Annotated in this window: 55 protein-coding genes (2 of these 55 cut by a window edge); 36 read left to right on the forward strand and 19 right to left on the reverse strand. The window is 70.9% G+C overall.

Features of this window, described 5'->3' with window-relative positions; genetic code table 11:
- From lspA to AC0L6F_RS00585, 7 genes are all read left to right on the forward strand, one after another.
- Positions 1-59, forward strand: the 3' portion of a protein-coding gene (lspA, locus tag AC0L6F_RS00555; protein WP_473538812.1) for a signal peptidase II. 511 nt of this gene lie to the left of the window's left edge; 59 of the gene's 570 nt are visible here — the last part of the coding sequence; its start codon lies off the left edge, out of view; its stop codon occupies positions 57-59.
- A 1-nt stretch (position 60) separates the two neighbouring features.
- Complete coding sequence (locus AC0L6F_RS00560) at positions 61-981, forward strand: RluA family pseudouridine synthase (protein WP_259611764.1); 921 nt, start codon at positions 61-63, stop codon at positions 979-981.
- 75 nt (positions 982-1,056) lie between these two features.
- The gene (dnaE, locus tag AC0L6F_RS00565; protein ID WP_274635784.1) at positions 1,057-4,575 is read left to right on the forward strand and encodes a DNA polymerase III subunit alpha; all 3,519 of its coding nucleotides are present in this window, start codon (positions 1,057-1,059) and stop codon (positions 4,573-4,575) included.
- 54 nt (positions 4,576-4,629) lie between these two features.
- On the forward strand, positions 4,630-5,721 hold the full coding sequence (locus AC0L6F_RS00570) for a hypothetical protein (RefSeq protein WP_473538813.1): 1,092 nt from the start codon (positions 4,630-4,632) through the stop codon (positions 5,719-5,721).
- A gap of 58 nt (positions 5,722-5,779) precedes the next feature.
- Complete coding sequence (hisD, locus tag AC0L6F_RS00575; RefSeq protein WP_473538814.1) at positions 5,780-7,081, forward strand: histidinol dehydrogenase; 1,302 nt, start codon at positions 5,780-5,782, stop codon at positions 7,079-7,081.
- An 11-nt stretch (positions 7,082-7,092) separates the two neighbouring features.
- Positions 7,093-7,548 carry a transcriptional regulator NrdR gene (gene nrdR, locus AC0L6F_RS00580; protein WP_259611766.1) on the forward strand — a complete coding sequence of 152 codons (456 nt, stop codon included), beginning with the start codon at positions 7,093-7,095 and terminating at the stop codon, positions 7,546-7,548.
- A 17-nt stretch (positions 7,549-7,565) separates the two neighbouring features.
- Entirely contained in the window at positions 7,566-8,612 is a 1,047-nt protein-coding gene (locus tag AC0L6F_RS00585) for a quinone-dependent dihydroorotate dehydrogenase (protein ID WP_473538815.1), read from the forward strand.
- On the opposite strand, the gene AC0L6F_RS00590 is transcribed toward AC0L6F_RS00585, so the two are convergent.
- The gene (locus tag AC0L6F_RS00590) at positions 8,587-9,156 is read right to left on the reverse strand and encodes a DUF3043 domain-containing protein (protein ID WP_274635780.1); all 570 of its coding nucleotides are present in this window, start codon (positions 9,154-9,156) and stop codon (positions 8,587-8,589) included. The genes AC0L6F_RS00585 and AC0L6F_RS00590 overlap by 26 nt on opposite strands.
- 45 nt (positions 9,157-9,201) lie before the next feature.
- On the opposite strand from AC0L6F_RS00590, the gene AC0L6F_RS00595 reads away from it, so the two are divergent.
- From AC0L6F_RS00595 to AC0L6F_RS00620, 6 genes are all read left to right on the forward strand, one after another.
- Complete coding sequence (locus AC0L6F_RS00595; protein WP_473538816.1) at positions 9,202-10,599, forward strand: M20/M25/M40 family metallo-hydrolase; 1,398 nt, start codon at positions 9,202-9,204, stop codon at positions 10,597-10,599.
- A 95-nt stretch (positions 10,600-10,694) separates the two neighbouring features.
- Positions 10,695-11,060, forward strand: a complete 366-nt coding sequence (gene erpA, locus AC0L6F_RS00600) for an iron-sulfur cluster insertion protein ErpA (protein WP_259611768.1) — start codon at positions 10,695-10,697, stop codon at positions 11,058-11,060.
- Between the two features lie 167 nt (positions 11,061-11,227).
- Positions 11,228-12,124 carry an aa3-type cytochrome oxidase subunit II gene (gene ctaC, locus AC0L6F_RS00605; protein WP_473538818.1) on the forward strand — a complete coding sequence of 299 codons (897 nt, stop codon included), beginning with the start codon at positions 11,228-11,230 and terminating at the stop codon, positions 12,122-12,124.
- Position 12,125: 1 nt separating this feature from the next.
- On the forward strand, positions 12,126-13,856 hold the full coding sequence (ctaD, locus tag AC0L6F_RS00610; protein ID WP_473538819.1) for an aa3-type cytochrome oxidase subunit I: 1,731 nt from the start codon (positions 12,126-12,128) through the stop codon (positions 13,854-13,856).
- Positions 13,857-14,291 carry an aa3-type cytochrome oxidase subunit IV gene (gene ctaF / locus AC0L6F_RS00615; RefSeq protein WP_473538820.1) on the forward strand — a complete coding sequence of 145 codons (435 nt, stop codon included), beginning with the start codon at positions 13,857-13,859 and terminating at the stop codon, positions 14,289-14,291.
- Positions 14,292-14,397: 106 nt separating this feature from the next.
- Positions 14,398-14,877 (forward strand): GNAT family N-acetyltransferase, encoded by a 480-nt coding sequence (locus AC0L6F_RS00620; protein ID WP_473538821.1) that lies wholly within the window; start codon positions 14,398-14,400, stop codon positions 14,875-14,877.
- Positions 14,878-15,065: 188 nt separating this feature from the next.
- Here the strand turns inward: AC0L6F_RS00620 and qcrB are convergent, their stop codons facing one another.
- Genes qcrB through ctaE form a run of 4 tightly spaced genes read right to left on the reverse strand, consistent with a single transcriptional unit; the run spans position 15,066 to position 19,489 of the window.
- On the reverse strand, positions 15,066-16,889 hold the full coding sequence (gene qcrB / locus AC0L6F_RS00625) for a cytochrome bc1 complex cytochrome b subunit (protein ID WP_473538822.1): 1,824 nt from the start codon (positions 16,887-16,889) through the stop codon (positions 15,066-15,068).
- Positions 16,886-17,965, reverse strand: a complete 1,080-nt coding sequence (gene qcrA / locus AC0L6F_RS00630; RefSeq protein WP_473538823.1) for a cytochrome bc1 complex Rieske iron-sulfur subunit — start codon at positions 17,963-17,965, stop codon at positions 16,886-16,888. The genes qcrB and qcrA overlap by 4 nt, the downstream gene beginning before the upstream one ends.
- A 32-nt stretch (positions 17,966-17,997) precedes the next feature.
- A complete protein-coding gene (gene qcrC, locus AC0L6F_RS00635; RefSeq protein WP_259611771.1) occupies positions 17,998-18,801 on the reverse strand; it encodes a cytochrome bc1 complex diheme cytochrome c subunit in 804 nt (267 codons plus the stop codon).
- Between the two features lie 19 nt (positions 18,802-18,820).
- Positions 18,821-19,489 (reverse strand): aa3-type cytochrome oxidase subunit III, encoded by a 669-nt coding sequence (gene ctaE / locus AC0L6F_RS00640; RefSeq protein ID WP_274638448.1) that lies wholly within the window; start codon positions 19,487-19,489, stop codon positions 18,821-18,823.
- A gap of 148 nt (positions 19,490-19,637) precedes the next feature.
- Here ctaE and trpD point away from each other — a divergent pair, with 148 nt between their 5' ends.
- Positions 19,638-20,699, forward strand: coding sequence for an anthranilate phosphoribosyltransferase (gene trpD / locus AC0L6F_RS00645; protein ID WP_259611772.1), 1,062 nt, complete (start codon positions 19,638-19,640; stop codon positions 20,697-20,699).
- 7 nt (positions 20,700-20,706) lie between these two features.
- Positions 20,707-21,708 carry a PHP domain-containing protein gene (locus tag AC0L6F_RS00650; RefSeq protein ID WP_473538824.1) on the forward strand — a complete coding sequence of 334 codons (1,002 nt, stop codon included), beginning with the start codon at positions 20,707-20,709 and terminating at the stop codon, positions 21,706-21,708.
- A gap of 76 nt (positions 21,709-21,784) precedes the next feature.
- On the opposite strand, the gene AC0L6F_RS00655 is transcribed toward AC0L6F_RS00650, so the two are convergent.
- The 5 genes from AC0L6F_RS00655 to AC0L6F_RS00675 all read right to left on the reverse strand — a co-directional run bounded on the left by AC0L6F_RS00655 (position 21,785) and on the right by AC0L6F_RS00675 (position 26,313).
- Positions 21,785-22,102 carry an SHOCT domain-containing protein gene (locus AC0L6F_RS00655; RefSeq protein ID WP_259611773.1) on the reverse strand — a complete coding sequence of 106 codons (318 nt, stop codon included), beginning with the start codon at positions 22,100-22,102 and terminating at the stop codon, positions 21,785-21,787.
- Between the two features lie 122 nt (positions 22,103-22,224).
- Positions 22,225-22,887, reverse strand: a complete 663-nt coding sequence (locus AC0L6F_RS00660; protein WP_473538825.1) for a response regulator — start codon at positions 22,885-22,887, stop codon at positions 22,225-22,227.
- Positions 22,884-24,056: a sensor histidine kinase gene (locus AC0L6F_RS00665; protein ID WP_473538826.1), complete on the reverse strand. Its 1,173-nt coding sequence runs from the start codon at positions 24,054-24,056 to the stop codon at positions 22,884-22,886. Before AC0L6F_RS00665 ends, AC0L6F_RS00660 begins: the two co-directional genes overlap by 4 nt.
- Before the next feature lie 236 nt (positions 24,057-24,292).
- A complete protein-coding gene (locus AC0L6F_RS00670) occupies positions 24,293-25,240 on the reverse strand; it encodes a 5'-3' exonuclease (protein WP_473538827.1) in 948 nt (315 codons plus the stop codon).
- 32 nt (positions 25,241-25,272) lie between these two features.
- On the reverse strand, positions 25,273-26,313 hold the full coding sequence (locus tag AC0L6F_RS00675; protein ID WP_473538828.1) for an FUSC family protein: 1,041 nt from the start codon (positions 26,311-26,313) through the stop codon (positions 25,273-25,275).
- 51 nt (positions 26,314-26,364) lie between these two features.
- Between AC0L6F_RS00675 and AC0L6F_RS00680 the strand changes: the two genes are divergently transcribed.
- On the forward strand, positions 26,365-26,727 hold the full coding sequence (locus AC0L6F_RS00680; protein WP_259611778.1) for a TraR/DksA family transcriptional regulator: 363 nt from the start codon (positions 26,365-26,367) through the stop codon (positions 26,725-26,727).
- Between the two features lie 24 nt (positions 26,728-26,751).
- On the opposite strand, the gene AC0L6F_RS00685 is transcribed toward AC0L6F_RS00680, so the two are convergent.
- A complete protein-coding gene (locus tag AC0L6F_RS00685) occupies positions 26,752-27,249 on the reverse strand; it encodes a hypothetical protein (RefSeq protein WP_274635765.1) in 498 nt (165 codons plus the stop codon).
- A gap of 243 nt (positions 27,250-27,492) precedes the next feature.
- Here AC0L6F_RS00685 and rpsA point away from each other — a divergent pair, with 243 nt between their 5' ends.
- The 3 genes from rpsA to AC0L6F_RS00700 all read left to right on the forward strand — a co-directional run bounded on the left by rpsA (position 27,493) and on the right by AC0L6F_RS00700 (position 31,930).
- Positions 27,493-28,950, forward strand: coding sequence for a 30S ribosomal protein S1 (gene rpsA / locus AC0L6F_RS00690; RefSeq protein WP_274635764.1), 1,458 nt, complete (start codon positions 27,493-27,495; stop codon positions 28,948-28,950).
- 83 nt (positions 28,951-29,033) lie between these two features.
- Positions 29,034-30,746 carry a sensor histidine kinase gene (locus AC0L6F_RS00695; protein ID WP_473538829.1) on the forward strand — a complete coding sequence of 571 codons (1,713 nt, stop codon included), beginning with the start codon at positions 29,034-29,036 and terminating at the stop codon, positions 30,744-30,746.
- The gene (locus AC0L6F_RS00700) at positions 30,743-31,930 is read left to right on the forward strand and encodes a hypothetical protein (protein WP_473538830.1); all 1,188 of its coding nucleotides are present in this window, start codon (positions 30,743-30,745) and stop codon (positions 31,928-31,930) included. Before AC0L6F_RS00695 ends, AC0L6F_RS00700 begins: the two co-directional genes overlap by 4 nt.
- On the opposite strand, the gene AC0L6F_RS00705 is transcribed toward AC0L6F_RS00700, so the two are convergent.
- From AC0L6F_RS00705 to AC0L6F_RS00720, 4 genes are all read right to left on the reverse strand, one after another.
- Positions 31,917-32,699, reverse strand: coding sequence for a response regulator transcription factor (locus AC0L6F_RS00705; protein WP_473538831.1), 783 nt, complete (start codon positions 32,697-32,699; stop codon positions 31,917-31,919). The genes AC0L6F_RS00700 and AC0L6F_RS00705 overlap by 14 nt on opposite strands.
- Before the next feature lie 110 nt (positions 32,700-32,809).
- The gene (locus AC0L6F_RS00710) at positions 32,810-33,388 is read right to left on the reverse strand and encodes a hypothetical protein (protein WP_274635760.1); all 579 of its coding nucleotides are present in this window, start codon (positions 33,386-33,388) and stop codon (positions 32,810-32,812) included.
- Positions 33,385-33,954, reverse strand: coding sequence for a signal peptidase I (locus AC0L6F_RS00715; RefSeq protein WP_473538832.1), 570 nt, complete (start codon positions 33,952-33,954; stop codon positions 33,385-33,387). The genes AC0L6F_RS00710 and AC0L6F_RS00715 overlap by 4 nt, the downstream gene beginning before the upstream one ends.
- A gap of 32 nt (positions 33,955-33,986) precedes the next feature.
- Positions 33,987-34,538, reverse strand: coding sequence for a hypothetical protein (locus AC0L6F_RS00720; RefSeq protein WP_473538834.1), 552 nt, complete (start codon positions 34,536-34,538; stop codon positions 33,987-33,989).
- A 168-nt stretch (positions 34,539-34,706) separates the two neighbouring features.
- Here AC0L6F_RS00720 and coaE point away from each other — a divergent pair, with 168 nt between their 5' ends.
- The 17 genes from coaE (at position 34,707) to AC0L6F_RS00805 (ending at position 53,008) form a co-directional block, all read left to right on the forward strand.
- On the forward strand, positions 34,707-35,339 hold the full coding sequence (gene coaE / locus AC0L6F_RS00725; RefSeq protein ID WP_473538835.1) for a dephospho-CoA kinase: 633 nt from the start codon (positions 34,707-34,709) through the stop codon (positions 35,337-35,339).
- 9 nt (positions 35,340-35,348) lie between these two features.
- Positions 35,349-37,430, forward strand: coding sequence for an excinuclease ABC subunit UvrB (gene uvrB, locus AC0L6F_RS00730; protein WP_274635756.1), 2,082 nt, complete (start codon positions 35,349-35,351; stop codon positions 37,428-37,430).
- Between the two features lie 26 nt (positions 37,431-37,456).
- Positions 37,457-38,206, forward strand: a complete 750-nt coding sequence (locus AC0L6F_RS00735; RefSeq protein ID WP_473538836.1) for a DUF4129 domain-containing protein — start codon at positions 37,457-37,459, stop codon at positions 38,204-38,206.
- Positions 38,203-38,712, forward strand: coding sequence for a hypothetical protein (locus AC0L6F_RS00740; protein ID WP_274635754.1), 510 nt, complete (start codon positions 38,203-38,205; stop codon positions 38,710-38,712). Before AC0L6F_RS00735 ends, AC0L6F_RS00740 begins: the two co-directional genes overlap by 4 nt.
- A gap of 18 nt (positions 38,713-38,730) precedes the next feature.
- Positions 38,731-39,720 carry an AAA family ATPase gene (locus AC0L6F_RS00745; RefSeq protein ID WP_473539919.1) on the forward strand — a complete coding sequence of 330 codons (990 nt, stop codon included), beginning with the start codon at positions 38,731-38,733 and terminating at the stop codon, positions 39,718-39,720.
- A complete protein-coding gene (locus tag AC0L6F_RS00750) occupies positions 39,720-40,994 on the forward strand; it encodes a DUF58 domain-containing protein (protein WP_473538837.1) in 1,275 nt (424 codons plus the stop codon). Before AC0L6F_RS00745 ends, AC0L6F_RS00750 begins: the two co-directional genes overlap by 1 nt.
- Positions 40,991-41,593, forward strand: a complete 603-nt coding sequence (locus tag AC0L6F_RS00755) for a hypothetical protein (RefSeq protein WP_473538839.1) — start codon at positions 40,991-40,993, stop codon at positions 41,591-41,593. The genes AC0L6F_RS00750 and AC0L6F_RS00755 overlap by 4 nt, the downstream gene beginning before the upstream one ends.
- 84 nt (positions 41,594-41,677) lie before the next feature.
- Entirely contained in the window at positions 41,678-44,578 is a 2,901-nt protein-coding gene (uvrA, locus tag AC0L6F_RS00760; protein ID WP_473538840.1) for an excinuclease ABC subunit UvrA, read from the forward strand.
- A 6-nt stretch (positions 44,579-44,584) separates the two neighbouring features.
- Positions 44,585-46,495, forward strand: coding sequence for an excinuclease ABC subunit UvrC (gene uvrC / locus AC0L6F_RS00765; RefSeq protein ID WP_473538841.1), 1,911 nt, complete (start codon positions 44,585-44,587; stop codon positions 46,493-46,495).
- Positions 46,495-47,379, forward strand: coding sequence for an RNase adapter RapZ (rapZ, locus tag AC0L6F_RS00770; RefSeq protein WP_473539920.1), 885 nt, complete (start codon positions 46,495-46,497; stop codon positions 47,377-47,379). The genes uvrC and rapZ overlap by 1 nt, the downstream gene beginning before the upstream one ends.
- A 54-nt stretch (positions 47,380-47,433) precedes the next feature.
- Entirely contained in the window at positions 47,434-48,411 is a 978-nt protein-coding gene (gene whiA, locus AC0L6F_RS00775) for a DNA-binding protein WhiA (protein ID WP_473538842.1), read from the forward strand.
- Between the two features lie 142 nt (positions 48,412-48,553).
- Positions 48,554-49,180: a superoxide dismutase gene (locus tag AC0L6F_RS00780; protein WP_259611788.1), complete on the forward strand. Its 627-nt coding sequence runs from the start codon at positions 48,554-48,556 to the stop codon at positions 49,178-49,180.
- Between the two features lie 96 nt (positions 49,181-49,276).
- Complete coding sequence (gap, locus tag AC0L6F_RS00785) at positions 49,277-50,287, forward strand: type I glyceraldehyde-3-phosphate dehydrogenase (RefSeq protein ID WP_473538843.1); 1,011 nt, start codon at positions 49,277-49,279, stop codon at positions 50,285-50,287.
- A 6-nt stretch (positions 50,288-50,293) separates the two neighbouring features.
- A complete protein-coding gene (locus AC0L6F_RS00790) occupies positions 50,294-51,526 on the forward strand; it encodes a phosphoglycerate kinase (RefSeq protein WP_473538844.1) in 1,233 nt (410 codons plus the stop codon).
- A complete protein-coding gene (gene tpiA, locus AC0L6F_RS00795; protein ID WP_473538845.1) occupies positions 51,514-52,317 on the forward strand; it encodes a triose-phosphate isomerase in 804 nt (267 codons plus the stop codon). The genes AC0L6F_RS00790 and tpiA overlap by 13 nt, the downstream gene beginning before the upstream one ends.
- Positions 52,318-52,404: 87 nt before the next feature.
- On the forward strand, positions 52,405-52,653 hold the full coding sequence (gene secG / locus AC0L6F_RS00800; RefSeq protein WP_259611791.1) for a preprotein translocase subunit SecG: 249 nt from the start codon (positions 52,405-52,407) through the stop codon (positions 52,651-52,653).
- Between the two features lies 1 nt (position 52,654).
- A complete protein-coding gene (locus tag AC0L6F_RS00805; protein ID WP_274635746.1) occupies positions 52,655-53,008 on the forward strand; it encodes an RNA polymerase-binding protein RbpA in 354 nt (117 codons plus the stop codon).
- Between the two features lie 36 nt (positions 53,009-53,044).
- Here AC0L6F_RS00805 and pgl read toward each other — a convergent pair whose 3' ends face one another.
- The 4 genes in view from pgl to AC0L6F_RS00825 are tightly spaced (at most 14 nt apart) and all read right to left on the reverse strand, a layout consistent with a single transcriptional unit that may run on beyond the window.
- Positions 53,045-53,848: a 6-phosphogluconolactonase gene (gene pgl, locus AC0L6F_RS00810; RefSeq protein ID WP_473538846.1), complete on the reverse strand. Its 804-nt coding sequence runs from the start codon at positions 53,846-53,848 to the stop codon at positions 53,045-53,047.
- On the reverse strand, positions 53,841-54,803 hold the full coding sequence (locus tag AC0L6F_RS00815; RefSeq protein ID WP_274635744.1) for a glucose-6-phosphate dehydrogenase assembly protein OpcA: 963 nt from the start codon (positions 54,801-54,803) through the stop codon (positions 53,841-53,843). The genes pgl and AC0L6F_RS00815 overlap by 8 nt, the downstream gene beginning before the upstream one ends.
- A complete protein-coding gene (gene zwf, locus AC0L6F_RS00820; protein ID WP_274635743.1) occupies positions 54,800-56,350 on the reverse strand; it encodes a glucose-6-phosphate dehydrogenase in 1,551 nt (516 codons plus the stop codon). The genes AC0L6F_RS00815 and zwf overlap by 4 nt, the downstream gene beginning before the upstream one ends.
- Before the next feature lie 14 nt (positions 56,351-56,364).
- Positions 56,365-56,497, reverse strand: the 3' portion of a protein-coding gene (locus AC0L6F_RS00825; protein WP_473538847.1) for a glucose-6-phosphate isomerase. 1,484 nt of this gene lie beyond the right edge of the window; 133 of the gene's 1,617 nt are visible here — the last part of the coding sequence; its start codon lies off the right edge, out of view; the stop codon is at positions 56,365-56,367.

The following is a 56,497-nucleotide window of genomic DNA, read 5'->3' on the forward strand; positions in this document are numbered from 1 at the left end:
GGGGCAAGGACGCGAACAGCGGCAAGGACGCGAAGTCCGCGGCCTCCACCGAGGACTGAGGTGGAGTCCCGCACGCTTCCGGTGCCGGACGGTCTGGACGGCGTCCGGGTGGATGCCGCCCTGGCCAAGATGCTCGGCTTCTCGCGCACGTTCGCGGCGGAGATCGCCGACGGTGGCGGCGTCGCGCTGGACGGCCGTGAGGTCGGCAAGTCCGACCGGCTGCACGCCGGCTCCTGGCTCGAGGTGACGTGGACGCCCAAGTCGGCCCCGACCGTCGAGGCGATCGCGGTGCCCGACCTGCGCATCGTGCACCAGGACGACGACATCATCGTGGTCGACAAGCCCGCGGGCGTCGCCGCGCACCCCTCGCTCGGCTGGGAGGGCCCGACGGTGCTCGGCGCGCTGGCCGCCGCCGGGCTGCGGGTCGCGACATCGGGTCCGCCCGAGAGGCAGGGGATCGTGCATCGGCTGGATGCCGGCACCAGCGGCCTGATGGTGGTGGCCTCCAGCGAACGGGCGTTCATCCTCCTCAAGCGCGCGTTCAAGGAGCGCACGGTCGAGAAGGTGTATCACGCCGTGGTGCAGGGACACCCGGACCCGCTGGCCGGCACCATCGACGCGCCGATCGGCCGGCACCGCACGCATCCGTGGAAGTTCGCGGTGACCCCCGACGGCAAGGACTCGGTCACGCATTACGAGACGATCGAGGCCTTCCGCGGGGCATCCCTGCTCGAGATCCACCTCGAGACCGGGCGCACCCACCAGATCCGCGTGCACATGGCCGCGCACCGGCACCCCTGCGTCGGCGATCCGCTGTACGGCGCCGACCCGACGCTGTCGGCCCGGCTCGGCCTGCAGCGGCAGTGGCTGCACGCGCACCGGCTCGCGTTCGTCCATCCCGGCACCGGCGACCCGGTGACGTTCACCTCGCCCTACCCGGCCGATCTGCAGCACGCGCTGGACATCCTGGGCGACCAGTAGCGCACACGGCCGGTCCGGGCACGGACGGGCATCGGCGGGCCGCGGACGTCGGCGCCGATCCGTAGACTCGAAGACGTGGCATCCGACTCCTTCGCTCACCTGCACGTCCACAGCGAGTACTCGATGCTGGACGGCGCCGCCCGCATCGGCTCGATGGTGGAAGAGGCGGCCCGGCTGCAGATGCCGGCGATCGCCGTCACCGACCACGGGAACACGTTCGCCGCGTTCGAGTTCTACAAGGCGGCCAAGGATGCCGGGGTCAAGCCGATCATCGGCGTCGAGGCCTATGTGACCCCGGGCACCCACCGCTCCGACCGGGCGCGCGTGCGCTGGGGCGGCCCCGACCAGAGCGACGACGACGTGTCCGGCTCCGGCGCGTACACGCACATGACGCTGCTCAGCGAGACGACCGAGGGGATGCACAATCTCTTCCGCCTGTCGTCGAAGGCGAGTCTGGAGGGCTACTACTTCAAGCCCCGGATGGACCGCGAACTGCTGCAGAGCTACAGCAAGGGGCTGATCGCCACCACCGGATGCCCGTCCGGCGAGATCCAGACCCGGCTGCGGCTGGGGCAGTACGACGCGGCCCGGGCCGCCGCCGCCGAGTTCCAGGACATCTTCGGCCGCGACAACTACTTCGCCGAGATGATGGACCACGGCCTGTCGATCGAGCGCCGCGTGATCGACGACCTGCTGAAGATCGCCAAGGACCTGAACATCCCGCGGCTGGCCACGAACGACTCGCACTACACGCACCGCGACGACGCCACCAGCCACGCCGCGCTGCTGTGCGTCCAGTCCGGTTCGACCCTGGACGACCCCAAGCGGTTCCAGTTCAACGGCGACGGCTACTACATCAAGTCGCCGGCCGAGATGCGCCAGCTCTTCCGCGACCACCCGGACGCGTGCGACAACACGCTGCTGATCGCCGAGCGCTGCAATGTCGAGTTCAACACCGGCGCGAACTACATGCCGCGCTACCCGGTCCCCGAGGGCGAGACCGAGGAGAGCTGGTTCATCAAGGAGGTCGAGAACGGGCTGCACTTCCGCTACCCCGACGGCATCCCCGACGCGGTCCGCACGCAGGCCGACTACGAGTGCGGCGTCATCGTGCAGATGGGCTTCCCGGGGTACTTCCTGGTGGTGGCCGACTTCATCAACTGGGCCAAGGACCACGGCATCCGCGTCGGACCGGGCCGCGGCTCCGGCGCCGGCTCGATGGCCGCGTACGCGATGCGGATCACCGACCTCGACCCGCTGGACCACGGCCTCATCTTCGAGCGGTTCCTCAACCCCGACCGCGTATCGATGCCCGACTTCGACGTCGACTTCGACGACCGCCGCCGCGGCGAGGTGATCCAGTACGTCACCGAGAAGTACGGCGACGACCGGGTCGCCCAGATCGTGACGTACGGGACGATCAAGGCGAAGCAGGCGCTGAAGGACGCCGGGCGGGTCCTCGGCTTCCCGTTCAGCATGGGCGAGAAGCTCACCAAGGCGATGCCGCCCGCCGTGATGGGCAAGGACATGCCGCTGGGCGGCATGTTCGACCCGCAGCATCCGCGCTACAAGGAGGCCTCCGAGTTCCGCACGGTCATCGAGACCGATCCCGAGGCCAAGACCGTCTTCGACACCGCCGTCGGGCTGGAGAACCTGAAGCGCCAGTGGGGCGTGCATGCGGCCGGCGTCATCATGTCCAGCCATCCGCTGATCGACATCATCCCGATCATGAAGCGCGAGCAGGACGGGCAGATCGTCACGCAGTTCGACTACCCGACCTGCGAGTCGCTCGGCCTGATCAAGATGGACTTCCTGGGGCTGCGCAACCTCACGATCATCAACGACGCGCTGGACAACATCGAGGCCAACCGCGGCCACCCCCTCGTCCTGGAGGAGCTGCCGCTGGACGACCGGGAGTCGTACGACCTGCTCGCCCGCGGCGACACGCTGGGCGTGTTCCAGCTCGACGGCGGCCCGATGCGGTCGCTGCTGCGGCTGATGAAGCCCGACAACTTCGAGGACATCTCCGCCGTCATCGCGCTGTATCGGCCCGGCCCGATGGGGGCCAACTCGCACATCAACTACGCGCTGCGCAAGAACGGGCAGCAGGAGATCTCCCCGATCCACCCGCAGCTCGCCGAGCCGCTGGAGGAGATCCTCTCCACCAGCTACGGGCTGATCATCTACCAGGAGCAGGTGATGGCGATCGCGCAGCGGGTCGCCGGCTTCTCGCTCGGCCAGGCCGACATCCTGCGTCGGGCGATGGGCAAGAAGAAGAAGTCCGAGCTGGACAAGCAGTACGAGGGCTTCCACCAGGGCATGATCGATCGCGGCTTCGGCGAGCCGGCGATCAAGGCCCTGTGGGACATCCTCCTGCCGTTCTCGGACTACGCGTTCAACAAGGCGCACTCGGCGGCGTACGGACTCGTGTCGTACTGGACCGCGTATCTGAAGGCGCACTATCCGGCCGAGTACATGGCCGCGCTGCTGACCAGCGTCGGCGACTCGAAGGACAAGCTCGCGCTGTACCTGAACGAGTGCCGCCGCATGGGCATCCAGGTGCTCCCGCCGGACGTGTCCGAGTCGATCAAGTACTTCGCGGCCGTCGGCGAGGATATCCGCTTCGGCCTGGGCGCCGTGCGCAACGTCGGTTCGAACGTGGTCGACGGGATCGTGAAGGCGCGCGCCGACGGTCCGTACACCTCGTTCCACGACTTCCTGCGCCGGGTGCCCGTGCACGTCGCGAACAAGCGCACGGTGGAGTCGCTGATCAAGGCCGGGGCGTTCGACTCGTTCGCGGTGACGCGCCGTGCGCTGGTGGAGATCCACGAGGACGCGACCGAGGCCGCGGTGCTGGACAAGCGGCGCGAGGCCAACGGCGAGGTGGGGTTCGACTTCGACTCGCTGTGGGGTGAGGACGAGCCGCAGAACGACGCCAAGGTCCCGGACCGACCGGAGTGGACCAAGAAGGACAAGCTCGCGTTCGAGCGCGAGATGCTCGGGCTCTACGTGTCCGACCACCCGCTGGCCGGGCTCGAGATCCCGCTCGCCAAGCACGCCTCGATGAACATCCACGACCTCCTCTCGAACGAGGACATCCGCGACGGCGAGCAGGTGACGGTCGCCGGCCTGGTCACCAGCGTCCAGCATCGCGTGGCCAAGTCCAGCGGCAACCCGTACGGCATGATCACCGTCGAGGACTTCGACGGCGAGGTCACCGTCATGTTCATGGGCAAGACGTACACCGAGTTCCAACTCATGCTGCAGGCCGACTCGATCCTCGTCGTGCGCGGCCGGGTGTCGCGGCGCGACGACGGGCTGAACCTGCACGCCCAGTCGGCGTTCGCCCCGGACCTCGGGGTGGTGGATGCCTCGGGTCCGCTCGCCGTCACGATCCCCGAGTCGCGCGCCACCCAGCGGGTGATCACAGAGCTGGCCGAGATGCTGCAGCGGCACCGTGGCGACACCGAAGTCTCGCTCCGGCTGCACCGCAGCGGGGTGGCGAAGGTCTTCGACGTGCCCATGCCTGTGCGGGTCACCGCCGATCTGTACGGCGAGCTGAAGGGGCTGCTCGGCCCGAACTGCCTGACATGACGCTCGGGTAGGATCTGACGACGCGCGCAGGCGCGATGAACGGAAGGAACGCACGTGACGGACGAAAACCCCACCGACCCGAACGAACTGTCCGAGTCCGAGAACGCCGCGACCGCCCCCGGTGACGCCGCCCTGGACGACACGCACGATGCGAGCGCGCTCCTCGGGGCTGGCGCGGATGCGTTCGGTGCGGCCGACGAGACCGCCGATTCCGACACGGCCGGTGGCACCGGCGCCGCGGGCGCTGTGCCCGTCCAGTACGGCGTGGGCCCGTTCTCGCTGCGCGAGGTGATCCTGGCCGGCGTGTGGCTCGTCGCCTTCGTGATCTCGTTCTTCTCCACTCGGGAGTTCGTGTTCAGCTCGGTCTGGACCAGCGGGATCGACTGGATCCTCACCATCGGCGTGCCCACGGTGGCCGTCTTCCTGCTCGTGCTGCGGCGGCTGTCCCCGACCGGGATCCGCCGGGTCGGATCCCTCGGCATCGACCAGTTCGCCTCGGTGGCGTTCTCGGTCTCGGCCGTCATCTGGCTCGGCCGGCTGTGGTCGCAGGTCGCCGTCGCGATCGCCGGCGGCCCCTGGGTGCTGACCTGGGTGTCGTGGGTCGAATTCATCCTCATGCTCGCCGGCGTCGTCCTCACCGTGGGCGCCGTGCTCATCCCCGGCCTGGCCGAGGACTTCCAGCACCGGGCCGAGACGGTCTCGCACCGTGCCGCGCGCACCGTGCGTCCGATCACCGCACGCCCGCACCCGGTCGGCGGTGCGGCATCCTCGGCCGGCGCATCGGCCGCATCGGGGCCGGCGCTGGACGGCGGCACGGCCGCGTACGATGCCGGGGCCGCCGACACGGGCTCGTACGACACCGCACCCGACGGCGGCGCCGAGCAGTCCGGCTTCTCCGTCGACTCGTTCGCCCCCGCGACCGACACGGGCGCACAGCCGGTGGCGCAGGCTCCGGCGCAGCAGGCGTTCTGGGCGCTCGTCCCCCAGGAGCGGGACGTGGTCGATGAGAACGGCACGCCGCTGTTCCGCATCGGCCCGACCGCGTGGGCGCTGGTCATCGAGGATCGCGGATCGTCGTACGTCATCCGGCACGAGGACGGCCGCGTGGGACAGCTGCACGACATCTCGGGCGTCACGCGGGGCTGAACCCGGCTCCCCGGAGCATCGCGTCGGGGCGCGGCATCCCACCCGATAACCTGGAGGGATGCTGCGCACCATCGATCTCCGAGGCCGTTCGCACAGCCCCGCCGAGCTGCTGGCCGCCGTGCCGCGGGCGCGCGCGGCGCGCGCCGACGCGCTGACCGCCGCCGCGGAGCTCGTCCACGACGTCGCCGCACGAGGCGAGGCCGCCCTGCGCGAGCAGGCCGAGCGCTTCGACCATGTCACCGGCCACGCCCTCCGGGTGCCGGCGGCACACTTGACCGAGGCCGCGGACCGACTCGACCCCGCCGTGCGCGCCGCGCTGGAGGAGTCCATCCGGCGGGTGCGCGCGGCGTCCGCCGCCCAGGTGCCCGCGGGCACCGTCACCGTTCTGGCCGACGGGGGAGAGGTGCAGCAGCGCTGGCAGCCGGTCGGGCGTGCCGGCGTGTACGTCCCCGGCGGCAAGGCCGTCTATCCGTCCAGCGTCGTGATGAACGTCGTGCCCGCTCAGGTGGCCGGCGTTCACAGCGTGGCGCTGGCCTCGCCCGCGCAGGCCGAGTTCGACGGCCGCGTGCACCCCGACATCCTCGCGGCCGCGCACCTGCTCGGCATCGACGAGGTCTACGCCATGGGCGGAGCCGGCGCGATCGGGGCATTCGCCCACGGCGTCGCATCGATCGGCCTCGACCCGGTCGACGTCGTCAGCGGGCCTGGCAACAACTTCGTCGCGGCGGCCAAGCGCGCCGTGGCGGGGATCGTCGGCGTGGATGCCGAGGCCGGCGCGACCGAGATCCTCGTGGTCGCCGACGCGGCGGCCGACCCGGCCTGGGTCGCCGTCGACCTCATCAGCCAGGCCGAGCACGACGAGCAGGCGGCGGCCGTGCTGGTCACCGACAGCCCGGACCTGGCCGAGCGGGTGCGTGCCGAGGTCGCCCGGCGGGTGGATGCCACCCGCAACGGCGTCCGTGCGCGGCAGGCGCTCGAGGGCGTGCAGTCGGCGATCGTGCTCGTGGACGACCTGGCCGCGGCGACGTCCTTCAGCAACGCGTACGCGCCCGAGCACCTCGAGCTGCACCTGGCCGAGCCGCACCCGGAGCGCTTCACCGGAGCCGGTGCGGTCTTCGTCGGCCCGTACTCGCCCGTCAGCCTCGGGGACTACCTCGCCGGCAGCAACCACGTGCTGCCCACCGGAGGGCAGGCGCGCTACGCGCCGGGACTCTCGGCGGCGACCTTCCTGCGGCCGCAGCAGGTGATCACCTACAGCCGCGAGGCGCTGGCCGAGGTCGCCGATCACATCGTGACGCTCGCCGACGCCGAGGCGCTGCCCGCGCACGGCGAGGCCGTGCAGGCCAGGTTCGCGGGGTAGTCTGTCGGCTGATGCACTGCCCGTTCTGCCGCCACCCCGATTCTCGCGTCATCGACTCGCGCACCAGCGAGGATGGCCTGAGCATCCGCCGTCGTCGCCAATGCCCCGAGTGCGGCGGCCGGTTCTCGACCGTGGAGACCGCCAGCCTGAGCGTGCTCAAGCGGTCGGGCGTGGCCGAGCCGTTCAGCCGGGAGAAGGTCGCCGCCGGCGTGCGCAAGGCGTGCCAGGGACGTCCGGTGACCGAGGACGATCTGGCACTGCTGGCACAGAAGGTGGAGGAGTCCGTCCGCGGCACGGGGGCGTCCCAGATCGAGACCGGCGACATCGGCCTGGCGATCCTGGGACCGCTGCGCGACCTGGACGAGGTCGCCTACCTGCGGTTCGCGAGCGTCTACCAGGGCTTCGACTCGCTGGAGGACTTCGAGGAGTCCATCGCGCAGCTGCGCGCCGATCACGGCACCGCCTGACCGTTACGCTGGAGCGGATGTATCCCTTCTTCTTCCGCACTGTCCTGTCGCGCCTGGACGCCGAGTTCGCCCACCATTGCGGGATGCTCGTCGTCCGCCTGGTCGGCATCCGTCCGTTCGCCTGGATCGCCCGTCCGCTGACCCGGCCGGCGAACCGGCTGCAGACCCGCGCGCTGGGCATGGTCTTCGACTCGCCGTTCGGGGTGGCCGCCGGCTTCGACAAGAACGTCGTCGGCGTGCCGGGACTGACCGCCCTCGGATTCGGGCACGTCGAAGTGGGGACCGTGACGGCCGTCCCGCAGGAGGGCAACCCGAAGCCGCGCCTGTTCCGGCTGATCCCGGACCGTGCCTTGGTGAACCGGATGGGGTTCAACAACCGCGGGGCCGCGGCCGCCGCGGCGCGCTTGGAACGGATGCGCCGGCGTCGTCGGCACCGCGCGCTGATCGGGGTGAACATCGGCAAGAGCCGCGTGGTCGACGTCGCCGATGCGACCGCCGACTACGTCCGCAGCGCGACGCTCCTGGCGCCGCTGGCCGACTACCTCGCCGTGAATGTGTCCTCGCCGAACACGCCCGGCCTGCGCGGGCTGCAGGCGGTCCAGACGCTGCGCCCGCTGCTGCAGGCGGTGCAGGACGCCGCGGGCCGGACCCCGCTGCTGGTGAAGATCGCGCCGGATCTGCCCGATGACGAGATCGCCGCGATCGCGCAGATGGCGGTCGAGACCGGGCTTTCCGGCATCATCGTCACGAACACGACGATCTCGCGCGACGGCCTGATCACCGATCCCACGGTGGTGGCAGCCGCGGGGGAGGGCGGGCTGTCGGGAGCGCCGTTGAAGGCCCGGGCGCTCGAGGTCCTGCGGCTGGTGCGCGCCACCGTCCCGGCCGCGTTCACCGTGATCGCCGTCGGCGGCGTCGAGACCGCGCACGACGTGCGGGAGCGGCTGGATGCCGGTGCCGACCTCGTGCAGGGCTACACGGCGTTCCTGTATCGCGGCCCGTTCTGGGCGCGTCAGATCAACCGCGGGCTGCTGACACTCACCGCGGGTGCTGCCCGCGCCTGACCTGTGCCTTGGGCAGACGCATCCAGCGCATCTGGATCGTGCGCATCGCGCCGTACCAGCCCAGACCCTTCTCGCGACGGTCGCCGAACTTGCGCAAGGCGGCGCGCTTGATCCGGAACGACGTGATCACCATGTCGAGGATCACCAGCAGCACGAACACCCAGAGGATGATGAATGCGTACATCTGCAGCCAGGGCATCGACTGCAGGAACGTGACGAGGATGACCACGATCATCAGCGGCATGATCAGTTCGCCCAGGTGCCATCCGGCGTCGACGAAATCGCGGACGAACCGGCGCTGCGGCCCCTTGTCACGGACCGGCAGGTACTTGTCGTCCCCGTTGGCCATGCCGATGCGGGCCTTCTCCCGCTGCGAGGCGGCATCGGCCTTCTGCCGCTGGCGGGCCTCCTTCGTGTCCGGCACGAGGGGGCGCTTGCGCGCCGCCTCCTGCTCGGCGCGCGACGGCGTCGGCCGGCCTTTGCCGGTCGCGGTCTCTTCGCCGTCGGCGACTTCCTCGGCGGGGGCGGAGGTCTTCTTGGACACGGATATCCTCGGTTCGATCAGAGCGGTCCCTTTAAGATTACCCGCATGACCTCTGAACCGTCCCGTCCCGCCTCTGTCCGCGACGCCGCGACCGGCGGCATCCCCGCGGCGCTGGCAGACCTGGGTGCGCTGGTGCGGATCCCGTCGGTTGCGTTCCCCGGCTTCGACCGGGCCGAGGTGCAGCGCAGCGCCGAGGCGGTCAAGGCCCTCGCCGAGGGCACCGGCCTCTTCGAATCCGTGCAGATCCGGGATGCCGCGATCCCCGGGACCGAGGAGCGCGGCATGCCCGCCGTCCTGGCCACGCGGGCCGCGCGCAACGGCCGGCCGACCATCCTGCTGTACGCGCACCACGACGTCCAGCCGGTCGGAGACGAGGCCCTGTGGGACTCGCCGCCGTTCGAGCCCACCGTGCGCGACGGGCGGCTGTACGGCCGGGGCGCGGCCGACGACAAGGCCGGGGTGATGGTGCACATCGGCGCGCTGCGCGCGCTGCGCGAAGCGCTCGGCGACGACCTGGACCTGGGCGTCGCGCTGTTCATCGAGGGCGAGGAGGAGGCCGGATCGCGGTCCTTCGCCTCGTTCCTCGCCGATAACGCCGATGCGCTGCGCGCCGACGTGATCGTGGTGGCGGACTCGGGCAACTGGGATGCTGTCACTCCGGCGCTGACCGTGTCGCTGCGCGGCAACGCGCGCTTCACGATGACCGTGCGCACGCTCGAGCACGCCTCGCACTCCGGCATGTTCGGCGGAGCGGTGCCGGACGCCATGATGGCGACCGTCCGGCTGCTGTCCACCCTGTGGGACGAGGACGGCGCGGTGGCCGTCGAGGGGCTCACGGTTCGGGATGCCGCGACCCCGACGACGTACACCGAGCAGACCCTGCGCCACGAGGCCGGGCTGCCGGAAGGGGTCCAGCCGGTGGGTCGGGACAGCATCCTCAGCCGGATCTGGAACAAGCCGTCGATCACCGTCACCGGGATCGACGCGCCGAGCGTGCGCAACGCGTCCAACACGCTCAGCCCCGAGATCAGCGTCGTGATCAGCGCACGGGTGGCGCCCGGCCAGGCGGCCGGCGACGCCTATCAGGCCATCGCCGCCCATCTGCGCGCGCACGCGCCCTTCGGCGCGCAGCTGGAATTCGGCGACGTCGACCTCGGCGACGGGTTCCTGGTCGACACCAGCGGCTGGGCGGTGGCCGACGCCCGCGACTCGTTCCGGGACGGCTACGGCGTCGAGCCGGTGGACCTGGGCGTCGGCGGATCGATCCCGTTCATCGCCGATCTGGTCCGCACCTTCCCCGAGGCGCAGATCCTGGTCACCGGGGTGGAGGACCCGCACGCCCGCGCGCACAGCCCGAACGAGTCGCTGCACCTGGACACGTTCCGGCACGCGCTGCTGGCCGAGGCGCTGCTGCTGGAGCGGCTGGACGCGCGCACGCTCTGACACCGGAGACACGCGGCGACCCGGGCCCGATCGTGCGGTCCGGGCGTAGACTCGAGAAGTCCGCTCCAGGCGAAGTCCCACACCGGAGGAATCACATGACCGACACCGCAATGACCGTTGACACGTCCGTCCACGCGCACGGAGTGCTGCTGACCGACGCGGCCGCCGACAAGGTGAAGACCCTGCTCGAGCAGGAAGGCCGCGACGATCTGCGTCTGCGCGTCGCTGTCCAGCCGGGCGGATGCTCGGGCCTGATCTACCAGCTCTACTTCGACGAGCGCTCCCTCGACGGTGACCACGTCGTCGACTTCGGCGGGGTCGAGGTGATCGTGGACGACATGAGCACCCCGTACCTGGACGGTGCGACGATCGACTTCAAGGACACCATCTCGGAGCAGGGGTTCACGATCGACAACCCCAACGCCGCCGGCAGCTGCGCCTGCGGCGACAGCTTCCACTGAGCATTCCCCGACTGCGCAGGCGACCGGCCCAGGCCGGTGTTCGACGTGGGCGCGACACGCCCCTCGAACCGTGCTCCGCGGTCGCCCGCCTGGGTGAATGGCCAGAATCCGGTGGGAGGTTGCTCTAGACTGGCCACTGTCAGATCGTTGATCCGGAAAGGTGCACTGTGCCGTCGAAACGTCGCCTCCGTTGGGTCGCCCTGCCGCTGGGGACGGCCGCAGCCGTCCTCCTCGCCGGGTGCACCCCCACGCAGCTGCACGGGTTCCTGCCCGGCTTCGAGGACCCCAGCGCCGCACCGGCCACCAACCGCACCGAGATGGTGTCGGGCCTGTGGGTCAACTCCTGGATCGTTCTCCTGGTCGTCGGCCTGATCACCTGGGGCCTCATGCTCTGGGCGATGATCGCCTACCGGCGCCGCAAGGGGCAGACCGGGCTGCCGGTCCAGCTCCGCTACAACATGCCGATCGAGATCTTCTACACGATCATCCCGGTGATCCTCGTGGCCGGCATGTTCGCCTTCACCGCTCGGGACCAGACGATCCTCGAGACCCAGGACCAGAATCCGGATGTCTCGGTCGTCGCCATCGGCAAGCAGTGGTCGTGGGACTTCCAGTACAACGGCCAGGCCGCCGACGACTCGGACGCCGTGTGGACCATGGGCACTCAGGCCGAGCCGGACAAGAACGGCAACGTCGATCAGGACGCGCTGCCGACGCTCTACCTGCCGGTGGACAAGTCCGTGCGGATCGACCTCGAGTCGCGCGACGTGGCGCACTCGTTCTGGATCATCGACTTCCTGTACAAGAAGGACCTCTACATCGGCCGGGACAACTCCTGGTCGTTCACCCCGACGCGCGAGGGCACCTATCAGGGCAAGTGCGCGGAGCTCTGCGGCGAATACCACTCCGCGATGCTGTTCCGCGTGAAGGTGGTCAGCGAAGCCGACTACCAGCAGCACCTGCAGGAGCTGCGCGACGCAGGCAACACCGGTGACATCACGGACCGGTACGACAGACTCTCGAACGAGCCGGGTACCGGCGCGTCGAGCGAGGGAAAGAACTGAGATGGCGACCACGCTCCCCCTCCAGGACCCCACCAAGGACCGATCCGGCACACTCCCGCCTCGGCAGGCGGCGCTGATGAGCGCCTCCCGTGTCGAGCAGAAGGGCAACATCGTCGTCCGGTGGATCACCTCCACCGACCACAAGACGATCGGGTACATGTACCTCATCGCCTCCGTCATGTTCTTCATGCTCGGCGGCGTGATGGCCCTGATCATCCGGGCAGAGCTGTTCGAGCCGGGGATGCAGATCATCCCGACGAAGGATCAGTTCAACCAGCTGTTCACGATGCACGGCACGATCATGCTGCTGATGTTCGCGACGCCGCTGTTCGCCGGGTTCGCCAACGCGATCCTGCCGCTGCAGCTGGGCGCGCCCGATGTCGCGTTCCCCCGGCTGAACGCGTTCGCGTTCTGGCTGTTCCTGTTCGGGTCGATCATCGCGGTGGCCGGGTTCCTGACCCCGCAGGGGGCGGCGGCGTTCGGCTGGTTCGCCTACCAGCCGTTGGCCAATGCGACGTTCTCGCCGGGCGCCGGCGGCAACCTCTGGTTCATGGGCCTGGGGATCAGCGGGTTCGGGACGATCCTGGGCTCGGTGAACTTCATCACCACGGTGATCACGATGCGCGCTCCCGGTATGACGATGTGGCGCATGCCGATCTTCTCCTGGAACACGCTGATCACCAGCATCCTGGTCATCATGGTGTTCCCGGTCCTGGCCGCCGCCGTCTTCGCGGGCGCGGCCGACCGCATCCTGGGGGCGCACCTGTATGACGCCGCGAACGGCGGTGTGCTGCTCTGGCAACATCTGTTCTGGTTCTTCGGCCATCCGGAGGTCTACATCATCGCGCTGCCGTTCTTCGGCATCGTCTCCGAGGTCTTCCCGGTCTTCAGCCGCAAGCCGATCTTCGGGTACAAGACGCTGGTGTATGCGACGATCTCCATCGCGGCGCTGTCGGTGTCGGTGTGGGCGCACCACATGTACGTCACCGGGGCGGTGCTGCTGCCGTTCTTCTCGCTGATGACGATGCTGATCGCGGTGCCCACCGGGGTGAAGATCTTCAACTGGATCGGCACCATGTGGCGCGGATCGGTGACGTTCGAGACGCCGATGGTCTTCGCGATCGGCTTCCTGGCCTCGTTCGTGTTCGGCGGTCTGACCGGCGTCATCCTCGCCTCCCCGCCGCTGGACTTCTTCCTGTCCGACTCGTACTTCGTGGTCGCGCACTTCCACTACGTCGTGTTCGGCACGGTGGTGTTCGCGATGTTCTCCGGGTTCTACTTCTGGTGGCCGAAGTGGACCGGCAAGATGCTGAACGAGCGCCTCGGGATGGTGCATTTCTGGATGCTGTTCATCGGCTTCCATATGACGTTCCTGGTCCAGCACTGGGCAGGCGTCGACGGCATGCCGCGCCGGTACGCGGACTACGCGCCGTCCGACGGCTGGACGTGGATGAACCAGGTGTCGACCATCGGCGCGATGCTGCTCGGGTCGTCGATGATCCCGTTCCTGCTGAACGTGTGGATCACCGCGCGGAAGGCGCCCAAGGTGACGGTGAACGACCCGTGGGGCTATGGCGCGTCGCTGGAGTGGGCGACCAGCTGCCCGCCGCCGCGGCACAACTTCACGTCGATCCCGCGGATCCGCAGCGAGCGGCCCGCATTCGACCTGAACCACCCCGAGGCGGCACCCGACGGCGTCCATCTCGTCGGGGCGACCGGAGAGGCGAAGTAGATGCGTACCAATGCGGGCCTCTGGTGGGTGATCTGCGGCTTCTTCCTGGTGGTCTGCGGCGTCTATACGACCTGGTCGGTGCTTCCGCACCCCGATCTGCCCTGGAACCACGGCGTGGAATGGGTGGGCACCGTCGGCCTGCTGTTCGTGGCGCTGATGGCGGCGCTCATCGCGTTCTACATCGGTCGCGTCCACCGCGCCCAGGGCGGCGAGCTGCCCGAAGACGTGCTCACCGCTGACATCGACGACGGCGACCCGGAAGTGGGCGAGTTCGCCCCGTGGTCGTGGTGGCCGCTCGTGCTGGCGCTGGCGGCCGCGTTCGCCGCCATCGGCTTCGCCGTGGGCACCTGGCTGCTCCCGATCGGAGTGGGCATCTTCGCCGTCGCGATCGTCGGCTGGGTGTACGAGTACTACCGCGGATACTTCGCCCGCTGACACCCGCGTTCTGACGGCCCCGGCCCGGTTGTTTCCGGACCGGGGCCGTCTTCGCACCTCTGAGGGCGGCGTGGCCTGTCGTCGGACGGCCGGTAGGCTGGCTCGCGTGTCTCTCGCCGTCCGCACCGCGCAGCCATCCGACGTCGACGCGATCCTGGAGGTGCAGACCGCCGCCGGCAGATCGACATCCGATCGCTTCCGGAACTGGGCGAGTCGCGCTGTGGACGGGGACGATGAGCACCTCTGCGTGGCGCTCGAGCAGGGGGCGGTCCTCGGGTGGGCCGCCACACGTCTCTTCCGAGACCGTCAGGACGACGCTCCTTCAGGCCACTACCTGATGGGGATCACCGTGGCTCCCGCCCACCGTCGCCGGGGCGTGGCCGCGGTGCTGGTGGCTGCCCGTCTCGAGCTGCTCCGCCGCGATGGGGCAGAGCACGCCTACTACTTCACGAATGCCCGGAACGAGGCATCCATCGCCGCACACCGCCGGTGGAGGTTCCGTGAGCTGGCGCGCGGTGCCCAATTCCGCGGCGTGCCGTTCGACGGGGGAGAAGGCGTCCTCTTCGGCGCCGCGTTGGCCACCTGAACCGAAGACAACCTCGGCGCACGGAGGACAACCTCGGCGCACGGAGGACAACCTCGGCGCACGGAAGACAACCTCGGCGCACGGGGGACAACCTCGGCGGGGCGGGGCGGGGTGGGGTGAGGCGGTGGGGGACGACGCGGGCCCCGGCGCACGGAGTGCGACGGGGCCCGGGAGAGGGACGGGAAGGCCTACTGGCCGGGGTCCTTCTCGTGGTGGTGCTTGGTCTCGTCGTCGTCGGCCAGGATCGAGGTCGGACGCACCGGGATCTCGCCGGTCTTCTCCTCGAGCTCTGCCGGGCGCAGCGGGGCATCCGGGTGTCCGGCGCGCTCGTGGGCGCCCTGGATCTCGGCGTCCGCGGTCTCGGACATCTCGTGCAGCGCGTGGTGCTGGTGCGCCACGGCGGCCTCGATCTCGGACTGCGAGACCGGCGTGAGGCGATCCTCGAAGAACCACCGCGACAGGCTGGCGCGCGCGTTCTGCCAGAACCCGATCCGGCCCTTCGCGTTGGGACGCACGATCAACGGCTCGTAGGTCTCGTAGTCCACGAGCTTGAACCGGTCGAAGTGCTCGATCGGCCGGTGGACCTCGATGAACTCGCCGCCGGGCAGGCGGACGATGCGCCCGGACTCGTAGCCGTGCAGGACGATCTCACGGTCCTTCTTCTGCAGCGCGATGCAGATCCGCTTCGTGACGAAGTAGCCGATGATCGGGCCGAGGATCAGCATGCCCTGTAGCGTGTGGATCACGCCCTCCATGGTCAGCTGGAAGTGCGTCGCAATGAGGTCGGAGGATGCCGCCGCCCACAGGACCGCGTAGAAGATGACGCCGGCCACGCCGATGGCGGTGCGCGTGGCGGCGTTGCGCGGACGCTGCGCGATGTGGTGCTCGCGCTTGTCGCCGGTGACCCAGGCCTCGATGAACGGGTAGATCAGCACCAGGATGATGAACACGCCGAGGACCAGCAGCGGCAGGATGATGTTGAACGACCAGGTGTGGTCCAGCCACACGAACTCGAGGTGCGGCGGCACCAGGCGCAGCGCGCCGTCGGCGAAGCCGATGTACCAGTCGGGCTGGGTGCCCGCCGAGACCGGGGACGGGTCGTACGGCCCGTAGTTCCAGATCGGGTTGATCGTGAACAGCGAGGCGATCAGCACGATCAGCCCGAACACGATGAAGAAGAAGCCGCCCATCTTGGACATGTACACCGGCATCATCGGGTAGCCGACGACGTTGTTGTTCTTGCGGGCCGGCCCGGCGAACTGGGTGTGCTTGTTGATCACCATCAGCATCAGGTGCACCACGAGCAGTCCGACCAGGATCGCCGGCAGCAGCAGGATGTGCAGGGTGTACAGGCGTCCGACGATCTGGTCGCCGGGGAACTCCCCGCCGAACAGCAGGAACGAGGTCCAGGTGCCGATCACCGGGATGCCCTTGACCATTCCGTCGATGATGCGCAGGCCGTTGCCCGACAGCAGGTCGTCGGGCAGGGAGTAGCCGGTGAAGCCCTCGGCCATCGCCAGGATGAACAGGATGAAGCCGATCACCCAGTTCAGCTCGCGCGGCTTGCGGAATGCACCGGTGAAGAAGATGCGCAGCATGTGCACGCCGATGCCGGCCACGAAAACCAGTGCGGCCCAGTGGTGGATCTGGCGCACCAGCAGTCCGCCGCGGATGTCGAAGGACAGCCGCAGCGTCGAGTCCAGGGCCGCAGACATCTCCACGCCGCGCATCGGGACGAACGCCCCGGCGTAGTGCGTGGGGACCATGGAGGCCTGGAAGAAGAACGTCAGGAACGTGCCGGACAGCAGGATCACCACGAAGCTCCACAGCGCGATCTCGCCGAGCATGAACGACCAGTGGTCCGGGAAGATCTTGCGTCCGAGCTCCTTGACGAAGCCGGACAGGCTCGTGCGCTCATCGATGTAGTTCGACGCCCAGCCCACGAAGCGGCCGCCCAGGGGCTTCTCCTTCGTCTCCTCCTCGAACCGGGAGGGGGTGGTTGCGGTACTCAATGGCGCTCCCAGAAGCTCGGGCCGACAGGTTCGTGGAAGTCGCTCTTGGCGACGATGTAGCCCTCGTCATCGACTTCGATCGGCAGCTGCGGCAGCGCACGCGCCGCCGGGCCGAAGATGACGCGGGCGCCGTGCGACACGTCGAACTGCGACTGGTGGCACGGGCACAGCAGGTGGTGCGTCTGCTGCTCGTACAGGGCGACGGGGCACCCGACGTGGGTGCAGACCTTCGAGTAGGCGACGATCCCGTCGAATCCCCAGTCCTCGTGGCCCGGCGCGGGGTGCAGCGCGTCGACGGGAAGCCGCATCAGCAGCACGATGGCCTTGGCCTTCTGATCGAGGTAGCCCTGGCTGTGGTCGAGCTTGGCGAGGTCTTCGGGGATGACGTGGAACGCCGATCCCAGGGTGACGTCCGAGGCCTTGATCGGGATGCCGCTCGGGTCGTGCGCGAGCTTCATGCCCTTCTTCCACATCGTGTGGCTGAGCAGGTAGACCGGGTCGCCGCCGCGGGGGTTGGCCGGGGTGTCCTGCGGCGCGAGACCGCGGAAAAGCGTGATGCCGGGGATGATCGAGGCCACGAGGGCGGCGAACAGCGAGTTGCGGATCATCGCGCGCCGGCCGAAGCCGGACTCCTCGTTGGCCGAGGCGAACGCCGCGACCGTGGCCTCACGGGTGGAGTCCCGGCCGCGGGTGGCGTGCCGCGGCTCGACGAACTCCTTGTCCGACATGATCGCCTTGGACCAGTGGATGGCGCCGATGCCCAGTGCCAGCAGCGCCAGGGCGATCCCCAGACCGATGAACAGGTTGTTGTGGCGGATGCTGGTGACCCGGCCGTCTTCGATCGGGAAGATCATGTACGCGGCGACGGCCCAGATGCTGAACGCGGCCGACAGGTAGAACAGCGTGTACACCGTGCGGACCGCGCGCTTCATGGCGGCCGGATCGGTGTCCGTGACGCGCTCGCGATGCGCGGGCAGGACGTCGTTCTGCACCGGATCGGGGACCGCGACGGCGAGCCCGGGGGAGGGCTTCCACGAAGCCCTCTCGTGCTCGAGCGGGTCTTCCTCGTGTGCCATGGTGCTCCTCGTGCGTGGAATTCAGTGATCGATCAGTTGGACTTCGCGGTGATCCACACCGTCACCCCGATGAGGGTGCCGATGCCGAAGATCCAGATGAACAGGCCTTCGGAGACGGGCCCGAGATCACCGAGTCCGAATCCGCCGGCGGACTCGTGATTCTGGAGGTACAGCAGGTACGAGATGACGTCCCGCTTCTCCTCCAGGTTCAGGTTCAGGTTGCTGAACACGGGCATGTTCTGCGGGCCGGTCACCATCGCGGCGTACATATGCAGGGCGCTCGTGCCACCCAGCGCCGGAGCGTACTTGCCCTCGGTCAGCGCGCCGCCGGCGCCGGCCACGTTGTGGCACATGGCGCAGTTGGTGCGGAAGATGTCGCCGCCGTTGGCGACGTCGCCCTTGCCGTCCAGGGTCTCTTCGGACGGGTAGGTCGGACCGGGTGCGATGGACTGCACGAAGGCGGCCATGGCCTTGATCTGGTCCTCGGTGAACTGGGCCGGCTTCTGCGGAGCCTGCGGGCCCTGCATGGCCAGCGGCATCCGCCCGGTGGAGACCTGGAACTCGACCGCCAGCTCGCCGACGCCGTACAGCGACGGACCGCTCTCGGTGCCCTGCAGGTCCATGCCGTGGCAGGTGGCGCAGTTCGCCTGGAACAGCTTCTTGCCGTCGTCCACGGTCAGCGCGGTGGCGCTGGTCGGGCTGTCGGTGGTGGCGGCCATGGCGGCCGACGCGCCGGCGTAGACGCCGCCGGTGATCAGCAGTCCGGCGCCGATCAGGACGACGGCTGCCAGCGGGCTGCGGCGCCCAGAGGCGCGACGCTTCTTCTCACGTGCCATTTCGGATGCAGCCTTCTTCTTATTTCAGGAAGTAGATGACGAGGAACAGCGCGATCCAGACGACATCGACGAAGTGCCAGTAGTACGACACCACGATCGAGGTCGTCACCTCCTTGCGCCCGAAGTTCTTCACGGCGTAAGCGCGGCCGATCACGAGGAGGAAGGCGATGAGGCCGCCGGTCACGTGCAGCGCGTGGAAGCCGGTGGTCAGGTAGAACGCCGAGGCGTACGCGTTGGCGTAGATCGGCATCCCCTCCATCGTCAGCTGCGCGTACTCCCAGACCTGGCCGGAGACGAAGACCGCACCCATCGCGAAGGTGAGGAAGAACCACTCGACCATGCCCCAGCCGAGCGGTCCGCGCTTCTTCGTCGAGTACGGCTGGAAGCGCTCCGCCGCGAACACGCCCATCTGACACGTCACCGACGAGAGCACGAGGATGATCGTGTTCACGGCGGCATACGGCACGTTCAGGTGCTGTGTCATCTCCGCCCACAGATCGGGCGAGGTGCTGCGCAGGGTGAAGTAGATCGCGAACAGTCCCGCGAAGAACATCACCTCACTGCCGAGCCAGACGATGGTGCCCACGGCGACCGGGTCTGGTCGCTTCACTGTGCGCAGAGCCTGATTGAAAGTCGCTGGGGTCGTCACGCTCCCATTATGGCCGATTCTGAGGCGGGATATTCGCATCGACGTGCCCGGTTGGACGCTGTCGCGCACTTAGGGGAGCCTAAGAGGATGCCGCACATCGGTCGGGTATCGACCCTTGGTGCGCTGGGAACGCGCTGGGAATCCCCGGTGAACGGCGGCGCACCCGGCCTCGCTAGGATCTTCAGTCATGGCAGATCTCACGTCGTGGCCCGAACTCCTGACCACCCTCCTGAAGGGCAGCGACCTGAGTGTCGCCGAGGCGACCTGGGCGATGCGCCAGGTCATGTCGGGCAGCGCGACGCCGTCCCAGCTGGCCGGGTTCCTGGTGGCCCTGCGCGCCAAGGGCGAGACGGTGGACGAGATCGTCGGCTTCCGCGACGCGATCCTGGAGGCCGCCGTTCCGCTGCCGGTGGACGCGGATGTGCTGGACATCGTCGGCACCGGCGGCGACCGGGTGGGCACGGTCAACATCTCCACCATGGCGGCGGTCGTGGCCGCGGCATCCGGTGTGCCGGTCGTCAAGCACGGGAACAAGGCGGCCAGCTCGTCGTCCGGGTCATCGGACGTGCTCGCCGCGCTCGGACTGGACCTGACGCTCGAGCCCGACCGAGTGGCCGAGACCCTGCGCCGGACGGGGATCACCTTCGCGTTCGCGTCGGCGTTCCACCCCGGCTTCCGCCACGCCGGCGTCACCCGTGCCGAGCTCGGAGTGCCGACCGTCTTCAACTTCCTCGGGCCGCTGTGCAACCCCGCCCGCGCCGAGGCCAACGCCGTGGGCGTCGCGCAACTGGACCGGGTGCCGCTGATCACCGGCGTGTTCCAGACCCGCGGCGCGACCGCCCTGGTGTTCCGCGGCGACGACGGGCTGGACGAGATGAGCACCACCGGGCACAGCCGGGTGTGGGAGGTGAGTCTGGGCGACGTGCATGAGCACGACATCTACCCGCCGGACCTGGACCTTCCGCTGGCGCGGCTGGACGATCTGCTCGGCGGCGACCCGCAGCACAACGCCGAGGTCGTGCGGCAGACCCTGCGCGGAGGCACCGGGCCGATCCGCGACATCGTGCTGCTGAACGCGGCCGCCGGCCTGGTCGCCTACCGGCTGTTCCGCGACCCGACCGAGGTGCAGCGTCCGATCCTGGACCGGCTCGCCGAGGGCGTGCGCACCGCGGAGGAGACGATCGACAGCGGTGCGGCGGCCGCCAAGCTGGACGAATGGGTCTCGGCGACCCACGCGCACGTGGACTGAGCAGGCGATGCACCCGCGCGCGGCCCTGGAGGAGATCGCCTCGCTGCTGGAGCGGGAGCGCGCCTCACGGTACCGGTCGAAGGCGTTCCGCACCGCCGCGACGGCGATCGAGGGGCTGTCCGAGGACGAGCTGCGCGACCCGGCGCTGCGCCGACGCAAGGGGATCGGGGACTCCACGTTCGCCGTGATCCGGCAGGCGCTGGCCGGCACTGTGCCGGACTATCTGGCCGAACTGCGCGCACAGACCGGGACGGTGCTCGCCTCGACGCTGCGGCCGCAGCTGCGCGGTGATCTGCACGCGCACAGCGACTGGTCGGACGGGCTCACGCCGATCCCGCCGATGGTGGAGGCGGCACGGGCCCTCGGACACGAGTACCTGGCGCTGACCGACCACTCGCCGCGTCTGCGGGTCGCGAACGGACTGTCGCCGCAGCGGCTGCGCGAGCAGCTGGCCGTGGTCGCCCAGACGAACGCGGAGGGCGAAGGGGGCTTCACGCTGCTTGCAGGCATCGAGGTGGACATCCTCGAGACCGGGATGCTGGATCAGGAGACCGAGCTGCTGGAAGCGCTCGACGTGGTCGTGGCGTCCGCGCATTCGAAGCTGCGGATGGAGCGGGCGCCGATGACGGCGCGGCTGGTGGCCGCGGCATCCCACCCCCAGGTGGACGTGCTCGGCCACGTGACCGGACGGCTGGTGGAGGGAGCCCGGGGCACGCGCCCGCCGTCGGATTTCGACGCCCGCGCGGTGTTCGAGGCGTGCGCGGCGCACGGTGTGGCGGTGGAGATCAATTCGCGCCCGGAGCGGCAGGATCCGCCGGATGACCTGCTCGCCCTGGCCCTCGACCTGGGCTGCTTGTTCTCGATCGACTCCGACGCACACGCGCCGGGGCAGCTGTCGCTGATCGACCATGGCGCGGCGCGTGCCGAGCAGGCGGGCGTGCCGGCCGAGCGGATCGTGACCACGTGGCCGCTCGCACGGCTGCGGGAATGGACGGGGCGGGCCCGCTGACGCGCAGCGCCGCCCGGCCGATCCAGGTCGGCCGGGCGGCGGGATCAGGGTGTGTGCCCGGTCTCTGTGCCCGGTCTCAGTGCCCGGGCGGCACCGGCGCGTTCGCCCGCAGCACCTCGAGGCGCTTGCGGTACTCGACCTCGTCGATGTCGCCCTGCGCGTATCGCTCGGCGAGCGTCGTCTCGGCCTGTCGGCTCGGGTTCATCCGGCCGTACGGGCCGTAGCCGCCCTCCATCGCGCGGCGCCGCCACCGCCGTCCGAAGACGGCGAACAGCACGACGAACACGAGGATCCAGAACAGCGGGATGAGCAGGAACCACGGACCGAAGAACGGGCCGCCCCAGTGGGCGGCGTGAACGGCCGGAGCGGCCGCTGTGGCGAGTGCGGTGATCATGATGACCCTCTCGTGATTCGAAAGCCGCGACGATCGCAGCTCATGGAATCCAGTGAACGCGGGTCGCGGCATCCGCGAATCCGCCGAGGGGAGTGTTGTGCGCTGCTCCGCGGGGAGTACTGCTACTGCCAGCCGGGGGTGATCATCCCGGATTCGTAGCCGATCACGACCAGCTGCGCGCGATCGCGCGCATGCAGCTTCTGCATGATCCGCGAGACGTGCGTCTTCGCGGTGAGCGGCGACAGGAACAGGCGGGCGGCGATCTCGTCGTTGGTCAGGCCCTGCGCCACCAGACGCAGCACCTCGGCCTCGCGCTCGGTCAGCTCCGCGAGGATGCGCCGGTCCGGGGCATCCCGCAGCCCGCCCGCCGCCCGCTCGAGCAGGCGGCGGGTCACGCCGGGCGACAGCAGCGCGTCGCCGGCGGCGACCACCCGCACCGCGCGGATGAGGTCGACCGGCTCGGTGTCCTTGACCAGGAACCCGCTCGCGCCGGCACGGATGGCGCGGGCCACGTACTCGTCCAGCTCGAACGTGGTCACGATCACCACCCGCAGCTCGGCCAGCGCCGGATCGGCGGCGATCTGCTCGGTCGTCCACAGGCCGTCCCCGTCGGGCATCCGGATGTCCAGCAGCGCGACATCCACCGGAGTCTCGCGCACCCGCCGCAGCAGCTCCTCGCCGCCGGACGCCTCCACCCGCACCTCGATGTCGGGCTCGGAGTCGAGCAGGGCGCGGAACCCGGCGCGGACGAGCTGGTGGTCGTCGGCGATGGCGACGCGGATCATGCGGATCCCTCCCAGGGCAGGTCGGCACGGACGCGGGTGCCGCCGTCCGGCCCCGGCTGGACCTCGACGGTGCCGCCGAGCAGACCGGCGCGCTCGCGCATCCCACGCATGCCGCCGCCCTCCGCACCGGCGCCGGCGCCGGTGCCGGTGCCGTCGTCGTCGACGACGACCACGAGCCGGTCGCCGTCGCGGTGCAGCCGCACGACCGCGTGCGCGGCCTCGGAGTGGCGCACGACGTTGGTCAGCGCCTCCTGGACGATGCGATACGCGGTCGTCTGGACGCTGCTGCGCGGCAGGTGCCCGTCGAGCCGGTCCTCGAGGGTCACCTCGAGCCCGTGACCGGTGCGCTCGGCCACGAGGGGCGCGAGCTGGGCCAGCTGCGGCTGCGGGGTGAGCGGGGCGGCCCCGGATGCGTCGGCGCCGTCGCCGCGCAGAATCGCGAGCACGCTGCGGACCTCGTCCAGTCCGGTGGCCGCCAGCCCGCGGATGTTGGCCAGCGCCTCGCGGGCGCGCTCGGGCTCGCGATCGAACAGATGCAGTCCCGCGCCGGACTGCACGGCGATCTGGCTCAGCGAATGCGCCAGCACGTCGTGCAGCTCGCGGGCGATGCGGGTGCGCTCCTCCTGCTCGCTCGCGCGCCGCCGCTCGACGATCTGGGCGCGGCGGCGCGCCGCGCGATCCAGGCGGGTGCGCAGCCCGACGCCGATCGCGAAGCACAGGCCGATCAGCAGCGTCGTCAGGGCGATCCGGAACGGATGCCACAGGTGCCCGCTCATGCCGCTGGCCACCACGGCGACGAGCCAGGCCGAGCCGACCGCGCCCAGCGCCCAGCCGAGCGCGCCGCGCACGACGGCGCCGACGATGGCGAACGCCAGGGCGATGAACGGCGGACCCGCATCGGGCGGAACGAACAGATCGGCCACGGTGAATGCGGCCACCGCCGCCACCGTCGGCCCCGGCAGGGCGCGGGCGGCCAGCAGCGCCAGGGCGGAGGCCGCCGCCAGCACCGTGCCCAGCAGCACCCAGCGCGGCGCGACGTGCATCCACAGCGAGACCGCGACGGTCGCCGGCACCTGCACGAGGAACGCCACCACGACCGGGACGTACAGCGTCACCCCGGGCGGCGGGCCGAACCGGCGCGCGGTGTCGTCCTGGCGCTGCTCCGGCATGCGGCCAGGCTACTCGTGCGGGCCGGTGGCGCTCATCGGCCCGGCGGAGTGGCCGCGCGTACTCCCGGGGGAGTACGCGTCAGCCGGCGGGCCGGTGTTCGGCGTCGAGGACGCGCGGGCGACCGTGCCGTGCGCGAGCGTGCAGAACTCCGGAGAACCCGGGCGCGTCGCCGAGTCTCCGCGGTGGATCCGGCGGGTCGGACCGGAAACTCCGGAGTTCTGCACGGGTCCCGCGGTCAGGCGGCCGTCGCCGCGGCCAGTGCGTCCACGAGACGGGTCATCGAGGTGCCCAGGCCGAGCCGCTCGGCGATCTCGGCCGCGCGCGCACGGGTCGCGGCATCCATCACCGGAAGGCGGGTGGATGCCACGGCCACCGGCGCGCTGTCGGCGACGCGCACCACCGCGGGGGCCGCCTGGAGGTAGTCGTGCGCCGCGCCGATCTTGGCGCGGATGCGCGGCGTGATCCCCGGGTCGTCCTGCGCGGCGGCGGCGATGATCGCGGCCAGCGAGCCATAGGCGTTCAGCAGCGTCGCGGCGGATTTCTCGCCGATTCCGGAGACGCCCGGCAGGCCGTCGGAGGGATCGCCGCGCAGCGTGGCGAAGTCGGCGTACTGTGCGGCGCCGATGCCGTACCGATCGCGGATCGCCGTGTCCGTGAGCACATCGAGATTGCTCATCCCGCGGGCGGTGTACACGACCCGCACAGCGCGGTCGTCGTCGACGAGCTGGAACAGGTCGCGGTCGCCGGTGATCACGTCCACCGGCATGTCGGCGCGGGCGGCGAACGTGCCGATGACGTCGTCCGCCTCGAATCCGGGGGCGCCGACGATCGGCAGGCCGAGCGCTTCCAGGGTCTCGCGGATGAGCGGGACCTGCGTGGTCAGCGCCTCGGGCACCTCTTCGATGTCGGAGCCGCCCTCCACGATCCGGGCGACGCGATGCGCCTTGTACGTCGGGATCAGGTCGACCCGCCACTGCGGGCGCCAGTCGTCGTCCCAGCAGGCGATCAGGTCGGTGGGGGCGTAGGCCGCCACGAGCTTCGCGATGATGTCCAGGAACCCGCGCACGGCGTTGATCGGCGTGCCGTCGGGTGCCTTCACCGAGTCGGGGACCCCGTAGAACGCCCGGAAGTACAGGGACGCGGAATCGAGCAGAAGCAGCTTCTCGGAGCGTGGCGCGGGCATGCGGCAAGCATGCCACGGCACGGGGACGGCCCTCAGTCCGCGTCCTCGGCGAGGGTGTCGTGGATGCGGTGCAGGTCGACCAGCAGCGACCCCACGAGCACCCAGTGCCCCGACCTCGGCGCCGAGACGGTCAACGGCCGGGTCAGGGCGGGCTCCTCCTCGTCCACCGGGGCCGGCTCGCTCTCGTCCTCGAGTCGGTGCACGAGCAGCCGCACATCGTGCGCCGCCCGGCGCAGCTGCTCGGCGATCGCCGCCGCCGTCGGCTCGCCGTGCAGGCTGTCGTCGTACCGGTCGTAGACCGTGCGCGTCATCCCGATCGTCTGGATCACCACGGTGGAGAAGCGGTCCAGCAGCCGCTCCAGCTCGGTCAGCTCGGCCCGATGGCGTCCGGCGCGCGGGTTCAGGGTGAGCGATTCGACCGCGTCCTGGATGGCCACCTCCGCGGCATCCCGCATCGGCCGCAGGAGGCGGGCGGTGACGATGAGCTCGGTGAGGTCGGCGGGGGACTGCGGCCGGACCAGCGCCCAGGCCAGGCGGTCCAGCGTGGCGGCCAGCTCGGCGCCCAGGCGATCCACGGCGCGGTGGGCGGGCACGACGGCCACCGGCGGCACCAGGGCGATGTTCACGACGAAGCCGATGACCGCGCCGAGCATGGTCTCGATGATCCGATCCACGGCGTACCCCTGCGTGCCCGTGCCCAGCGCCAGCACCAGCATCGCGCTGATCGCGACCTGGTTCGCCGTGCCCGCGGTCATCCGCAGCGACCAGGCGAGCACCAGCGCGATGAGGATCGCCAGCAGGATGATCCACGTCCCGTTGCCCAGCAGCAGCCCCAGGACGCTGGCCACCGCGACGCCCACGATCACCCCGACCGTGCGCTCGATCGCCTTGGAGAACGACTGGTTCAGGCTCGGCTGCACCACCAGCAGCGCGGCGATCGCGGCGAACACCGGCAGCGGTCCGGGCAGGAGCCAGCCCGCGAGCAGCCACGCCGCCACCGTGGCCACCGCCGACTTCAGCACCTGCAGCAGCGGGGAGCGACGGCTGGCCCGGAAGGTCGCGGTCATGCGCATGGGTCCACGGTATTGCGCCGGCCGTCGCCGCGCGTCCTATAGTCATCGACTATGGACGACGCACACCGGGCCGAGTTCGGCGCACTGCTGCGCGAACGGCGCGCATCGGTCGATGAGACCCTCGCCGCGCTGGCCGCCGATCTGGCGGCGCTGGCCTCGGCGCGCACCGACACGACCGCCGACGACGAGCACGATCCGGAGGGCGTCACGCTCTCCGGGGAGTGGTCGCGGCTGGAGGGCCTGCGCGTGGCGCAGGAGCGCGACCGCGATGCGCTGGACGCCGCGCTCGCGCGGTGGGATGCCGGGGACTACGGCATCTGCCAGGGGTGCGGGCGTCCCATCCCGGTCGGGCGGCTGCGGGTGCGGCCGATGGCGACGCTGTGCGTCACGTGTGCGGAGCGCGCCGGCGGCTGATCGGCTCGCCCGGCGTGCGCACTCTCACGACGCCGGGCGGCGCCGCTGCAGGTCGCGGGCGGCCTCGCCCGGAGGTCGATCCAGCAGCCGGTTCGCCCAGGTGAGGTCCCAGCCGGCGTTCTGCGCCCGCGAGGCGCGCAGGCTCTCGGTGGTGTGCTCGGTGGCGCGCGGGAGGCTGGCCAGGAACGTGTCGTAGCGGCGCAGCCGCACCCCCAGCATCGTCGAGGTGGAGCCGATCCGGTCCACGTCCGCCCACGGAATGCGCCCGCCGGCGCCCAGTCGCAGCCCGTCGTCGTCCGCGACGATCGCCACGCTGCGCCGCCACTGCTGCGCGAACGCGATCCCGCCGCCCACGCCGAAGAATCCGATCGCGCCGACGCCGACGATGAGGTTCAGCGTCTTGGTCGGCGCGAGGGCGAGGACGACCACGCCCATCGCGGCGAACAGCACGCACACCACGAGCATGATGATGAGGGTGCGGCGGGACGAGACGATCTTCAGCGGTTCGGTGGACGCGGTCACCCCTCCAGGCTACGGGGAGCGAGGCCGCGTCCGCGCCGGATCACGGCGCCCGGGAACATCGCGGATGCCCGGGGCGTTCTGATACTGTAGATCGTCACTCGTGTGGCTCGTTTCGCACGCGCTCGTGGCATCCGCAACACAATCCGCTTCGCTCCGGCACGTTCCGCTCGCCCGTTCGCACTGTGAATGGGAGAGGTCGGCGTCCGGGGCCCGACATCCAACCCAACAAGGACAACCCACTACATGACTACCGCAACGACCGCCCCGGCCGCCAAGCAGGTCGCGATCAACGACATCGGATCTGCCGAGGACTTCCTGGCCGCGGTCGAGAAGACGCTGAAGTTCTTCAACGACGGCGACCTCATCGAAGGAACCGTCGTCAAGATCGACCGCGACGAGGTCCTCCTCGACGTCGGCTACAAGACCGAGGGTGTGATCCCCTCCCGCGAGCTTTCCATCAAGCACGACGTCGACCCCAACGAGGTCGTGAACGTCGGCGACCTGGTCGAGGCCCTGGTCCTCCAGAAGGAGGACAAGGAAGGCCGCCTCATCCTGTCCAAGAAGCGCGCCCAGTACGAGCGCGCCTGGGGCGACGTCGAGAAGATCAAGGAAGAGGACGGCGTGGTGACCGGTCAGGTCATCGAGGTCGTCAAGGGCGGTCTGATCGTCGACATCGGCCTGCGCGGCTTCCTGCCCGCCTCGCTGATCGAGCTGCGCCGCGTCCGCGACCTGACCCCGTACCTGGGCCAGGAGCTGGAGGCGAAGATCCTCGAGCTGGACAAGAACCGCAACAACGTGGTGCTGTCGCGCCGCGCGCTGCTGGAGCAGACCCAGTCCGAGTCGCGCACCAACTTCCTGAACAACCTGCACAAGGGCCAGGTCCGCAAGGGCACGGTGTCCTCGATCGTCAACTTCGGCGCGTTCGTCGACCTGGGCGGCGTGGACGGCCTGGTGCACGTGTCCGAGCTCAGCTGGAAGCACATCGAGCACGCCAGCGAGGTCGTCGAGGTCGGCCAGGAGGTCACGGTCGAGATCCTCGAGGTCGACCTGGACCGCGAGCGGGTCTCGCTGTCGCTGAAGGCGACCCAGGAGGACCCGTGGCAGGTCTTCGCCCGTACCCACGCGATCGGCCAGATCGCACCGGGCAAGGTCACCAAGCTGGTTCCGTTCGGCGCATTCGTGCGGGTCGCGGACGGCATCGAGGGCCTCGTGCACATCTCCGAGCTGTCCGGCAAGCACGTCGAGCTCGCCGAGCAGGTCGTGTCGGTGGGCGAAGAGGTCTTCGTCAAGGTCATCGACATCGACCTGGAGCGTCGCCGCATCTCGCTGTCGCTGAAGCAGGCGAACGACGCGGTCGACCCGTTCGGCACCGAGTTCGACCCGGCCCTCTACGGCATGGCCACCGAGTACGACGAGAACGGGGAGTACAAGTACCCCGAGGGCTTCGACTCGGAGACCAACCAGTGGAAGGAAGGCTTCGACGAGCAGCGCGAGAAGTGGGAGCAGGAGTACGCGGCTGCCCAGGCGCGCTGGGAGGCCCACAAGGCGCAGGTCGCCAAGGCGCAGGAGGCCGAGGCCGCAGGCTTCGCCGCCGTCGAGCCGGCCGCCTTCGCCGGCGAGTCGTCGTCGAACCAGGGTGGTGGCACCCTCGCCGACGACGAGGCGCTGGCCGCGCTGCGTGAGAAGCTCTCCGGTCGCTGATCGGCAGACGCACCCCGTGAGAAGGGGCCGGAACCCGCGGGTTCCGGCCCCTTCTCCGATCCCGACGCGATAGCGTCTGCGATATGGCTTTCGGCGGCTTCGGCGACACGGCGGGCGGTCGCGACCGCAGCTTCGAACGCGCCGCCGCGCTGAACCAGCTTCTGCTCGGTCTGGTCGTGCTGGTGATCACGGTGATGCTCGTCGCGTCGCCGGCGGCGTCCGGGATGCCGCTGTTCTTCGCCGGCATCGTGCTGGTCTTCATCGCCACCGGTGCGGCGGTCATCGTGCCGTGGAACCGGATCAACGCGTGGTGGCTCACGGCCGTCCCGGTCGCCGACATCCTGGCGATCACCCTCATGCGGCTCGCCGATCCGAGATCCGGGATCGGCCTGCTGTGGGTGTTCCCCGCGATCTGGCTGTCCTCCACCTTCGGCCTGGTCGGCGCGGTGGGCGGCAGCGCGACGATCCTGGCCGCCTTCGCGGTCACCGTGATCGGGCCGACCGGACTGCCGTCCGGGTACTCGGCGCTGCTGCTTCCGCTGGTCATCGTCATCGTCAGCGGGACCAGCTATGCGACGGCGCGTCGCTCGGCGGCGCAGCGGATGCTGCTGGGCAAGCAGGCGCGGGTGCTGGCGACGGCCCTGGACCGCTCGCGACGGCAGGAGCAGGAGGTCGCCGAGCTGATCGATGCGGTCGACTTCGGCCTGATCCGCATCGCGCAGGACGGCGCGGTCTCGATTGCGAACGAGGCGCCCGCACCGCTGCAGCGCACGCTCGTGCAGGGGTCCCGTGACGGCGGACCGCCGGTCTTCGGGGCCGACGGCACGACGCCGCTGGCCGACGACGAGATGCCGCTGCAGCGCGCGCTGCGGGGGCAGGCGTTCGACACCCAGGTGCTGTGGTTCGGCGAACCGGGGCCGGACAGCATCGCGCTGGCGATCTCGGTCCGGCGGCTGAAGGACCGGGACAGCGCCGACGCCGGTGCGGTGCTGGTCTCGCGCGATGTCACCGGCGAGCTGCGGGCGCTGCGGGCCCGCGACGAGCTGGTCGCCTCGGTGTCGCACGAGCTGCGCACGCCGCTGACCTCGATCCTCGGCTACCTGGACCTCGCGATCGACGACCCGGACGTGCCGGCCGGTGCGCGTCGGGGACTGGAGATCGCGGAGCGCAACGCCGAGCGGCTGCTGGGGATCATCGCCGACATCCTCGCCGCATCCAGCGACTCGGGCCGGTCGGTCGACCTGACGATCACCCCGGTCGACACCGACGTCGCCGACGTCGTGCACGCTGCTGCCGAGTCGCTGGAGAACCGTGCGACCGAGGTCGCCGTGACGCTGGACACGTCCGGGGTCGAGCCCGCCGTCGCCTACGCGGACCCGCTGCGGGTGCGACAGATCCTGGACAACCTGATCGTGAACGCCATCAAATACAACCGGCCGGGCGGTGTCGTGACACTCGGATGCACGACCAGCGAGGACTCCACCTGGATCCTCGTGCGCGACAGCGGCATCGGGATGACCGAGGCCGAGATGTCCGGACTGTTCGAGCGGTTCTACCGTGCGCAGCGCATCCGCTCGGGCGCCCGCACCGGGACCGGGCTGGGGCTGGCGATCAGCCGGCAGCTGGCGCGAGCGCACGGCGGCGACATCACCGTGCGCAGCACGCCCGACGTCGGCTCGACCTTCATCGTCCGGCTGCCGGCGACCCGCGCGGCGGCCGCGCCGGCACCGCGCGTCGCCGTGACGCAGCCGGAGGAGCACGAGAGCGCGCCGGCGCCAGACGAGGAGGAACGATGATCCTCCTGGATCAGGTGACGCTGTCGGCGGTGACCGCGCTGGTCGTGGTCGTCAGCGGCATCTACTTCATCATCGAGACGTTCGCCCGGCGCGACGAAGGCGCCGGGCGGGTGTGGTCGCTGGGATTCCTGGGGGCCATGCTCACCAGCCTGTCGTACATGGTGTGGGCCGCCGACCCGGCCATCACCTGGGGAGTGGTGATCGGCAACGGGACGTTCGTCGCGGGGACGGGGTGCATGTGGCTGGGATGCCGGCGCTTCAACGCGCGCCGGATGACCGTCACGGCCCTCGTCGTCGGTGTGGCCGCGGTCGGCGCGTCGGTCGCGGTGCTGGCGGCCGGTCCCGAGGGCGGGGCGTGGGCCGGCGCGCTGTGGATGTTCGTCTGCCTGATGGTGTTCGCCGGGCTGGGCGCGGGGGAGTCCCTGCGCGGCGAGATGGGCCGCTACCGCACGGCGCGGGCGCTCGCCGCCGTGCTGGGGCTGCAGTCGCTGTTCTACGTGGGCCGGACGATCGTCGCGCTCCTGGCCGGGTTCGACAGCCCGCTGTTCCAGACCGTGTTCGGCACGGCCGTGACCAGCGTCCTGACCGTCATCCTCACCATCGTGGCGCTGGTGGTGACCTCCGTCCTGCGCGCCGACCGCGCCGTGGACCGCGGGCCGCTGCTGACGGCGTCCGTCTCGCTCCTGGGCACCGAGGGCGTGCTGCCGCACGGCTCGTTCCTCCGCCTGCTCGACCAGGCCCTGGCGCGGGCGTCCGGCCGCGGCGAGCAGATCGCGGTCATCGCGGTGCGGGTCGAGGACCTGCCCCAGATCGCCTCGGCCTTCGGCGCCGAGACCGCCCGCGCCGTGGCCGAGGCCTGCCGCGCCAGCGTGGTGCGCAACGTGCCCGCGCTGGCCCTGGTCGGCGAGGACGGTCGGAGCGGGCTCCTGCTCGCCCTCCGCGCCCTGTCCGAGCCGGATGCCCGGCGGCAGGGGGCGATCGTCTCGCGTGGCCTCGTGGACGACCTGGGCGGCGTGTCGGGGGGCGTCATCCCCGTGGTGGGCGTCGGCATCGGGCTGTCCGGGCCGGGCGCCGAGGACACGCACGCGGTGGTGGCCGTGGCACGTGCGGCCGCTCGTCGCGCCGCCGACACCATCGGGACCTCGGTCCTGATCGGCGATCCCGCCGACGTCAGCGGGCCGTGAGCCGGTACCCGACGCCGCGGACGGTCTCGATCCAGCGGGGGCGGGACGGGGACTCGCCGAGCTTGCGGCGCAGGTTGGCCATGTGCACCTCGATGACGCGCGAATCGCTGTCGCTGAGGTACTCGCTGCCGGTGTAGCGCTGGCCGCGCAGCATGAGGGCCAGCTCGCCCTTGCCGACCACCCGCCGCCGGGCCGACATCAGCTCGGAGAGGATGTCGAACTCGCTGCGGGTCAGCTCCAGCGCCACGCCGTCGACCGAGGCGAGCCGCATCTCGATGCTCAGCCGCAGCCCGTTGTGCTCGAGCCAGTCGGTGCCGGCGGTGGCCGCGGCGGCGTCCGCCGGGTGATCGGACGGCTCGGCCGGGCGCTGCCCGCCGGGCAGCGGCATCCGCGACCGGCGCAGCAGGGCCTCGATCCGGGCACGCAGCTCGCGGGGGCGGAACGGCTTGGTCACGTAGTCGTCGGCTCCGGCATCCAGCCCCTGCAGGGCGTCGATCTCCTCGGCGCGCGCGGTGAGGATGACGATGTAGGTCGAGCTGATCGCGCGGATGCTGCGGGCGGTGGCGAAGCCGTCCATGCCGGGCATGTTCACGTCGAGCGTGGTCACGATCGGATCGACCAGGCGGACCAGGTCCACGCCGTCCTGGCCGGTGCCGGCGGTGTGGACGCGGAAGCCCGCCTGCTGGAGCACGTCGGCGAGCAGGGAGCGGATGTCGTCCTCGTCCTCGATCACCACGGCGACACGCCCGGGGTCCCCCTGTTGATCCACGCGCTCCCCCTCCTGGGCCGCAGTCGCCATGCGCCCCGGCTCGGCGACCTCCGCCAGGATATCCCAGAACACACTGCGGAAGCCCTCGGCTGCCATGGTCGACACTCCGTTCATGAGCAGCTGGGCTTGCCCTGGTAGCTGCCGGAGGAGTCGGCGAGCGAGAAGAAGATCTTGGGGCTGTCGGCCCAGTTCCAGCCAGCGACGGTGCGTCCGGTGATCGACGGCAGCGCCGCGCAGGTCGAGGTCGGGGTGAACTGCAGGCTGGGCAGGGTCACGGCCGTGGCCCAGTTCCACGTGCCGTCGCTGGTGTCGGTGGTGACGGTCGCGGCGGACAGATCGGCCCGCACGGTGATGGAGGACGTGGATGCCGGGGCCGACACCCGGAAGGTCAGGTACACGTTGCGCTGGTGCTGTTTCTTCGCGCCCCACGCGTCGTAGGTCATGGCGGTGATCGTGCAGGTGCCCACCGGCGTGCCCTGCGCCGTCATCGCGGTGCAGGTGCCGTAGGTCGGCCAGGTGCCGGCCGAGACGGTGGCGGCCGCGTAGCCGCGGTCGGTCCAGGCTGCGCTGGTGTCGGCGACCGCGGCGCCGCCGAGCAGCAGCGCGAACACGGCGGCGATCACCACGACGACGAGCGCACGCCGGTGCGCCGTCGGTCGGGTGTGGGCGCCGTGCTCTGCCGGGTTCACGGTGCGGTCGCCTCCTGCAGCCTGCGGCGCTCGCGGCGCGAACCGGCCAAGGGAGCGGTCGGCGTCGCCGTGGGCTCGGGACGGGTGGCCGGGGTCATCCAGGTGAAGGCGATGAGAGCCAGCACGCCGACCAGCAGTGCGATCATGACACCCGGGGCCATCAGCCTCTGGAGCAGGGCGCCCGCCCCCGCCAGCTGCACCCTCGGCGCCCAGACCTCGGCGCCGACCTGGTAGTCGAGCGCGTCTGCGAACTCGTTGTTGTCGCCCTTCAGCGTGATGGTGTAGCCCTCGCCGTGCGCGGCGATCGATTCGATCCGGTGCGTGACCAGATCGTGGGTGAGCGCGTTGGGGAGGCTGACGACGTCGCCGGGGGCGAGGGTGTCGGCGGCGACGGGCGTGTCCACCACGAGGTCGCCGGTCATGATCCCCGGCTCCATCGAGCCGGAGATCACGATGAGGGGCTTGATCAGGCCGGCCGCCGTGGCGCCCCAGACCAGGCCGCAGGCGACGCCGACGACGGCCAGCGTCCACAGGACGGCGAGTGCGCAGCGGTGAAGGACGACCATGATGTGCTCTTCTCGTGGTGGGTGTCGGGCGATCAGGCGGTGGCGGTGCCGGCGATGGTGACCTGGACGGTGCCGCTCTTGCCCTGGTTGCCCGCGGCCCAGTCGGCGGGGGCCGCGACGGTCAGCGTGATCGTCGTGGTGGCGCCCGCGCCGCCGGCGGCGGTGAGGGTGCCGGTGGCGGGGGTCGCGGTCAGGGTCGGGGCGGTGGTGAAGGTGCTGCCGGCGGTCCACGCGGCGGTGGCGGTGAGGGCGGCGTTCGCGGTGCCGGTGTTCTTCACCTGGAGCGTGACGGTGCGGGTCTGGCCGGGCAGCATGTTGGCGAACGTCGCGGCCGGAACCACCAGCTGGATGCTGCCGGCGTTGTCGGACTCGACCCAGCTGCTGCCGTCCAGCGAGCCCTGGAGGTTGAATGTGGCGGCCTGGGCCGGCGCGGAGAAGAACACGTTGTCGGTCCAGGCGGCGCTGGTCACGGCCGCGCCGATGCCGCCCACCGCGAGCAGGGCGAGGGCGCCGGCGATGATCGGGCGGCGCTTGCGGGCCTGGCGTGCGGTGCGTCGGGCGGTGCGAGTGGTGGTGTCGTTCATGGGTGCTGCCTCTCAGAAGTTGCGGACCGGGCCGTCGGGTGCGGTGCTCCGGTGATGTGCGATGAGATGACGGTAGAACGGCGTCCTCAAGCGCCCCTCAGGCGCGGCTCAAGGCCGCCCAAGGGTATGGATCTTGAGCGGATGCTGAGGCGTGGCATCCTCGTAGTCATGCCTTTGATCGCAGTGACCGGCGGAATCGCCTCGGGGAAGTCGACGATCGCACGGCGGCTCGCCGCGCACGGCGCGGTCGTCGTCGATGCGGACGCGCTCGTCCACGAGGTGCAGCAGCCGGGTTCGCCGGTGCTCGATGGGATCGCCGCGGAGTTCGGGGCCGGCATGCTGCGGGAGGACGGGTCGCTGGACCGCGCCGCGCTGGGGGCCCGGGTCTTCGGCCATCCCGACCGGATCGCACGGCTGAACGCCATCGTGCATCCGGCCGTCGGGGCCGAGTCGCAGCGCCGGTTCGCGCAGGCCCGGGCCGCGGACCCCGATGCGGTCGTGGTGTACGACGTGCCGCTGCTGGTGGAGGCGCGGGGGACCGGCGAATGGGACCTCGTCGTCGTCGCGCACGCCCCGGCCGAGATCCGCCAGCGGCGCCTGGTCGAGCTGCGCGGCATGGCCGCCGACGACGCCCGCGCGCGGATCGCGTCGCAGGCGACGGATGCGCAGCGGCTGGCGGTCGCCGACGTCGTGATCGACACCTCCGGATCGATGGCGCACACCGAGGAGCAGACGGATGCGCTGTGGCAGCGGCTGAGCTCCGGCATCCGCGGCCGCCACGATGTCCCAGGCGCGACGTAGCCTGGAGGGATGCAGACCACCCGCTCCGTCCGGCCGTTCGAGGTCGTCAGCGAATACATGCCCAGCGGCGACCAGCCGCAGGCCATCGAGCAGCTCGCCGCGCGCATCAACGCCGGCGAGACCGACGTCGTCCTGCTCGGGGCCACCGGCACCGGCAAGTCCGCGACGACGGCATGGCTGATCGAGAGGGTGCAGCGCCCGACGCTGGTGCTGTCGCACAACAAGACGCTGGCCGCCCAGCTGGCCAACGAGTTCCGCGATCTCATGCCGCACAACGCGGTGGAGTATTTCGTCAGCTACTACGACTACTACCAGCCCGAGGCGTACGTCCCGCAGACCGACACCTTCATCGAGAAGGACTCCTCGGTCAACGCCGAGGTCGAACGGCTGCGCCACTCCACCACCAACTCGCTGCTGTCCCGCCGGGACGTCGTCGTGGTCAGCACCGTCTCGTGCATCTACGGCCTCGGGGCGCCCGAGGAGTACATGCGCGCCATGGTGGCGCTCCAGGTGGGGGAGCGGTACGACCGGGACGCCCTGATCCGCCAGTTCATCTCGATGCAGTACAACCGCAACGACGTCGACTTCTCCCGCGGCAACTTCCGTGTGCGCGGCGACACGATCGAGATCATCCCGGTGTACGAGGAGTACGCGATCCGGATCGAGCTGTTCGGCGACGAGATCGAGGGGCTGTACATGCTGCACCCGCTCACCGGCGACGTCGTGCAGAAGCTCGACTCGGTGCCGATCTTCCCGGCGTCGCACTATGTGGCCAGCACCGAGGTCGTCCAGCGCGCGATCGGCACGATCGAGGCCGAGCTGGCCGAGCGCCTGGGCGAGCTCGAACGGCAGGGCAAGCTGCTCGAGGCGCAGCGGCTGCGCATGCGCACCACGTTCGACCTCGAGATGCTGCAGCAGCTCGGGTTCTGCTCGGGCATCGAGAACTACTCGCGGCACCTGGACGACCGGCAGCCCGGCGAGCCGCCGCACACGCTGCTGGACTTCTTCCCGGACGACTTCCTGCTGGTCATCGACGAGTCTCACGTGACGGTGCCGCAGATCGGCGCCATGTACGAGGGGGATGCCTCGCGCAAGCGCACGCTCGTCGAGCACGGCTTCCGGCTGCCCAGCGCCCTGGACAACCGCCCGCTGCGCTGGGACGAGTTCAAGGAGCGCATCGGGCAGACCGTGTACCTGTCCGCGACGCCCGGCCGCTACGAGATGGGCATCGCCGACGGCGTGGTGGAGCAGATCATCCGGCCGACCGGGCTGGTCGACCCGCAGATCGTGGTCAAGCCCTCCAAGGGGCAGATCGACGATCTGCTCGAGGAGATCCGGGTCCGCGCCGAACGCGACGAGCGGGTGCTGGTCACCACGCTGACCAAGAAGATGGCGGAGGAGCTGACCGACTTCCTCGGCGAGCACGGGGTGCGGGTGCGGTACCTGCACTCCGACGTCGACACGCTGCGCCGCGTCGAACTGCTCACCGAGCTGCGCGCGGGCGTGTACGACGTGCTGGTGGGCATCAACCTGCTGCGGGAGGGGCTCGACCTGCCCGAGGTGTCGCTGGTGGCGATCCTGGACGCCGACAAGGAGGGGTTCCTGCGCTCGGGCACATCGCTGATCCAGACGATCGGCCGCGCCGCCCGCAACGTCTCCGGCGAGGTGCACATGTACGCCGACAACATGACCGACTCGATGCGGACCGCGATCGACGAGACCGACCGGCGGCGCGAGAAGCAGGTCGCCTACAACCTCGAGCACGGGATCGACCCGCAGCCGCTGCGCAAGCGCATCGCCGACATCACCGACGTGCTGGCGCGGGAGGGCGCCGACACGGCCGCGATGATGTCCAAGCGGGATGCCGCCAAGTCGAAGTCCGGCAAGGGCAAGAGCCCGACGCCGCGGCTGCGCCGCGAGGGCATCGCGGCGGAAGGGGCCACCCAGCTGGAGGACACGATCGCCGACCTCACCGCGCAGATGCTCGCGGCCGCCGGCGAGCTGAAGTTCGAGCTGGCCGGACGCCTGCGCGACGAGGTGCAGGACCTGAAGAAGGAGCTGCGCGCGATGGAGAACGCCGGTCACGCGTGATCGGCGGGATCGGCTAGCGTGAGCGTGTGAGGACCCGCAACGGCCGCAGGCTGCTCGTGGCGGCCGTGGTCGCCGCCGGTGCCGTCGCCGTCCTCGGGGTCGTCCTGGCCGGCCCGCTGGAGGTGGGGGCGCCGCGGTGGAATCCCGCACCTCCGGTGCGCACTGCGCAGCCCCGGCCGACGCTGACCGGGCAGGCCACACCGCCGCCGTCGCTGGCCGGCGCCGAGGGAGCGGCCGGGGTCATCCGGATCATCCTGGCCATCGTGTTCGCCCTGGCCGTCGCCCTGCTGGTGGCCGTCGTGGTCGTGGTCCTGGTGCGCCGATTCCGGCAGCGACGCCGGAGGGTGCGGCGTGCCGCCGAGGCGGCATCCGAATCCGGCGCCGCCACCGTCACCGACACCGCCGTCGCCGCGCCCGTCGTGCAGCGGGGCATCGCGCGCGCCCTTCAGATCCTGGACGAGGAGCGCACACCCGACGATGCGATCGTGCAGGCCTGGCTGGGGCTGGAGGACGCGGCCCGACAGGCGGGCGCGCGCCGGGCGGCGTCGGAGACGCCCGCCGAGTACGCCGCACGGATCATCCGCCGCTTCGAGACGAACAGCTCGGCCACCGACATCCTGCTGCGCCTGTACCAGGATGTGCGGTTCGGGGGCCGGCACGCCGACGAGGGCACCGTGCGCACCGCGCGGGAGTGCCTGCTGCACCTCCAGCGGTCCTGGCACGACCCGGCCGATCGGCCTACGGCATCGGCGCCGTCCCCGGGAGGCGAACGATGAACCGGGCCGCCGCCGGACCGGTCGTGGCCGGAACGGCGCTCGGCGCGGTCACCGGGTTCGTCCTGTGGGGGCTGGGCATGTCGTGGCCGGCCGGGGTCGCCGTGGCGCTGTTCGGACTGGCCGGCGGCATCGCCTGGGCCGGGTTCGCCGGCGGCGACCGGCCCCTGTACGCCCGCACGCACGCCGAGCCGCGGCCGGGAACACGCTCGGACATGACCCAGATCGCGTGGTCGCTGCGCGGCCGCAACGGCGAGATCAGCGACAGCGGCGTGAAGCGGCTGCGCGCCTTCGCCCGGGCCCGGCTCGGCCGGCACGGCCTGGACCTGGACGACGAACGGGATGCCGCGCAGATCCGCGTGCGGCTCGGCCCGGCCGGCGCGGACCCCCTCCTCGGCGGGCACGTGCGTTCGATCGCCGAGGTGGAACGCTGCCTGGACGCGCTGGAGGCGCTCGAGAAGACGACCGCGGACGGCCCGCAGACGCGGGCGACGCAAGGGAGAGGATGAGCCGTGACCGAAGCCGACGTGCCCCCGGAGCCGTCCTACCCGCCCGAGCGGGTCGGCGAGCTCGCCGCCGCCGTCCTCGCCGAGGTGGGCACGGCCGTGGTCGGACTGCAGGAGCCGCTGCGGCAGGCGCTGGCGGCGATCCTGGCCGGCGGACACGTGCTGTTCGAGGACGTCCCCGGGCTCGGCAAGACGCTGGCCGCACGCTCGATCGCGCAGGCCTGCGGGCTGGATTTCCGCCGCCTGCAGTGCACACCCGACCTGCTGCCGTCGGACATCACCGGCTCGTACGTGTACGCGCCGGCCACCGGGACGTTCGAGTTCCGCCCCGGGCCGGTGTTCACCGGGCTGTTCCTGGCCGATGAGCTGAACCGCACCGCGCCGAAGACCCAGTCCGCACTCCTGGAGGCGATGGCGGAGGGACAGGTGACGGTCGAGGGCACGAGCTACCCGCTGCCGCGGCCGTTCCACATGATCGCCACCGCCAACCCGATCGAGTACGAGGGCACGTATGCGCTGCCGGAGGCGCAGCTGGACCGGTTCCTGGTGCGGCTCAGCGTCGGCTACCCCGACCGGGACGGCGAGGAGCAGATCCTCGCCAACCGCATCGCACGGCGCACCGAGACCGCGCAGGTGGCCCGGGTGATCGATGCCGCGCAGCTGCGGGCCATGCAGTCCGGGGTCGAAGCGGTGCACGTGGACCCCGACATCCTGCGGTACTGCGTCGAGCTGGCGGCCGCGACGCGCAGCGATCCGTCGGTCGAGGTCGGCGCCTCGCCGCGCGGCTCGCAGGCCCTGATGCTGGTGGGCCGCGCCCGGGCGGTGATCGACGGCCGAGACTACGTCACGCCCGACGACGTCAAGGCCGTCGCCGTGCCCGCCCTGGCCCACCGGCTCTCGCTCACCCCGGGCGCGTGGGCGGCCGGCACCGATCCCGCGCGGGTGATCGAGGCCATCCTGCAGAAGGTGCCGGTGCCGCCGACCGTGGCCCGGTCCGCTGCGGGCGCGTGATGACCCGGATGCTGTCGCCGGCGCCGATCGCGGGGATCGGCGTGGGCATCGTCCTGCTCGGGGTCGCGCTGGCCTTCGGCCGGGTCGACCTGGCCGTGCCCGGCGTGGTGCTCCTGGTGGCGGCGGCGCTCGCGCTGGCCGCCGGCGGCCAGCGGACGGAGGTCGAGCTGGGCCTGGAGCGCGGCGACCCCGAGCCCGCACCGGACGGCCCGGTGGTGGTCCCGGTGACGATGAGCGTGCAGGCCGCGGGCGCCGAGACGATCCTGGTCACCGTCACCGAGCTGCAGCATCGCACCCGACGGATCGCGGTCGCCGGGCCGGTCGCGCGCACCCTGCTGCGGATCCGCACCCCGCACTCCGGCGATCAGGAGCTCGTGCGCGCCGACGCCGTCGCCATCGGCCCGGACGGCGCATGGACCAGCATCGCGCCGACGCGCACCCGGCTCTCGGCGCGGGTCCAGCCGCCGGCCGAGCCGGTGCGGTTCCTGCCGCTGCCGCCCGACCCCGCGGGGCTGACCGGAGCGCACGACGCCTCGCGGCCGGGGGACGGGGGCGAGTTCCGCGACATCCATCCGTTCGCTCCCGGCGACCGGCTGCAGCGCATCGACTGGAAGGCCACCGCCCGCCTGGCCCGGCGCCCGGGCGAGCTGTTCGTGCGGCGCACGTTCGCGACCTCGGACGTGGATGTCGCCCTCATCCTGGACGACGGCGAGGACATCACCGGGCGGGTGGGCGACTGGGCGCACGGCGACCGCTCGCTCGGACTTCCGGGGTCGATGGACATCGCCCGCCGCGCCGCCTGGTCTCTGGCCGCCGCCTACCTCGACGCGGGTGACCAGGTGTCCTTCCAGCAGCTGTCCCGGCCCGGCGGCGCGGTCCGGCGGGGCTCGGGCGCCCGGCACCGCGAGCGGCTCCGCGCCGCGATCGCCGCCTCGCCGCCGCAGCCGCGGCTCAGCCGGACCCGCACGCCGCAGGTGGCGCGCGGGGCCCTGATCGTGCTGCTGTCGACGTTCCTGGACGACGAGACGGTGCGCCTGGCCGGCGTGTGGCGGGCGGCCGGGCACCGGGTGCTGGCGGTGGACACCCTGCCCAGGCTGCAGTCCGAGCGGCTGCGACGGGAGGAGATCGCGGCATCGCGGATGGTGCTCGGCCTGCGCGCCGACCGGCTGCGCGACATCACCGCGATGGGCGCGGACGTCCTGGCCTGGGATGGGGATGCCGGTGCCCGCACCGCCCGGCTGCGGACGCTGTCACGGATGAGGCGCCGCGGATGAGTGGCGGGCCAGACGACGTGCCGGCGACCAAGCCGGGTTCGACGGCACCGGATTCGACGGCACCGGGTCCGGCGGCACCGGGCCGGGGTCGAGCGGGCTGGAGTCGACCGGCCGCGAGCATCCCGCTGCCGGTGCTCCGGGCGATCCCGGTCGTCCTCGCCTGCTGCGCGTTCGCCCTGCTCCCCGTGCCCTATGCCGTGATCGCCCTCGTGCTCGCGGTCCTCGGCGCCCTCCTGCCGGCCACGCTGGCCACCTGGGGCGTCGCCCTGGTGATCGCGCTGGTCCCGCTGATGCACCCGGCCGCGCCCGCCGACGTCCGGCCCTACCTGGTGCTGGCGCTGGTGCACGCGCTGCACGTGCTCGGCGGACTGAACCTCGCGCTGCCTGCGCTCGGCCGGATGCACCTGCGGGTGCTGGCGCGCCCCGCCCGCCGATACCTGGTGGTGCAGGTCGTCGCCCAGCCGGTGCTGTTCGCGGGCCTGGTGCTGGCGCAGGAGCCCGTGCGCGACGCGCTGCCGCCCGCGGCGGTCGTGCTGGCGACCGCGGCCTGCGCGGTCGCGGTGGTGGTCGTGCTGCGCGTCCTCGCCGCGCGTCGCTGACCGAGGGAGCTCGATCCGGTGCCGTTCGCGGGGAGCGCAGAGCACGTCGCGGCCGGTGTCGGAGGCCGCAAATAGACTTGACCGGTGCCCATCATCCCTGTCGCCAGCCCTGCCCACACCTCGGGAAAGCTCAGCGTCCGCGGCGCGCGCGTCCACAATCTGCGCAACGTCGACCTGGACATCCCCCGCGACGCGCTCGTGGTGTTCACCGGCCTGTCCGGATCCGGAAAGTCCAGCCTCGCGTTCGACACGATCTTCGCCGAAGGACAGCGCCGGTACGTCGAGTCGCTGAGCGCCTACGCCCGCCAGTTCCTGGGGCAGGTGGACCGGCCCGACGTCGACTTCATCGAGGGGCTGAGCCCGGCCGTCTCTATCGACCAGAAGTCGACCAACCGCAACCCGCGCTCGACGGTGGGCACCATCACCGAGATCCACGACTACATGCGCCTGCTGTGGGCACGCGTCGGCATCCCGCACTGCCCCGAGTGCGGCGAGGTGATCCAGCGGCAGACGGTGCAGCAGATCGCCGACCAGCTGATGGAGATGCCCGCACGCACCCGCTATCAGATCGTGGCGCCGGTGGTCACGCAGAAGAAGGGCGAGTTCGTCGACCTGTTCAAAGAGCTCGGCGCCAAGGGCTACGCCCGCGCCGTGGTCGACGGCGAACTCGTCCAGCTGGCCGAGGCGCCCGCGCTGAAGAAGAGCTACAAGCACGACATCGCGGTGGTCGTCGACCGGCTCGTGGCCGGCCCCGACATCCTCAGCCGGGTCACCGACTCGGTCGAGACCGCGCTGGGCCTGGCCGACGGGATCATGCAGGTCAACTTCGTCGACGAAGAGGGGGATGCCGCCTGGCAGAGCTTCTCCGAGAAGCTGGCCTGCCCCAACGGCCACCCGCTGCAGCTGACCGAGATCGAGCCGCGCACGTTCTCGTTCAACGCGCCGTTCGGCGCCTGCCCCACCTGTTCCGGCCTGGGCACGCGGATGTCGGTGGATGTCGACCTCATGCTCGGCGACGACGAGCTGTCGCTGCGCGAAGGCGTCGTGATCCCGTGGACGACCCAGGGCAAGGGGCTGTTCCAGTACTACGAGCGCCTGCTGGAGGGGCTCGCGGACGACCTCGACTTCTCCCTGGACACCCCGTGGCGGATGCTTCCGCAGCGGGTGAAGGACGCCGTGCTGCACGGCGAGAACTTCAAGGTGACGGTGCGGTGGAAGAACCGCTACGGGCGCGAGATGCGCTACACCTCGGGCTTCGAGGGCGTGGTCCCGTACATCGAGCGGCAGTACCTGCAGGCCGAGTCCGACACCCAGCGCCAGCGCTGGGCAGAGTTCCTCCGCGAGGTGCCGTGCGCGGTCTGCAACGGCGACCGGCTCAAGCCCGAGGTGCTCGCGGTGAAGGTCCACGGCCACTCCATCGCCGAGGCCTCCCGGATGAGCCTGGCCGAGGCGCACGAGTACTTCGCCACGCTCGAGCTGACCGCCCGCGAGGCGAAGATCGCGGCGCAGGTGCTGCGCGAGATCCGGCTGCGCCTGGAGTTCCTCATCCAGGTCGGGCTGAACTACCTCAACCTGGGGCGCTCGGCCGGCTCGCTGTCCGGCGGCGAGGCCCAGCGCATCCGGCTGGCCACCCAGATCGGCTCCGGGCTGACCGGAGTGCTGTACGTGCTGGACGAACCGTCCATCGGGCTGCATCAGCGCGACAACCGGCGGCTCATCGAGACCCTGCTCACGCTCCGCGACCTGGGCAACACGCTCATCGTCGTCGAGCACGACGAAGAGACCATCCACGCCGCCGACTGGGTCGTCGACATCGGTCCGCGCGCCGGCGTCGACGGCGGCACCGTGGTGCACTCCGGTCCGCTGGATTCACTCCTGCAGGAGCGCGCGTCGCTGACCGCCGACTACCTGTCCGGGCGACGCGAGATCCCGACGCCGACCCGGCGCCGGAAGATCGACAAGAAGCGCCAGCTGTCGGTGGTGGGCGCACGCGAGAACAACCTGCAGAACGTGAGCGTCGACTTTCCGCTCGGCGTGATGACCGCGGTGACCGGGGTCAGCGGCTCGGGCAAGTCGTCGCTGGTCAACGACATCCTGTACCAGGTCCTCGCGGGCCGGCTCAACGGCGCGCGCACGGTGCCGGGCAAGCACACCCGGGTGACCGGGCTGGACAACCTCGACAAGGTCGTGCACGTCGACCAGGCGCCGATCGGGCGCACCCCGCGGTCCAACCCCGCCACCTACACCGGGGTGTTCGACCGCATCCGGACCCTGTTCAGCGAGACGCCGGAGGCGAAGGCGCGCGGCTACCGCCCGGGCCGGTTCAGCTTCAACGTCAAGGGCGGCCGCTGCGAGGCCTGCTCCGGCGACGGCACCATCAAGATCGAGATGAACTTCCTGCCCGACGTGTACGTCGACTGCGAGGTGTGCCACGGCAAGCGGTACAACCGCGACACCCTCACCGTGCACTACAAGGGCAAGAACATCGCCGAGGTGCTCGAGATGCCGATCTCCGAGGCGGCCGGGTTCTTCGAGCCGATCCAGGCGATCCACCGCTACATGAAGACGCTGGTCGACGTCGGGCTGGGCTACGTCCGTCTCGGCCAGTCGGCCACCACCCTGTCCGGCGGCGAGGCGCAGCGCGTCAAGCTGGCCACCGAGCTGCAGCGCCGGTCCAACGGCCGGTCGGTGTACGTGCTGGACGAGCCGACCACCGGCCTGCACTTCGAGGATGTGCAGCGGCTGCTCGAGGTGCTCAACGGGCTCGTCGACAAGGGCAACACGGTGATCGTCATCGAGCACAACCTGGACGTGATCAAGTCCGCGGACTGGATCATCGACCTGGGTCCCGAGGGTGGCTCCGGCGGCGGCACGATCGTGGCCACCGGGACGCCCGAGCGGGTCGCCCGTGCCGACGGCTCGTACACCGGCGCCTTCCTCTCCGAGATCCTCGACCCGGCCGGATCCCAGCGCAAGGCGGGCTGAGCGCGGATGGCCGACCAGCTCCCGTACAAGCCGAAGCAGGGGGAGATCCCGACCGACCCCGGGGTGTACCGGTTCCGCGACCGCGACGGCCGCATCCTCTACGTCGGCAAGGCGAAGAGCCTGCGCGCGCGCCTGTCGAACTACTTCGCCCCGCTGCACACCCTGCACGAGCGCACCCGCCGCATGGTCACCACGGCGGCATCCGTCGAGTGGACCGTCGTCGGCAGCGACGTGGAGGCGCTGCAGCTGGAGTTCATGTGGATCCAGGAGTACAAGCCGCCGTTCAACGTGCGGTACAAGGACGACAAGTCCTACCCCTACCTGGCCGTCACGCTCGCGGACGAGGCGCCGCGGGTGATCGTGACCCGCAACCACCGGATCAAGGGCGCCAAGTACTTCGGCCCGTACCCGAAGGTGTGGGCGGTGCACGACACGATCGACCTGATGATCAAGGTGTTCCCGATCCGCACCTGCAGCGATGCGTCGTACAAGAAGGCGATGGCCACCGGGCGGCCGTGCTTCCCCGGTCAGATCGGGCGGTGCGGTGGGCCGTGCTCGATGAAGGTCACGATCGAGGAGCACCGCGCGATCGTGGACGACTTCGTCGCGTTCCTCTCCGGCGGCGACGAGCGGTTCCGTACCGAGCTCACGCGCCGGATGCGGGAATCCGCCGCCGCGCTGGACTACGAGGCCGCCGCCGAGTACCGAGACAAGCTGCAGTCGATCGACGCGGTCCTCAGCCGCAGCGCGCTCGTGCTGGCGCCGGACATGGACGCCGATCTGTTCGGCATCGCCGAGGACGAGCTGTCCGCCGCCGTGCAGCACTTCGTCGTCCGCGGCGGGCGGGTGCGCGGGGTGCGGGCGACCACGATCGAGAAGGAGCTGGACATCGCCGGCGGCGAGCTGGTCGACCAGGTGCTGCAGCGGGTCTACGGGGATGCCGCGGCCGCCGACATCCCGCGGCAGATCCTGGTGCCGCACCTGCCCGACGACGCCGCCGATCTGGAGGCCTGGCTGCGCGGAAGGCGGGGTCGGAACGTGGCGATCTCGGTCGCGCAGCGGGGCCGCAAGGCCGAGCTGATGAAGACGGCCACCCTGAACGCCCGGCAGGCGCTGATGCTGCACAAGACCCGCCGCACCAGCGACTACGTCGCCCGCACGCAGGCGCTCACCGATCTGCAGGAGGCGCTCGGCCTGGCCGAGGCGCCGCTGCGCATCGAGTGCTACGACATCTCCCACCTGGCCGGCACGAACGTGGTCGCCTCGATGGTGGTGTTCGAGGACGGCCTGCCCCGCAAGGACCAGTACCGTTCGTTCACGGTCGCCGAGACCACCGACGACACCGATTCGATGAACCAGGTGCTGACCCGGCGGCTGGCGCGGCTGGACGACCCGCGCGAGCAGGAGGACGCCGTCGCCGATGGCAGGAAGCGGCGGTTCTCGTACCCGCCGCAGCTGCTGGTGGTGGACGGCGGGCAGCCGCAGGTCGCGGCGGCCGCGCGCGCCCTGGCCGCGTCCGGACACTCCGAGATCGCGCTGTGCGGCATCGCCAAGCGGCTCGAGGAGGTGTGGCTGCCGGAACAGGACTACCCGGTGATCCTGCCGCGCACCTCCGAGGCGCTCTACCTGCTGCAGCGGCTGCGCGACGAGGCGCACCGCTTCGCCATCACGCATCAGCGCGCGCGCCGCAAGCGCGACATCACCACCGTGCTGGCCGAGGTGCCCGGCCTCGGACCGGCACGCATCCGCGCCCTGCTCCGCCATTTCGGCTCGGTCGCGGCCCTGCGCACGGCCACGCCGGACGAGATCACCCAGCTCCCCGGCATCGGGCCGACACTGGCCGAGGCGGTGCACGTGCACCTCGCGCAGACCGCGCGGGCCTCGGTAGGGTGGACTGGGACAGCGACGGGGGAATGATGGCGGATGGCGGCGATCGCGCGGGCAGCGAGATCCTGATCGTCACGGGCATGTCCGGCGCCGGCAGATCGACCGTCGCCAACGCGCTCGAGGACATGGGCTGGTACGTGGTCGACAACCTGCCGCCGCAGATGCTCAAGCCCCTGCTGGACCTGTCCGGGCTCGCCGCCAGTGCGCTCCCGCGGGTGGCCGCCGTCGTCGACGTGCGCGGCGGCAGCCTGTTCACCGACCTGCCCGAGGTCACCCGGGCCCTGCGCGGTGCGCGGGAGCAGCTGCGGGTGGTGTTCCTGGACGCCTCCGACGATGTGCTGGTGCGCCGCTACGAGGCGGTGCGCCGACCGCATCCGCTGCAGGGCGACGGCACGATCGTGGACGGCATCCGCCGCGAGCGGGAGCGGCTGGCCTCCATCCGCTCCAGCGCGGACGTGGTGATCGACACCACCGATCTGAACATCCATCAGCTGGCCACCCACGTGGTCGAGCTGTTCAGCGAACGCGGGACCGCCCGCCACTCGCTCACGATCCTCAGCTTCGGATTCAAGTACGGCCTGCCGGTGGACGCCGACATGGTGGTCGACATGCGGTTCCTGCCCAATCCGTACTGGGAGGACGAGCTGCGGGCCCTCACCGGCGAGGACGAGCGGGTCCGGGACTTCGTGCTGGCCCAGGAGGGGGCATCCGAGTTCCTGGACGCCTACACCGCGGTCCTGGTGCCCGTGCTGGCCGGCTACCAGCGGGAGAACAAGCGGCACAGCGTCGTGGCCATCGGCTGCACCGGGGGCAAGCACCGATCGGTCGTGATGGCCGGGGCGCTCAGCGAGCGGCTGGCCGAGGTTCCCGGCGTCGCCGTCCGCGTGCAGCACCGGGATCTGGGCCGGGAGTAGCCCGGTAGGCTGGGTGGCCGTCCCGATGTATCGATCGCCGCCTCGAGGAGTACCGTGCCGCTGACAGCCGATGTGAAGGCCGAGCTGATCGCTCTGCGGGATCCGCGACCCACCTCGCGGGTGGCCGAGCTGACCACTCTGCTGCGGTTCTCCGGGGGACTGCATTCGATCGCCAACCGGGTCGCGGTCGAGGCCGAGGTCGACTCCGAGCTGCTGGCCCGGCGGACGGCGCGCGAACTCGTCGACCTGTACGGCGTGCGGCCCGAGCTCGTGCAGGTGCAGGGATCCGGGTCGCCCTCGGGCGCCCGGTTCGCCGTCCGGGTGATCGAGGCCGGCGAGACGCTGGCCCGTCAGACCGGGCTGCTCGACCAGCGTCGGCGCGCGGTGCGCGGCCTGCCGAACAAGCTCACCACCGGATCGCGCCCCGACCTGGCCGCCGTGTGGCGGGGGGCCTTCCTGGCCTCGGGCAGCCTGAGCGACCCGGGCCGCTCGGCGGCGCTGGAGATCGCCTGCCCGTCGTCCGAGGCGGCGATGGCGCTGGTCGGCGCCGCGCACCGGCTCGGGGTGGCCGCCAAGGCGCGTGAGGTGCGCGGGGTGCCGAGGGTCGTGGTGCGCGACGGCGAGGCGATCCGCGTCGCGCTGGCAGCGATGGGGGCGCCGCGGGCGGCGGCCGCGTGGGATCAGCTGCGCGCCCGCCGTGAGGTGCGCGCCGGCGTGAACCGGCTGGTCAATTTCGACGACGCGAATCTGCGTCGCTCCGCACAGGCCGCGGTCGCCGCCTGCGCCCGCGTGGAGCGCGCCCTGGAGATCCTCGGCGACGACGTCCCCGAGCATCTGCAGCAGGCGGGGCGGCTGCGGCTGGCGCACCGCGACGCGAGCCTGGACGAGCTGGGCCACCACGCCGATCCGCCGCTGACGAAGGATGCCGTGGCCGGCCGGATCCGGCGGCTTCTGGCGATGGCGGACAAGAAGGCCGACACCGAGGGGATCCCGGGGACCGAGGCATCCGTCCCCGCCGGCGCAGAGGACTGAACCCCGCGTGAACCCGCGGTGATCGGGGAAGCAACGGCCCGCCGTGTGCGTTGCCGCTCAGTAGGATGAAGTTGTCACCCTCGCCGCGTCAGGGAGCGACACCGCTTCCGCATCGGCGCGACGCCGACAGGAAGAAGAGAACATGGCGAAGTACACGCTGCCCGACCTGCCCTACGACTACGCCGCGCTGGAGCCGCACATCAGCGGCAAGATCATGCAGCTCCACCACGACAAGCACCACCAGGCGTACGTGACCGGAGCCAACACCGCGCTGGACAAGCTCGCCGAGGCCCGCGACTCCGGCGACCTGGCCAACGTCAACCGCTTCGAGAAGGACCTCGCGTTCAACCTCGGCGGTCACGTCAACCACTCGATCTTCTGGACCAACCTGTCGCCGAACGGCGGCGGCCAGCCGGAGGGCGAGCTGAAGGCGGCCATCGACGAGTTCTTCGGCGGATTCGACAAGTTCCAGGCGCACTTCACCGCCGCCGCGACCGGCATCCAGGGCTCCGGCTGGGCCGTGCTCAGCTGGGACCCGATCGGCGCGCAGCTGATCATCCAGCAGCTGTTCGACCAGCAGGGAAACACCGCCCAGGGCACGATCCCGCTGTTCCAGCTGGACATGTGGGAGCACGCGTTCTACCTGGACTACCTGAACGTGAAGGCCGATTACGTCAAGGCGGTCTGGAACATCGCGAACTGGGAGAACGTCGCGGCTCGGTTCGAGGCCGCACGCGAGAAGACGGCGGGCCTGCTGGTACTGTCATAGCCAAGTGCGGCGTCCCGGCGGGATGACCGCTGGGACGCCGTTGTCCGTCCGTGAAGAATCAGCGCACTCGCGCTCAACACATCTGGGAGACATTCCGTGACCGTCAAGATCGGGATCAACGGCTTCGGCCGCATCGGACGCAATTTCCTCCGCGCAGCGCTCGCGCAGGGAGCTGACCTCGACATCGTCGCGGTCAACGACCTCACGGACAACAAGACGCTCGCGCACCTGCTGAAGTACGACTCCGTCGGCGGTCCGCTCGGCCAGGACGTGAGCTTCGACGGCGACGCGATCACCGTCGGCGGCAAGGCCATCAAGGTCTACGAGGAGCGCGACCCCGCGAACCTGCCGTGGGGCGAGCTGGGCGTGGACATCGTGATCGAGTCCACCGGCCGCTTCACGAAGGCCGCGGATGCCGGCAAGCACATCGCCGGCGGTGCGAAGAAGGTCATCATCTCGGCGCCGGGCACGGATGTGGACGGCACGTTCGTGATGGGCGTGAACGAGGACACCTACGACGCGGCCACGATGAACATCCTGTCCAACGCGTCCTGCACCACGAACTGCCTCGCCCCGCTGGCGAAGGTGTTCAACGACGCGTTCGGCATCGAGCGCGGCTTCATGATGACCGCTCACGCGTACACCGCCGACCAGAACCTGCAGGACGGCCCGCACAGCGACCTGCGTCGCGCACGCGCCGCCGCCATCAACATCGTCCCCGCCTCCACCGGCGCCGCCAAGGCGATCGGCCTGGTCCTGCCGGAGCTGAACGGCAAGCTCAGCGGCTCGTCGTACCGCGTGCCGGTGCCCACCGGATCGATCGTCGACCTGACCATCGTCACCGACCGCGAGGGCCTGACCGTCGACGAGGTCAACGCCGCCTACCGGACCGCCGCCGCAGACGGGCGTCTGAAGGGGTACCTGCAGTACACCGAGGACCCGATCGTCTCCAGCGACATCCAGCTCAACCCGCACTCCTCGGTGTTCGACGCCGAGCTGACGAACGTCAGCGGCAACCTGGTGAAGGTGTCCGGCTGGTACGACAACGAGTGGGGCTACTCCAACCGCCTGGTCGACCTGACCGAGTACGTCGCCGAGCGTCTCTGAGTCGTCATGCCGCTGCGCACCCTCGACACCCTTCCGGCGCGCGCAGGGGGTTCGCTCGCAGGCACGCGCGTCATCGTCCGCTGTGACCTGAACGTCCCCCTGCGGGACGGGGTCATCTCGGACGATGGCCGCGTGCGTGCGTCGCTGCCCACTCTCAACGCCCTCATCAACCAGGGCGCCCGCGTCGTCGTCTGCTCCCACCTCGGGCGCCCCGACGGCGCCCCGGATCCCGCGTTCAGCCTCGCCCCGGTCGCCCAGCGGCTGTCCGAGCTGCTCGGCAAGCCGGTCGCGTTCGCCCGCGACACCGTCGGCGAGTCCGCGCACGAGGCGGTCGCCGCTCTCGCCGACGGCGACGTGGCGGTGCTGGAGAACCTGCGCTTCGACCCGGGCGAGACCGCGAAGGACGACGCCGGGCGCCGGGAGTTCGCCGGCCGCCTGGCCGAACTCGGCGACGCGCTCGTCTCGGACGGCTTCGGCGTCGTGCACCGCAAGCAGGCCAGCGTCTACGAGCTGGCCGAGCTGCTCCCGTCCGCGGCCGGGCTGCTCATCGCCGCCGAGGTGGACGTGCTGGACCGCCTGACCGAACGGCCCGAGCGACCGTATGCCGTCGTGCTGGGCGGCTCGAAGGTCAGCGACAAGCTGGGCGTCATCGAGCACCTCCTGCCACGGGTGGACAAGCTGCTGGTCGGCGGGGGGATGATGTTCACGTTGCTGGCCGCCCAGGGCCACAAGGTCGGCAAGAGCCTGCTGGAGACAGACCAGCTGGACACCGTGCGCCGCTACATCGCCACGGCCCAGGAACGCGGGATCGAACTCGTGCTCCCGGTCGACGCGGTGGTCGCGGCATCCTTCGCCGCGGACGCCGATCACGTCGTGGCCGACGCGGACGCGCTCGAGGACACCCCGTTCGGCGCCGACGGGCTGGGGCTGGACATCGGCCCGCGGACCGCCGAGCAGTTCGCCGATGCCATCCGCAGCAGCACGACGGTCTTCTGGAACGGGCCGATGGGCGTGTTCGAGATGCCGGCGTTCGCCGCCGGCACCAAGACCATCGCGCAGGCGCTCACCGAGGTCGACGGGCTGTCCGTCGTCGGCGGGGGAGACTCCGCCGCGGCGGTGCGACAGCTCGGCTTCGCCGACGACCGGTTCGGGCACATCTCGACCGGCGGCGGCGCCAGCCTGGAATTCCTGGAGGGCAAACCACTGCCCGGACTGGAGGTGCTCGGATGGGCGCAGTGACCACCAACGGCCGCCGGCTGCCGCTGATCGCCGGCAACTGGAAGATGAACCTCGACCATCTGCAGGCGGTCGCCTTGGTGCAGAAGCTGCACTGGGCGCTGAAGGACGCCAAGCACGAGGCCGGCACGGTCGAACTGGCCGTCTTCCCGCCGTTCACCGACATCCGCACCGTGCAGACGCTGCTGGACGCCGACAAGATCCCGTTCTCGCTGGGGGCGCAGGACCTGTCCGCGCACGACTCCGGCGCCTACACGGGTGAGGTGTCCGGACAGTTCCTGGCCAAGCTGGACTGCCGGTACGTGATCATCGGCCACTCCGAGCGGCGCGCCTACCACCACGAGAGCGACGAGGTCGTGGCCGCGAAGGTCCAGGCCGCGCTGCGGCACGGTCTTGTGCCGGTGATCTGCGTGGGCGAGACCGCCGAGGACCTGGAGGAGCACGGCGCCAGCGCCGTGCCGGTCCGACAGCTGACGGCCGCACTGAACGGCGTGGCCGCCGGTGCCGACATCGTGGTGGCGTACGAGCCGGTCTGGGCGATCGGCTCGGGTCAGGCCGCCACTGCGGAGCAGGCGCAGGACGTGTGCGCCAAGCTGCGCGAGGTGACCGCCGCGGCGATCGGCGGCGACGCCGCCGACCGCACCCGGATCCTGTACGGCGGATCGGTGAAGTCCGGCAACATCGCCGGCTTCATGCGCGAGCCGGATGTGGACGGCGCCCTCGTCGGCGGCGCGAGCCTGGTGGTGGACGAGTTCGCGGCGATCGTGCGGTACCAGAAGCACGTCGGGGTGTGACATCCGCCGGGCCGACCGGCCCGGCGGACCCCCTCCCGTATACTTGACGTCTGTGCGACCGCCCGGTCGCGGCGAAAGGCCTGAAGCGTGGAAATCCTCGAGTTCGTCCTGCAGGTGGTGCTCGGCATCACGAGCCTCCTGCTGACGCTGCTGATCCTGCTGCACAAGGGACGCGGCGGCGGTCTGTCCGACATGTTCGGCGGCGGGATGAGCTCTTCGCTGGGATCGTCCGGCCTCGCCGAGCGCAACCTGAACCGCTTCACCGTCGTCCTCGCCCTCGCCTGGTTCGTGGCGATCGTGGCGCTGGGCCTGATCACGAAACTGCAGGGGATCTGACATGGCTGCCGGTGGGAGTGCTATTCGCGGGACCCGAGTGGGCGCAGGACCGATGGGCGAGCAGGACCACGGCTACCACGCCGAGCGGGTCGCGGTGTCGTATTGGGACGGACTGGGCAACGAGACGGTCCGGTACTTCGCCGCCGGGATCCCCGAGGAGGAGATCCCCGACACCATCGACTCGCCGCACTCCGGTCTGCCCGCGGGTCGAGACAAGGCCAACCCGCCGGCGATGACCAAGGCCGAGCCGTACAAGACCCACCTCGCCTACGTCAAGGAGCGGCGCACCGACGAAGAGGCCGAAGCGCTCCTCGACGACGCGCTCAAGCAGCTGCGCGAGCGCCGCGGACAGTAGCCCGGCGCGCGAGCCCCGTCTGTGGGCGCGAGGCCGTCAGTAGGAGCCGTCGATCAGCTCGGGCGGCACCGTGGCGGCGGCCGCCTCGTCGACGAAGAAGATGGTGCGTCGGCGACCCTTCGCCCCCGCTGCCGGGACGCTGTGATAGCTGGCTCCGGCCAGGGCCAGGCCCAGGGCCGACGCCTTGTCGGCGCCGGCCAGCACCAGCCACACCCGCTTGGACGAGTTGATCACCGGCCGGGTCAGCGTGATCCGCTCCGGCGGGGGCTTGGGGGAGTCGCGCACCGCCACCGCGGTGCGGTCGGTGATCCGGATCTCCGGGCGATCGGGGAACAGCGACGCGATGTGCCCGTCCGGTCCGACGCCGAGGAAGCAGATGTCGAACGAGGGCCAGGGGCCGGTGAGCAGCCCGGTCGCTGCGGTCGCGGTGGGGCCGTAGGCGGCCAGCTCGGCGGCGTACGCCTCGGCACCGGCATCCAGGTCCAGCCCCTGGTCGCTCGCGGCCATCCGGTGGATGTTGCCGGCCGGCAGCGCCAGCCGATCCAGGAGCGCCTCGTCGGCGCCGTGGTCGTTGCGGTCCGCGGAGCGCGCCGGCACGAACCGCTCGTCGCTCCACCAGAAGTGCACCCGCGACCAGTCGACCGCATCCCGCTCGGGGTGTGCGGCGACAGCCGCCAGGACGGCCGTTCCCATGCCGCCCCCGGTGAGGGAGACGTGCACGGTCTTGCCGGCGCGGGAGCGCTTGGCGACCCGGTCGACGAAACGCCGGGCCACCGCCGCGGCGAGGTCGTCCGTATCGGTCCGGACCACCACCCGCTTGTCCGCCCCGCTGTCAGACATCGTCCTCCCCGCCGTCGGCCTGCCGGAGCAGGCTCCACCCCTCGGTGATGACACGACCATACAGCAGGTCCGGATCGAGGCTGCGCAGCTCCTCGGCCAGGCACTCGCGCAGGGTCCGCCGGGGGAACGCCAGCTCGTGCGAGGGCTGCCCCGGCTGGGTCAGCACCGCCACACCCGGCTCGGGGCGTTCCAGCAGGGTGTCGCCGCCGGGCCGGACCAGCCGGACCGACTTGATGCCGCCGACCCACTCCTCCGGGCCCAGATACTCCCAGTCGACGGGCACGTCCAGGGCCAGGCGCAGCCAGGCGGCCAGGAAGGCCGTGGAGGGCGAGTCGGCCGCGCCGCGCACCTCGACCGCGGTGACCGGCTCGTACGGCGGCTGATCGAGCACCGCGGCGAGCTGCTCGCGCCAGTAGGTGACACGGGTCCACGCGAAGTCGGTGTCGCCGGGCGCGTAGTGTCCGCCGAGCCCGGCCACCCACCCCGCCGGATCCGGCTGGGTCGCCGCATCCGTGATCCGGCGCTGCGCGATCCGGCCGATCGAGGACCTCGACGGCTGCTTGGGGGTCTCGCGCGGCCACCAGGCGACCACGGGCGCGTCCGGCAGCAGCAGCCCGGTGACCAGGCTCTCCGAGTTGTTGCCGGCGGCGCCGTACGCGCGCAGCACGATCACCTCGCTGGCGCCGGCGTCGCCGCCGACGCGGATCTCGGCATCCAGCCGCGGTTCGGCATCGGCATCCGGGGCGTGCGGATCGCTCATCAGCACGATCACCCGCATCGGATGCTCGCGCGAGGCGTCGTTGGCGGCCTCGATGACCTCCTCTTCGGCGCCGTGCCGGATGAGGATGATGAGGGTCAGCACGCGGCCGAGGGCCACCGCACCGCCCTCTTCGCGGACGCTGACCAGCGACTTGGCGATCTTGCTGACGGTGGTGTCGGGCAGATCGATGATCATGGGCGCCTCCAGGTGCGGCCGTCGCGGGTGAGCAGGTCGTCGGCCGAGCGCGGACCCCAGCCGCCCGGCGTGTACTGCTCGAGCGGACCCGTCTGCGCGGCCCAGTAGTCCTCGATCGGGTCGAGGATCTTCCAGCTGAACTCGACCTCCTCGTGCCGGGGGAACAGCGGCGGGTCGCCCAGCAGCACATCCAGGATGAGCCGCTCGTACGCCTCGGGGCTGGCCTCGGTGAAGGCGTGCCCGTAGCCGAAGTCCATCGTCACGTCGCGCACCTGGGTGCCCGCACCGGGCACCTTCGAACCGAAGCGGATGGTGACCCCCTCATCCGGCTGCACCCGGATCACCAGCGCGTTCTGCCCCAGACCGGAGGTCTGGTTGCGGCTGAACAGGTGCTCGGGGGCCCGCTTGAACACGACCGCGATCTCGGTGACGCGGCGTCCCAGGCGCTTGCCGGTGCGCAGGTAGAACGGCACGTCCGCCCAGCGCCGGGTGTTGATGCCGACCTTGATGGCCGCGTAGGTCTCGGTGGTGGACTGCGGGTCCATCCCCTCCTCCTCGAGGAAGCTGCGGACCTGCTCGCCGCCCTGCCAGCCGCCGCCGTACTGGCCGCGGGCGGTGGCCAGGGACAGGTCGTCGGGGAGGGTGACGGCCGCCAGGACCTTCTCCTTCTCGGTCCGCAGGTCGCGGGCGTTGAACGAGATGGGCTCCTCCATCGCGGTCAGCGCGAGCAGCTGGAGCAGGTGGTTCTGGATGACGTCGCGCGCCGCGCCGATGCCGTCGTAGTAGCCGGCACGGCCGCCCACGCCGATGTCCTCGGCCATCGTGATCTGCACGTGGTCGACGTAGTTGCGGTTCCAGATGGGCTCGTACAGCTCGTTGGCGAAGCGCAGCGCCAGGATGTTCTGGACCGTCTCCTTGCCCAGGTAGTGGTCGATGCGGAAGATCGAGTCGGCCGGGAAGGCGCTGCGCAGCGCGCTGTTCAGCTCGCGGGCCGAGGCCAGATCGTGCCCGAACGGCTTCTCGATCACCACGCGTCGCCAGCGATCGGGCTGATCGGCGGTGTCATCGACCAGGCCCGAGCTCTTCAGCTGCTCGGCGACCACGGCGAACGCGCGCGGCGGGATCGACAGGTAGTACGCGTGGTTGCCCATCGTGCCGCGCTCCACGTCCAGCTTCTCGACGGTCTCGCGCAGGCGCCGGAACGCCTCCGGGTCGTCGAACTCGCCGGACACGAACCGGATCCCGGCCAGCAGCTGCTTCCAGGTCTCCTCGCGGAACTCCGTCCGCGCGTTCGCCTTCACGGCGTCGTACACGACACGGGCGAAGTCCTGATCCTCCCAGTCGCGGCGGGCGAAGCCGACGAGGGCGAACCCCGGCGGCAGCAGGCCGCGGTTGGCCAGGTCGTAGACGGCCGGCATCAGCTTCTTGCGGGACAGGTCGCCGGTGACGCCGAAGATCACCAGGGCGCTGGGGCCGGCGATGCGGTGCAGACGGCGATCATCCGGGTCGCGCAGCGGATTGTGGTCCCGCGTGATCTCCACGGTCATGGATCGGTGGCCTCCTATTGGGCGGCTTCGAAGAGCGAGAGCACCTCGGCCTGCGGATCGGTCAGGGTGAGGGTGACCACCGGTCGCCCGTGCGCGGCGAGCACGGAGGCATCGCCGGCGGCCTGTGCGTCGATGAGCTGTCCGAAC

Source organism: Microbacterium sp. G2-16M (assembly GCF_055809115.1).

Bases quoted from the DNA above. Each gene is read 5' to 3' on its own strand.
- pgl (WP_473538846.1), bottom strand. From the start codon at position 53,848: ATGTCTGACAGCGGGGCGGACAAGCGGGTGGTGGTCCGGACCGATACG.
- AC0L6F_RS00700 (WP_473538830.1), top strand. From the start codon at position 30,743: ATGATCCTCCTGGATCAGGTGACGCTGTCGGCGGTGACCGCGCTGGTC.
- AC0L6F_RS00740 (WP_274635754.1), top strand. From the start codon at position 38,203: ATGAACCGGGCCGCCGCCGGACCGGTCGTGGCCGGAACGGCGCTCGGC.
- ctaE (WP_274638448.1), bottom strand. From the start codon at position 19,489: ATGCGAATATCCCGCCTCAGAATCGGCCATAATGGGAGCGTGACGACC.
- rpsA (WP_274635764.1), top strand. From the start codon at position 27,493: ATGACTACCGCAACGACCGCCCCGGCCGCCAAGCAGGTCGCGATCAAC.
- AC0L6F_RS00595 (WP_473538816.1), top strand. From the start codon at position 9,202: ATGACCTCTGAACCGTCCCGTCCCGCCTCTGTCCGCGACGCCGCGACC.
- rapZ (WP_473539920.1), top strand. From the start codon at position 46,495: ATGGCGGATGGCGGCGATCGCGCGGGCAGCGAGATCCTGATCGTCACG.
- tpiA (WP_473538845.1), top strand. From the start codon at position 51,514: ATGGGCGCAGTGACCACCAACGGCCGCCGGCTGCCGCTGATCGCCGGC.
- AC0L6F_RS00815 (WP_274635744.1), bottom strand. From the start codon at position 54,803: ATGATCATCGATCTGCCCGACACCACCGTCAGCAAGATCGCCAAGTCG.
- uvrC (WP_473538841.1), top strand. From the start codon at position 44,585: ATGGCCGACCAGCTCCCGTACAAGCCGAAGCAGGGGGAGATCCCGACC.
- nrdR (WP_259611766.1), top strand. From the start codon at position 7,093: ATGCACTGCCCGTTCTGCCGCCACCCCGATTCTCGCGTCATCGACTCG.
- AC0L6F_RS00720 (WP_473538834.1), bottom strand. From the start codon at position 34,538: ATGAACGACACCACCACTCGCACCGCCCGACGCACCGCACGCCAGGCC.
- AC0L6F_RS00715 (WP_473538832.1), bottom strand. From the start codon at position 33,954: ATGGTCGTCCTTCACCGCTGCGCACTCGCCGTCCTGTGGACGCTGGCC.
- AC0L6F_RS00675 (WP_473538828.1), bottom strand. From the start codon at position 26,313: ATGCGCATGACCGCGACCTTCCGGGCCAGCCGTCGCTCCCCGCTGCTG.
- AC0L6F_RS00655 (WP_259611773.1), bottom strand. From the start codon at position 22,102: ATGATCACCGCACTCGCCACAGCGGCCGCTCCGGCCGTTCACGCCGCC.
- ctaF (WP_473538820.1), top strand. From the start codon at position 13,857: ATGCGTACCAATGCGGGCCTCTGGTGGGTGATCTGCGGCTTCTTCCTG.
- AC0L6F_RS00680 (WP_259611778.1), top strand. From the start codon at position 26,365: ATGGACGACGCACACCGGGCCGAGTTCGGCGCACTGCTGCGCGAACGG.
- AC0L6F_RS00790 (WP_473538844.1), top strand. From the start codon at position 50,294: ATGCCGCTGCGCACCCTCGACACCCTTCCGGCGCGCGCAGGGGGTTCG.
- AC0L6F_RS00660 (WP_473538825.1), bottom strand. From the start codon at position 22,887: ATGATCCGCGTCGCCATCGCCGACGACCACCAGCTCGTCCGCGCCGGG.
- AC0L6F_RS00650 (WP_473538824.1), top strand. From the start codon at position 20,707: ATGCACCCGCGCGCGGCCCTGGAGGAGATCGCCTCGCTGCTGGAGCGG.
- trpD (WP_259611772.1), top strand. From the start codon at position 19,638: ATGGCAGATCTCACGTCGTGGCCCGAACTCCTGACCACCCTCCTGAAG.
- coaE (WP_473538835.1), top strand. From the start codon at position 34,707: ATGCCTTTGATCGCAGTGACCGGCGGAATCGCCTCGGGGAAGTCGACG.
- AC0L6F_RS00670 (WP_473538827.1), bottom strand. From the start codon at position 25,240: ATGCCCGCGCCACGCTCCGAGAAGCTGCTTCTGCTCGATTCCGCGTCC.
- qcrC (WP_259611771.1), bottom strand. From the start codon at position 18,801: ATGGCACGTGAGAAGAAGCGTCGCGCCTCTGGGCGCCGCAGCCCGCTG.
- uvrB (WP_274635756.1), top strand. From the start codon at position 35,349: ATGCAGACCACCCGCTCCGTCCGGCCGTTCGAGGTCGTCAGCGAATAC.
- ctaD (WP_473538819.1), top strand. From the start codon at position 12,126: ATGGCGACCACGCTCCCCCTCCAGGACCCCACCAAGGACCGATCCGGC.
- qcrA (WP_473538823.1), bottom strand. From the start codon at position 17,965: ATGGCACACGAGGAAGACCCGCTCGAGCACGAGAGGGCTTCGTGGAAG.
- AC0L6F_RS00755 (WP_473538839.1), top strand. From the start codon at position 40,991: ATGAGTGGCGGGCCAGACGACGTGCCGGCGACCAAGCCGGGTTCGACG.
- AC0L6F_RS00585 (WP_473538815.1), top strand. From the start codon at position 7,566: ATGTATCCCTTCTTCTTCCGCACTGTCCTGTCGCGCCTGGACGCCGAG.
- hisD (WP_473538814.1), top strand. From the start codon at position 5,780: ATGCTGCGCACCATCGATCTCCGAGGCCGTTCGCACAGCCCCGCCGAG.
- AC0L6F_RS00695 (WP_473538829.1), top strand. From the start codon at position 29,034: ATGGCTTTCGGCGGCTTCGGCGACACGGCGGGCGGTCGCGACCGCAGC.
- AC0L6F_RS00805 (WP_274635746.1), top strand. From the start codon at position 52,655: ATGGCTGCCGGTGGGAGTGCTATTCGCGGGACCCGAGTGGGCGCAGGA.
- zwf (WP_274635743.1), bottom strand. From the start codon at position 56,350: ATGACCGTGGAGATCACGCGGGACCACAATCCGCTGCGCGACCCGGAT.
- AC0L6F_RS00750 (WP_473538837.1), top strand. From the start codon at position 39,720: ATGACCCGGATGCTGTCGCCGGCGCCGATCGCGGGGATCGGCGTGGGC.
- AC0L6F_RS00665 (WP_473538826.1), bottom strand. From the start codon at position 24,056: ATGCCGGAGCAGCGCCAGGACGACACCGCGCGCCGGTTCGGCCCGCCG.
- erpA (WP_259611768.1), top strand. From the start codon at position 10,695: ATGACCGACACCGCAATGACCGTTGACACGTCCGTCCACGCGCACGGA.
- AC0L6F_RS00780 (WP_259611788.1), top strand. From the start codon at position 48,554: ATGGCGAAGTACACGCTGCCCGACCTGCCCTACGACTACGCCGCGCTG.